48 protein-coding genes, 1 tRNA gene, 1 pseudogene and 1 riboswitch (2 of these 51 cut by a window edge) are annotated in these 57,671 nt (G+C 40.4%); of the genes and pseudogenes, 39 read left to right on the plus strand and 11 right to left on the minus strand.

Annotated features, from left to right (window positions below):
• The 6 genes from J2Z82_RS13450 to motB form a co-directional block, all read left to right on the plus strand.
• Positions 1-216 carry the final stretch of a class I adenylate-forming enzyme family protein gene (locus tag J2Z82_RS13450; protein WP_209481288.1) on the plus strand. 1,308 nt of this gene lie to the left of the window's left edge, so the window shows 216 of its 1,524 coding nt (coding positions 1,309-1,524); the start codon falls outside the window, past its left edge; it ends in the stop codon at positions 214-216.
• Positions 217-231: 15 nt separating this feature from the next.
• On the plus strand, positions 232-1,839 hold the full coding sequence (locus J2Z82_RS13455; RefSeq protein ID WP_209481289.1) for a long-chain fatty acid--CoA ligase: 1,608 nt from the start codon (positions 232-234) through the stop codon (positions 1,837-1,839).
• A 148-nt stretch (positions 1,840-1,987) separates the two neighbouring features.
• Entirely contained in the window at positions 1,988-2,380 is a 393-nt protein-coding gene (gene panD / locus J2Z82_RS13460) for an aspartate 1-decarboxylase (RefSeq protein ID WP_209481290.1), read from the plus strand.
• 176 nt (positions 2,381-2,556) lie between these two features.
• Positions 2,557-2,629 (plus strand) — tRNA-Ala (locus J2Z82_RS13465).
• A 507-nt stretch (positions 2,630-3,136) separates the two neighbouring features.
• Positions 3,137-3,221, plus strand: a riboswitch (cyclic di-GMP riboswitch).
• Positions 3,222-3,340: 119 nt separating this feature from the next.
• Positions 3,341-4,141: a flagellar motor stator protein MotA gene (gene motA / locus J2Z82_RS13470; RefSeq protein WP_209481291.1), complete on the plus strand. Its 801-nt coding sequence runs from the start codon at positions 3,341-3,343 to the stop codon at positions 4,139-4,141.
• Positions 4,119-4,889 carry a flagellar motor protein MotB gene (gene motB, locus J2Z82_RS13475; RefSeq protein ID WP_209481292.1) on the plus strand — a complete coding sequence of 257 codons (771 nt, stop codon included), beginning with the start codon at positions 4,119-4,121 and terminating at the stop codon, positions 4,887-4,889. The genes motA and motB overlap by 23 nt, the downstream gene beginning before the upstream one ends.
• A gap of 98 nt (positions 4,890-4,987) precedes the next feature.
• Here motB and J2Z82_RS13480 read toward each other — a convergent pair whose 3' ends face one another.
• Positions 4,988-5,251 carry a DUF3006 family protein gene (locus tag J2Z82_RS13480; protein WP_209481293.1) on the minus strand — a complete coding sequence of 88 codons (264 nt, stop codon included), beginning with the start codon at positions 5,249-5,251 and terminating at the stop codon, positions 4,988-4,990.
• 3 nt (positions 5,252-5,254) lie between these two features.
• Complete coding sequence (locus J2Z82_RS13485) at positions 5,255-6,478, minus strand: MBL fold metallo-hydrolase (RefSeq protein WP_209481294.1); 1,224 nt, start codon at positions 6,476-6,478, stop codon at positions 5,255-5,257.
• A gap of 296 nt (positions 6,479-6,774) precedes the next feature.
• Between J2Z82_RS13485 and J2Z82_RS13490 the strand changes: the two genes are divergently transcribed.
• On the plus strand, positions 6,775-7,074 hold the full coding sequence (locus J2Z82_RS13490; protein WP_209481295.1) for a DUF3006 family protein: 300 nt from the start codon (positions 6,775-6,777) through the stop codon (positions 7,072-7,074).
• A gap of 176 nt (positions 7,075-7,250) precedes the next feature.
• Here J2Z82_RS13490 and J2Z82_RS13495 read toward each other — a convergent pair whose 3' ends face one another.
• On the minus strand, positions 7,251-8,711 hold the full coding sequence (locus tag J2Z82_RS13495) for a sodium/proline symporter (protein WP_209481296.1): 1,461 nt from the start codon (positions 8,709-8,711) through the stop codon (positions 7,251-7,253).
• A gap of 103 nt (positions 8,712-8,814) precedes the next feature.
• On the minus strand, positions 8,815-9,981 hold the full coding sequence (locus J2Z82_RS13500) for an NAD(P)/FAD-dependent oxidoreductase (protein ID WP_209481297.1): 1,167 nt from the start codon (positions 9,979-9,981) through the stop codon (positions 8,815-8,817).
• 175 nt (positions 9,982-10,156) lie between these two features.
• Between J2Z82_RS13500 and J2Z82_RS13505 the strand changes: the two genes are divergently transcribed.
• The 12 genes and pseudogenes from J2Z82_RS13505 (at position 10,157) to J2Z82_RS13560 (ending at position 25,832) form a co-directional block, all read left to right on the plus strand.
• Positions 10,157-11,329 carry a CdaR family transcriptional regulator gene (locus J2Z82_RS13505; RefSeq protein WP_209481298.1) on the plus strand — a complete coding sequence of 391 codons (1,173 nt, stop codon included), beginning with the start codon at positions 10,157-10,159 and terminating at the stop codon, positions 11,327-11,329.
• Between the two features lie 67 nt (positions 11,330-11,396).
• The gene (locus J2Z82_RS13510; RefSeq protein ID WP_209481299.1) at positions 11,397-12,326 is read left to right on the plus strand and encodes an ornithine cyclodeaminase family protein; all 930 of its coding nucleotides are present in this window, start codon (positions 11,397-11,399) and stop codon (positions 12,324-12,326) included.
• Between the two features lie 141 nt (positions 12,327-12,467).
• On the plus strand, positions 12,468-14,147 hold the full coding sequence (ilvD, locus tag J2Z82_RS13515) for a dihydroxy-acid dehydratase (protein ID WP_209481300.1): 1,680 nt from the start codon (positions 12,468-12,470) through the stop codon (positions 14,145-14,147).
• 925 nt (positions 14,148-15,072) lie between these two features.
• On the plus strand, positions 15,073-16,794 hold the full coding sequence (gene ilvB / locus J2Z82_RS13520; RefSeq protein WP_209481301.1) for a biosynthetic-type acetolactate synthase large subunit: 1,722 nt from the start codon (positions 15,073-15,075) through the stop codon (positions 16,792-16,794).
• A complete protein-coding gene (gene ilvN / locus J2Z82_RS13525; RefSeq protein ID WP_092491749.1) occupies positions 16,791-17,309 on the plus strand; it encodes an acetolactate synthase small subunit in 519 nt (172 codons plus the stop codon). Before ilvB ends, ilvN begins: the two co-directional genes overlap by 4 nt.
• A gap of 39 nt (positions 17,310-17,348) precedes the next feature.
• A complete protein-coding gene (gene ilvC / locus J2Z82_RS13530) occupies positions 17,349-18,392 on the plus strand; it encodes a ketol-acid reductoisomerase (RefSeq protein ID WP_209481302.1) in 1,044 nt (347 codons plus the stop codon).
• The gene (locus J2Z82_RS13535; RefSeq protein WP_209481303.1) at positions 18,379-19,935 is read left to right on the plus strand and encodes a 2-isopropylmalate synthase; all 1,557 of its coding nucleotides are present in this window, start codon (positions 18,379-18,381) and stop codon (positions 19,933-19,935) included. The genes ilvC and J2Z82_RS13535 overlap by 14 nt, the downstream gene beginning before the upstream one ends.
• Entirely contained in the window at positions 19,936-21,042 is a 1,107-nt protein-coding gene (gene leuB / locus J2Z82_RS13540; RefSeq protein WP_209481304.1) for a 3-isopropylmalate dehydrogenase, read from the plus strand.
• A 21-nt stretch (positions 21,043-21,063) separates the two neighbouring features.
• On the plus strand, positions 21,064-22,470 hold the full coding sequence (gene leuC / locus J2Z82_RS13545) for a 3-isopropylmalate dehydratase large subunit (RefSeq protein WP_209481305.1): 1,407 nt from the start codon (positions 21,064-21,066) through the stop codon (positions 22,468-22,470).
• 13 nt (positions 22,471-22,483) lie between these two features.
• Positions 22,484-23,059: a 3-isopropylmalate dehydratase small subunit gene (gene leuD / locus J2Z82_RS13550; RefSeq protein WP_209481306.1), complete on the plus strand. Its 576-nt coding sequence runs from the start codon at positions 22,484-22,486 to the stop codon at positions 23,057-23,059.
• 525 nt (positions 23,060-23,584) lie between these two features.
• A pseudogene (ilvA, locus tag J2Z82_RS13555) lies at positions 23,585-24,574 on the plus strand (threonine ammonia-lyase); the annotation flags it as partial.
• A 79-nt stretch (positions 24,575-24,653) separates the two neighbouring features.
• Positions 24,654-25,832, plus strand: a complete 1,179-nt coding sequence (locus tag J2Z82_RS13560) for a pyridoxal phosphate-dependent aminotransferase (protein ID WP_209481307.1) — start codon at positions 24,654-24,656, stop codon at positions 25,830-25,832.
• A gap of 108 nt (positions 25,833-25,940) precedes the next feature.
• Here J2Z82_RS13560 and J2Z82_RS13565 read toward each other — a convergent pair whose 3' ends face one another.
• A complete protein-coding gene (locus J2Z82_RS13565) occupies positions 25,941-26,996 on the minus strand; it encodes a dipeptidase (protein WP_209481308.1) in 1,056 nt (351 codons plus the stop codon).
• Between the two features lie 743 nt (positions 26,997-27,739).
• Between J2Z82_RS13565 and dapG the strand changes: the two genes are divergently transcribed.
• Genes dapG through thrB form a run of 4 tightly spaced genes read left to right on the plus strand, consistent with a single transcriptional unit; the run spans position 27,740 to position 32,215 of the window.
• Positions 27,740-28,942 (plus strand): aspartate kinase, encoded by a 1,203-nt coding sequence (dapG, locus tag J2Z82_RS13570; protein WP_209481309.1) that lies wholly within the window; start codon positions 27,740-27,742, stop codon positions 28,940-28,942.
• A 15-nt stretch (positions 28,943-28,957) separates the two neighbouring features.
• Positions 28,958-30,268, plus strand: coding sequence for a homoserine dehydrogenase (locus J2Z82_RS13575; protein WP_209481310.1), 1,311 nt, complete (start codon positions 28,958-28,960; stop codon positions 30,266-30,268).
• Positions 30,265-31,338 carry a threonine synthase gene (gene thrC, locus J2Z82_RS13580; RefSeq protein ID WP_209481311.1) on the plus strand — a complete coding sequence of 358 codons (1,074 nt, stop codon included), beginning with the start codon at positions 30,265-30,267 and terminating at the stop codon, positions 31,336-31,338. The genes J2Z82_RS13575 and thrC overlap by 4 nt, the downstream gene beginning before the upstream one ends.
• Entirely contained in the window at positions 31,325-32,215 is an 891-nt protein-coding gene (gene thrB, locus J2Z82_RS13585; RefSeq protein WP_209481312.1) for a homoserine kinase, read from the plus strand. Before thrC ends, thrB begins: the two co-directional genes overlap by 14 nt.
• 51 nt (positions 32,216-32,266) lie before the next feature.
• Here the strand turns inward: thrB and J2Z82_RS13590 are convergent, their stop codons facing one another.
• The 4 genes from J2Z82_RS13590 to J2Z82_RS13605 form a co-directional block, all read right to left on the minus strand.
• Positions 32,267-32,713: a flavodoxin domain-containing protein gene (locus J2Z82_RS13590; RefSeq protein WP_209481313.1), complete on the minus strand. Its 447-nt coding sequence runs from the start codon at positions 32,711-32,713 to the stop codon at positions 32,267-32,269.
• A 70-nt stretch (positions 32,714-32,783) separates the two neighbouring features.
• The gene (locus J2Z82_RS13595; protein ID WP_209481314.1) at positions 32,784-33,197 is read right to left on the minus strand and encodes a hypothetical protein; all 414 of its coding nucleotides are present in this window, start codon (positions 33,195-33,197) and stop codon (positions 32,784-32,786) included.
• 220 nt (positions 33,198-33,417) lie between these two features.
• Positions 33,418-34,242, minus strand: coding sequence for a phosphosulfolactate synthase (locus J2Z82_RS13600; protein WP_209481315.1), 825 nt, complete (start codon positions 34,240-34,242; stop codon positions 33,418-33,420).
• On the minus strand, positions 34,239-35,633 hold the full coding sequence (locus tag J2Z82_RS13605) for an MmgE/PrpD family protein (RefSeq protein WP_245251708.1): 1,395 nt from the start codon (positions 35,631-35,633) through the stop codon (positions 34,239-34,241). The genes J2Z82_RS13600 and J2Z82_RS13605 overlap by 4 nt, the downstream gene beginning before the upstream one ends.
• 444 nt (positions 35,634-36,077) lie before the next feature.
• On the opposite strand from J2Z82_RS13605, the gene J2Z82_RS13610 reads away from it, so the two are divergent.
• Positions 36,078-36,644 carry an REP-associated tyrosine transposase gene (locus J2Z82_RS13610; RefSeq protein ID WP_209481316.1) on the plus strand — a complete coding sequence of 189 codons (567 nt, stop codon included), beginning with the start codon at positions 36,078-36,080 and terminating at the stop codon, positions 36,642-36,644.
• A 107-nt stretch (positions 36,645-36,751) separates the two neighbouring features.
• Here the strand turns inward: J2Z82_RS13610 and J2Z82_RS13615 are convergent, their stop codons facing one another.
• On the minus strand, positions 36,752-37,585 hold the full coding sequence (locus J2Z82_RS13615; protein ID WP_209481342.1) for a YitT family protein: 834 nt from the start codon (positions 37,583-37,585) through the stop codon (positions 36,752-36,754).
• A gap of 677 nt (positions 37,586-38,262) precedes the next feature.
• Between J2Z82_RS13615 and J2Z82_RS13620 the strand changes: the two genes are divergently transcribed.
• From J2Z82_RS13620 to ehuB, 4 genes are all read left to right on the plus strand, one after another.
• The gene (locus tag J2Z82_RS13620) at positions 38,263-39,606 is read left to right on the plus strand and encodes an aminotransferase family protein (protein ID WP_209481317.1); all 1,344 of its coding nucleotides are present in this window, start codon (positions 38,263-38,265) and stop codon (positions 39,604-39,606) included.
• Between the two features lie 84 nt (positions 39,607-39,690).
• A complete protein-coding gene (locus J2Z82_RS13625; RefSeq protein WP_209481318.1) occupies positions 39,691-41,097 on the plus strand; it encodes an APC family permease in 1,407 nt (468 codons plus the stop codon).
• Between the two features lie 378 nt (positions 41,098-41,475).
• Complete coding sequence (locus tag J2Z82_RS13630; protein WP_209481319.1) at positions 41,476-42,663, plus strand: M24 family metallopeptidase; 1,188 nt, start codon at positions 41,476-41,478, stop codon at positions 42,661-42,663.
• A gap of 404 nt (positions 42,664-43,067) precedes the next feature.
• Positions 43,068-43,958, plus strand: a complete 891-nt coding sequence (ehuB, locus tag J2Z82_RS13635; RefSeq protein ID WP_209481320.1) for an ectoine/hydroxyectoine ABC transporter substrate-binding protein EhuB — start codon at positions 43,068-43,070, stop codon at positions 43,956-43,958.
• 164 nt (positions 43,959-44,122) lie between these two features.
• Here the strand turns inward: ehuB and J2Z82_RS13640 are convergent, their stop codons facing one another.
• Complete coding sequence (locus tag J2Z82_RS13640; RefSeq protein WP_209481321.1) at positions 44,123-45,106, minus strand: 2-hydroxyacid dehydrogenase; 984 nt, start codon at positions 45,104-45,106, stop codon at positions 44,123-44,125.
• 303 nt (positions 45,107-45,409) lie between these two features.
• Between J2Z82_RS13640 and J2Z82_RS13645 the strand changes: the two genes are divergently transcribed.
• From J2Z82_RS13645 to J2Z82_RS13695, 11 genes are all read left to right on the plus strand, one after another.
• Positions 45,410-46,063 carry a GntR family transcriptional regulator gene (locus J2Z82_RS13645; RefSeq protein WP_209481322.1) on the plus strand — a complete coding sequence of 218 codons (654 nt, stop codon included), beginning with the start codon at positions 45,410-45,412 and terminating at the stop codon, positions 46,061-46,063.
• Between the two features lie 29 nt (positions 46,064-46,092).
• Positions 46,093-47,445 carry a 4-aminobutyrate--2-oxoglutarate transaminase gene (gene gabT / locus J2Z82_RS13650; RefSeq protein WP_209481323.1) on the plus strand — a complete coding sequence of 451 codons (1,353 nt, stop codon included), beginning with the start codon at positions 46,093-46,095 and terminating at the stop codon, positions 47,443-47,445.
• A 36-nt stretch (positions 47,446-47,481) separates the two neighbouring features.
• The gene (locus tag J2Z82_RS13655; RefSeq protein WP_280923001.1) at positions 47,482-48,927 is read left to right on the plus strand and encodes an NAD-dependent succinate-semialdehyde dehydrogenase; all 1,446 of its coding nucleotides are present in this window, start codon (positions 47,482-47,484) and stop codon (positions 48,925-48,927) included.
• 45 nt (positions 48,928-48,972) lie between these two features.
• Positions 48,973-49,347: a RidA family protein gene (locus tag J2Z82_RS13660; protein ID WP_245251715.1), complete on the plus strand. Its 375-nt coding sequence runs from the start codon at positions 48,973-48,975 to the stop codon at positions 49,345-49,347.
• A gap of 63 nt (positions 49,348-49,410) precedes the next feature.
• Positions 49,411-50,598, plus strand: a complete 1,188-nt coding sequence (locus J2Z82_RS13665) for a M20 metallopeptidase family protein (RefSeq protein ID WP_342453643.1) — start codon at positions 49,411-49,413, stop codon at positions 50,596-50,598.
• A gap of 152 nt (positions 50,599-50,750) precedes the next feature.
• Positions 50,751-51,740 (plus strand): pyridoxal-phosphate dependent enzyme, encoded by a 990-nt coding sequence (locus J2Z82_RS13670; protein WP_209481325.1) that lies wholly within the window; start codon positions 50,751-50,753, stop codon positions 51,738-51,740.
• An 18-nt stretch (positions 51,741-51,758) separates the two neighbouring features.
• A complete protein-coding gene (dat, locus tag J2Z82_RS13675) occupies positions 51,759-52,592 on the plus strand; it encodes a D-amino-acid transaminase (protein WP_342453644.1) in 834 nt (277 codons plus the stop codon).
• Positions 52,593-52,617: 25 nt separating this feature from the next.
• Positions 52,618-53,751: an alanine racemase gene (gene alr / locus J2Z82_RS13680; protein ID WP_209481326.1), complete on the plus strand. Its 1,134-nt coding sequence runs from the start codon at positions 52,618-52,620 to the stop codon at positions 53,749-53,751.
• A gap of 47 nt (positions 53,752-53,798) precedes the next feature.
• On the plus strand, positions 53,799-55,349 hold the full coding sequence (locus J2Z82_RS13685; RefSeq protein WP_209481327.1) for a Na+/H+ antiporter NhaC family protein: 1,551 nt from the start codon (positions 53,799-53,801) through the stop codon (positions 55,347-55,349).
• 24 nt (positions 55,350-55,373) lie between these two features.
• Positions 55,374-56,462, plus strand: a complete 1,089-nt coding sequence (locus tag J2Z82_RS13690) for a tartrate dehydrogenase (RefSeq protein WP_209481328.1) — start codon at positions 55,374-55,376, stop codon at positions 56,460-56,462.
• Positions 56,463-57,106: 644 nt separating this feature from the next.
• On the plus strand, positions 57,107-57,671 hold the start of the coding sequence (locus J2Z82_RS13695) for a sodium:solute symporter family protein (RefSeq protein ID WP_209481329.1). The gene runs 875 nt beyond the window's last position; the window shows 565 of its 1,440 coding nt (coding positions 1-565); it begins with the start codon at positions 57,107-57,109; its stop codon lies off the right edge, out of view.

Raw genomic sequence — 57,671 nt, forward strand, 5'->3', positions numbered from 1 at the left:
GATACATGGGGCGAGCGGGTTGTTGCAATTGTCGTGCTGAAGCAGGGGGAAACGATTGATTATGTGGAATTAAAGGATTTTTGCAGGAAGCATCTTGCAGGTTATAAAATGCCTACTGACTTTTTTGAAGAGAAAGAATTGCTGCGGAATGCCTCAGGAAAAGTGATGAAATATAAACTGCGTGAATCGTTAAAAGCAGGATCCAGTAAATACTAAAGGGGGAGATTTAGAATGATGAATACGCCTTTAACACTCGTTTCGTTAATAGAGCGTGCAGAAAAGTATTTTCCGAAGAAGGAAATAATCTCACGTACGCAAGGTGGGATTCACCGGCTCAATTATAAAGAAACAGGCAAACGTACAAGGGCTCTCTCAAGTGCCTTAGAAAAATTGGGAGTCCGAAAAGGGGATAAAGTCGGAACTTTTGCATGGAATCACCATCGCCATTTGGAGGCATATTTTGCGATACCATCCATGGGTGCAGTTTTACACACTATTAATATCCGGCTGGCAGAGGAGCACCTTGTATACATTATTAATCATGCAGAGGATAAAGTACTTTTAATTGATATAGACTTACTGCCGTTAATTGAGAAAATAAAAGATAAATTGCCAACTGTTGAAGCCTTTATTGTGATGTCGGATGAAGAAAAACCGCCAGAGAGTAATATAGAACCGCTTCACTCATATGAAGCGCTGGTTTCAGAAGGTGATGAAGCATACCAATTTTCAACGGATATTGAGGAAGAAGACCCTGCAGGGATGTGTTATACGTCAGCTACAACCGGAAAGCCAAAGGGTGTCGTGTATTCACACCGGGGTATTGTTCTGCACAGTATGGCCCTGAGTATGGCCGATACTGCAGCAATCTCTGAATCAGATGTCCTGATGCCGGTCGTCCCAATGTTCCATGCGAATGCCTGGGGAATGCCTTTTGTTGGAACATGGCTTGGTTCAACACAAGTTCTTCCAGGACCGATGATGACACCGAAGATACTTGCCGAACTTATTGAATCTTATAAGGTAACACTAACGGCAGGGGTTCCAACGATTTGGCTAGGGTTGCTGAACGAATTGGAAAAAGGAAACTACAATACAGAAAGTGTACGAGCTGTTCTATGCGGTGGGGCCGCTGCACCTAAAGGGATGATTCGAGCGTTTGAAACAGATCATGGCATTCCATTTATTCATGCATATGGTATGACAGAAACCACGCCGCTTGTAACCCTTGCTCGACTTAAAAGCTATCAGACAGAACTTCCTGAAGAAGACAGACTGGAAATCCGATCAAAACAGGGAATGGTTGTTCCGGGATTGGATGTGAAGGCCATCAATGAAAATGGTGAAATAAAATCAGATGGAAAGGAAATGGGTGAACTGCTTATCCGCGGGTCCTGGATTGCAGATGAATACTATAATGATATACGAAGCCAGGATGTTTATCGCGACGGCTGGCTATATACGGGTGATGTCGTAACGATTGATGAGGAAGGGTCTATTAAAATAGTTGATCGGACCAAAGATCTGATTAAGAGTGGCGGTGAATGGATTTCTTCGGTTGATTTAGAAAATGCGATAATGGCTCATGAATCCGTTTTTGAAGCTGCAGTTGTTTCGATTCCTCATCCTAAATGGCAGGAACGACCATTAGCATGTGTCGTGCTAAAAGAAAATGAACAGCTATCAAAACAGGATATAATTGAATTTTTGGAACCCCAATTTGCAAAATGGTGGTTACCGGATGATATTATGTTCATTGAGGAAATCCCCAAAACATCTGTAGGCAAATTCCTGAAAAGAGCCTTACGTGAACAGGTGAACGAACAGTTGAATGTGTGAGTATTATAAGCGTGGAGCGTTCTAGTAGCGTTCCATTTCTTTTTTTATGAGAAATATTTCAATGCTTGATAAAGCCTACTTGTAATTATCTTAGGTTATAAGTCATACTATACTTGAGGTGTTCATTTATTACAGAGGAGGCATTTTTATGCAACGCTTAATGTGTAAAGGAAAGATACATAGAGCTACAGTCACGGAGGCTGAGCTTGATTATGTTGGCAGTATAACGATTGATTGCAAGTTGATGAAGGAAGCAAATATTAAGCCTTATGAAATGGTACAGATTGCAAACATACGAAATGCTGCAAGATGGAAGACCTATGCCATTCCGGCTCCAGAGGGCTCGAACCGCATATGCCTCAACGGTCCGCCTGCAAACTTATTCTCTCCAGATGATCTGGTTATTATTTTAAGCCAAGGATTCATGACCGATGAGGAAATAGAACATTTAAAGCCTAAAGTAGTGTTTGTTGATGGAAATAACGAGATTACCAGTGTTGAGGAACATGATTTACACTGGCCTGAGGGTGTGGAATTATAAAGTAGAGTTATGAGTATGAGAAAGAGCCTGGACCATCTTCCGGGCTTTTTATATTATGGAGTATAGATACAGTATAATTGAGAAGAATCTTACTATTATGCTGATAGAATCCTCTGTTTCTACATTACACCCTTGAAATATATAAAAAAAATGCTTATAATAAAGGCTGTCTAACTGGGGCATTAGCTCAGTTGGGAGAGCGCTTCGCTGGCAGCGAAGAGGTCATCGGTTCGAGCCCGATATGCTCCATCGTAAACACAATCCATTTCTGAGGGTGGATTGTGTTTTTATTATGCTGTAAGAAAGTATAAATACTTTCTTACAGCATAAGTGCAACTAAGGCTTATCTATAGTAAAGCTTGGCGATAACGGAACTAGGATCCGATAAGTTCCAGGTAAGTAATTATGGCGGATCCTCGTTCCGTTAAAAGATAGAATTGCTGCTCAAAAGTGATTGAAATGAATCCTCGTTCCGTTAATAGTCCAAAAAGAAGTGGAAATGATGGTGAAAAGGGCAAATAACGGAACGAGGATCCGAAACCGATGCCAAAAGTCGTTATTTGAGGCAAATAGCGGAATGAGGATTCACTTAGCAACACCGACTCAGCCCTTAGTCAAATAACCTTCACATGCAAATCCACATTTTTAAAATATTTTTTCTTCCCTCTACTTATTCAACTTTCCGGATTTTAAACGATATAGTAAGTATGAAACTTCTAATAAAAATTAGGGTTGATGAGACAAAAGTTGAATAACCTGCGATAACGGCAAACTTATTGAAAGGTAAGGACGCAGAGCCACGGGTCTAAGGTCTTATGACTATGATCGCCGGGTTACCGAAAAAGGATGAAAAGATTAGTAGTTAAACTAATTAAGTCTATCATTTTTGGTAGGCTATTTTTATTATAGGAAAATGAGGGAAGTCTCAGTTATTCCCTCTCTTCAAGGAGGTACATATCGATGGATAAGACATCAATTATTGGTATTTTTATCGGATTTTTAGCTATTGGGGCAGGTATGACACTTAAAGGTGTTAGCCCCGCAGCGTTAGTTAATCCTGCTGCATTTATTATTATATTTTTTGGAACAGTTGCCTCTGTGTGTATTGCTTTTCCAATGGAAACGATTAAAAAGGTACCGAGACTTTTTATCATACTATTTAAGGATGATAAACAGAATGATATAAAACAGACGGTTGATACGTTTACTGAATGGGCTGAACTTACTAGAAAGGAAGGAATACTAACACTTGAGGCCAAAATAGATCAGCTGGATGATAGCTTTTTATCATCAGGGATCCAGTTAGCTGTTGATGGACAATCAACTGAGTTTATTAGAGAGCTTATGTTAGAAAAAATTGATGCGATGGAAGAGAGACATCAGAAAGGAGTTTCCGTCTTTTCACAGGCTGGTACATATGCTCCAACTCTTGGTGTGTTGGGGGCAGTTGTCGGTTTAATTGCTGCTTTAGGTGATATGAATGACATGGAGGCTTTAGGACATGCTATCTCTTCAGCTTTTATAGCAACTTTGTTTGGTATATTTTCTGGTTATGTTTTGTGGCATCCTTTTGCAAACAAACTTAAAGAGAAGTCAAAAAAAGAGGTACTAATGAAACAAATCATGATTGAAGGTGTATTATCCATCACAAATGGTGAATCTCCACAGCTAATTCGAGATAAACTAAGCTCTTATTTATCACCAAAAGAATTGTCAAAATTAGTCCAGGAGGGATCAAATGCGCAGAAAGAAGAAGAGTGATGAAATTCATATGAGTGAATCCTGGTTACTTCCTTATGCGGATTTATTAACACTGCTTCTGGCCTTATTCATCGTTTTGTTTGCGATGAGTGAGATAGATGCAAAAAAATATGAGGAGCTCTCGCGCGTATTTAATAGTGAGTTTTCAGGTGGGGAAGGGATACTAGAAGAAAGTAATAGTTCAGTAGAGATGCCTCAGGATGTGGAAGAAGACGAAGAGGAGACTGAAAAACCTGAGGATGAGGAAAAATTAAGTAATAGTGAACAAGAGTTAAATAGATTGGAATTGCTGCAGAAGCGAATTAACGAATATATAACTGAAAACAATCTTGCCGAAAAGTTAGGGACAAAGTTAACTGGAGAAGGATTATTAATCACTATCATCAATGATGTAACTTTTGATTCAGGAAGCGCTGTGGTGAGGGGAGAAGGCAGGGGAATTGCAAGTGCTATATCGACTTTTTTGTACACGGATCCGCCACATCAAATAATAGTCAGTGGTCATACGGATGACAGACCAATTCGTACTAGTGAGTTTTCATCGAATTGGGATCTAAGTGTCATGCGAGCAGTTAACTTTATGCGTCTGATTTTAGAGAATGAAAAACTTGACCCCAAAACATTCAGTGCAAAAGGATTTGGTGAACATAAACCAATGGTACCGAACACAAATGACCAAAATCGGGCAAAAAACAGACGAGTAGAAGTACTGATATTGCCTAATTATGATATTAAAGAAGAATTGTAGTGTGGTGGTGCCTGTCACTTCCCGGTTTTTGTCAAATCTTGTCGTCAAATAAACTATAAGCCGAAATCCCACCTAATTGGATTTCGGCTTTTATAGATTTATTTCTTCTTAAACTTACTCCCTTTACTTTTGGCACGTAACTTGGCCATTAAATCTGATGATTTTTCAGATTCCTTTTGGGTGATTGCTTCATCAATCGAAACAATCTGGTACTCATCATCCACTTTTTCCATGTTGAAATACGTATTTTCACTGCTGCCTTCAGGTAATTCATCAACCGTAATTACTACTTCTTCCTTGGTTTCCTCCATGAGGATGACAGCTTTGTTATTGTCTTCAATTCGATCTAGTATTCCTTTCATGTCTTATCCTCCTGTACATGCTAAGCCTTGGCTTTTGATATCGGAGATCCGTGATGGACCGATTCCACTAACATCTGTTAAATCACTGACAGATTGATATGGTCTCAATTTAATTAAGTCCTCTGAACGTGCCGGCCCGATATGGATAATTTCCTGTAATTTTTCAGACGATGCTTTGTTGATGTTGATACAGTCACCAGTTGATGCCTTATTTTCCGTTGACTCATTTTTATCATTACTGGATGAGTTATCTGAGGAACTACTGCTACTTGGGCTGATCGTGCCGTCATCTTTTGTCTGGATGGAATAGTCGTTTCCGTCCGTTGTTACAACAATCGTTCCATGAACATCAGTACCAAATAATTTGATCCCAGCGTTTTGGATAAGTGAAACAACTTCGGCATGCGGGTGTCCATATTGGTTGTCTGCGCCTGCACTGTAAATGGCTACTTCCGGACTTACCGCATCAATAAAGGCTGGATTACTGGATGTATTGGATCCATGATGGCCTAATTGCACAATGTCAGCATTTACATTATTTCCGCTGTTTAACATTTCCATTTCGCTATCACGACCAGCATCGCCAGTGAATAAAAAGCTCACGTCGCCATATGTGAATTTTGCGGAAATGGATTCTTCGTTTGTGTTGCCAGAAATGCTGCCTGGATGGAGGACGGTTATGTCCATCGTACCAATTTCAAACGTGTCTCCGGTTCTTGGTTCATCATATCCGGCATCACTTGCCAGAACAGCCTTCATGCCTTGTTGAAATGTTTGTGATGAGCTTTCATTTCCAGACATCCAAACTTCGCCAACATCAAATGTGTTCATGACTTCTGCCAGTTGCCCGGAGTGATCAGCATCAGCATGACTGACAATGAGTACATCGATAGCAGAAACACCTTGTGCAGACAGGTAGTTAGCAACTTCATTACCTTGCCAATCTCCTGTATCAAATAAAATAGTGTATTGCTCACCATTACTCTTATATTGAAAAAGGGTAGCATCAGCTTGTTCAACATCGATGTAGTGAACCTTCAAATCGGATAATGAATTGCTCTTTTTATCAGGTTCTTCATCTGATTTTGAGTTGGTAGTATTAGTTTCACTTTGGTTTGAATCTTTTTCGTTCGGTTTCTCCTTATCCTGTAATGATTCTTTAACTGATTCCGAGTGGTTTGTGACCGTTTGTTGATTAGTTGAACCTTGATCGGGATTTTGCCACATGCTACCAGAACAGCAAAAATCACTATAAATAAATATTTTTTGGGCACCTTAATTTTTTCCTCCAATCGCCCTAACTATTGCTTACTTTTAAGCGTATCAGAGCTATTGGGGAAAATCTATATACAAAATGACCATAATTGAATTTTGAACGGAGTTTTGTATGTGAAAAATTAAATTTTTCTAAGTCAAAAATTTAATTTTATTAAAGATAGCTGCTCCGGTTTTCTAATTTTCGTCATGTGCAAATTACGATCTTTCTTGTCATAATAGAAAAAAGCAAACCAAGGAGCCAACTCATGATTATTGTCTGGAAGCATTATCTGATGGTGCTGTTTTTGCTGTCGTTGTTTAACTCTGACCTGGATTCTATCGTTAATACAGAACTGTTTACAACCGGAGTATTGGATCGAATTGAAGATGGTAATCAGGCCGTTATTTTACTGGAAGAACTGCAGGAAGAGCTTGTTGTACCATTGTATACATTACCACCAGGGAGTACACCGAATATATGGCTCCGGATTAAAATGCGCGGTGTCTGTCACATCCCAAATTTTAACGAATTTTGTTTTGTCACAATAACCAAATTAATTAAGTAGTCCTGTTAAAACCACAATCGAATCTCAAACAAAAAAAGTGGCATCTATGAGGAAAAAATTATTTTCAACTAAGGCTTATCTATATTAATCGAATCTAATGCCACTTTCTTGGCATTAGATTCGATTAATATAGTAGGAGGAAGCACCTAAAAGGCACTTCCTCCTACTAAATTTTATTATAATGCTTCTTCCGTTGTGCCTAACTCTATCTTCTCGTCCTTATCTGGCATTAATAAGCTAAATACGATACCGAAAAATAGAGCTATGAAAAAGGTGGAAAACTTTGATGTGATCATTTCCTCTAGTGGTGTGCTAATCCAAATTAACGTAGATATTAAGCCTGATAGGATAGTAGCAATAACACCAGCACCTGAGTAACGTTTCCAGAAAAATGTCATTAAAATAGCTGGTGATAGTGTACAGCCGACCCCTGCCCAGGCCCAACTGACAACAAGATACAGCAACGATTCAGACACAAGTGCAATTGTCATTCCAACTAATCCGAAAAATACAACAGAGGCACGAGATATCCAGATTAATTGTTTCTCTGTTAAATCAATCCCCATTGCTTTGTGAATAATATCCTCACTGACAGAACTTGTAACCACCATTAGCTGTGAATCAGCAGTGGTAATAATTGCAGCCAAGATTCCTGCAAGCAGGATACCGGCGATCCAAGGTGGCATTAAGTCCAGAATCATTGTTGGCAGGATGATTTCAACATCGGCAAAAGATCCCTGACTGTACATTGCAATTGCGCATATACCGATTAAGAATGCACCGCTGTATGCGAGAACTGTCCAAATGATTGCAACTACACTGCCTTGATTAGCTTCTTTATCGTTTTTAAGTGCCATGAAACGAGCACTAAGCTGTGGCTGTCCCCCTAAAAATCCAAAGAACCAGGAGAAGTTGTTGAAGAATAATACGCCGATAGCAAATCCAGTTAATCCACCAAACCAATTATTGTAGGAATTTCCTGCATCGGCAAGTGATTGACTGATTGATAAGTCGTTTGTGTTAATGTAAATAAGTGCAACAATAGGTAAAATGACTAATGTGATTAACATCATGATACTTTGAATCATGTCTGTCCAAACCACTGATATAAATCCGCCAGCAAATGCAATAATAATTATGATAATAGTAGCTAGAATCACGCCAGCTGTGGGTGACATACCAAATGTTGTGAAAAGCATTTTGCCAGCACCAGCCATTTGTGCACCTACATAAAACATTAGAAATCCCGCAATAAGGATACTTGTCAGCCAGCGAATAATATTGGCTTTTTCACCAAAACGCGCTGCAAGGTAATCTGGGAGTGTGAGGACGTTGTATTTATTGGTCTCTCTCATAAATTTTTTGGCTAAGAATAACCAGGCAAATAAAATACCAATTGCGATACCGGCAGCTACCCAAACACCTGATAACCCTGTCATAAATACAAAACCAGTATACCCTAATAGTAACCATGCTGATTCGCCAGTTGCACGTTCGGAAAAGGCAAGTGCCCATCCAGGTAACTTTTTTCCACCTAGTAAAAAGTCAGAATGTGTCTTACTTTTTTTACTGAAATAGTAACCAATAGCCAATATTACTAAGCAATACAGAATAAATTCGATTAAAATTATATTCATTCGTAAACCCTCCATTTAATTTGTAATCGCTTACATATTTCTTGTGCAATAGCTTTAATTTGGTACCATTTAAATAATCCTCCTTCTATATAATCAATATTAATTACACAATTGCACCTTCAATAAGTAAATCTTTTTCTGCAAAACGTTCAAATCGGAGTTGTGATAAATTAAGTGTTTGATAGTTTCCGGTACGGATTAATTCGGATAAACCTTTACCCACAGCTGGTGCCTGCTGCATCCCATGTCCGCTGAACCCACAGGCTAAATAGTAACCATTTACCTCTGGATGTTCACCGATAATCGCATTTTGGTCCTCTGTATTATGGCTGTACATTCCTGCCCAGCCACTGATGATCTTTGCATATAGAAAATTATCAATCCGATGTCCGAGAATAGGCCATAATTGTTCCAGGAAAAGTTCGCGCGACCATTTAAAATCGATCCCTGGCTTGACTTTTTCCGAGAATCCTACAATCAGACTCTGTCCTTCATGACGGAAATAAACCCCGGTCGGGTCAACTGTTAGAGGAAGTTTATATGTTAAGGGTTCTGCGATGTCAAACTGGATAATCTGTCTTTTTAATGGAATAACAGGAACAGGACAGTTAATTGTTTCACTTAAAGCTGGTGCCCAAGGACCGGCGCAGTTTATAACGATTGGTGCGTGATAGGTATCGCCATTTTCCAATTGTACACCGATGACTTCCTGATCATTTTTTAATATAGTTTCGACTGGTTCATATACATAGGATGCTCCAAGCTGTTTTGCCTTTTTGACATATCCTTGCATAACCGAATAGGGATCGAGATATCCGTCTTCTGCACAATACAACCCTCCTTGTAAGTCATCTGTATTTAATTCAGGGATAATGGTTACTAATTCTTCACGTGATAAAAATTCAGATGGAACACCATGTTCACGCTGTAAGTTCGCTTGTTTTTGTAATTGATCCATGTTTTCATTTTTAGCTAAGAATAAATAGCCTTGTTGCTGAAAGTTTATCTCAGCTTTCTCGCCGTTAATTGCCATGTCTTCAGGAAATGATTTGTATTGTTGTAAACTGTAGCGACTAATTTGAATGTTGATCGCTGTGGTGAATAGCTGCCGAATGCCTCCAGCACTTCTAGGGGTTGAGGAAAATTCATATATAGGGTCTTTCTCAAAAACTGTTATTTTGCCTGTGTAACCATCATTTAGCAGGTTATAAGCAACACTCGAACCGATTACACTCCCACCAATAATGATGATATCTGATGTTTTTTGCATTAAATCACCTCAAATTAATAGTTAGATAATTCTTAACATTTTATTTATAACGTAATATGCTAAGTAAAGTCTATGGGCACTTTACACAAAATACAGAAAAAAAATAAGGTATATTATTATTTTAAATATTGTGATAATATTAAATTGTACAGGTTATAAGTGGGAGGAAACTGTAATGGATGGCTTTGTACAATTTGCACAAAATACAGTGAAAGCGGTTTCAGAAATCTTGCCATTTCCAATTAGTGTAAGTGATGAACAAGGTTATATAATCGGAGATACAAATCCTTTGCGAATTGGAACGATACACACACCATCAATTGAGGTTATCAAAGCTAATAAAGTCATTTTATTTACCGAAGAAAAAACAATCCATATGGAAAATGTACTGCCTGGAGTTGCTGTTCCTCTTAATTTTGAAAACAAACCTGTTGGTGTTCTTGGTATTATTGGAAATCCAAAAGAGGTTGAATCCTATGCGTATCTGGTGAAAAAATATGTGGAGATGATGTGGCAGGAAACACTCCATGTTCAAATTGAGAACTTGGAAGCTATGACATTGGAATCGTTTGTCCAGTATATTCTATTAAATGAATCTATTAATCATGAGCAAATCAGTCATTACTGTGAGTTGCTTCATATTGAATCAAATCGGAAGCGTACGTGTATTGTAATAGATATCGGTGATTACTTTCTGACGAATATGCAAGATAAACAGGGGACTATTCCACCTGAGCACATGAAAAAGACAATACTGGACTGTATTGTTCGTGCATTTAACGGGGGCCAGCAAGATGTATGTGCATTCTTGAACACAGAAAGAATTGTCTTTTTAAAGTGCATTCCCAGTGAAGAAGATTTTCTAAGGTTTATGAATGAATTTAGAGATTGCAGCATTCACTTGCTGGAAATGTTTCGCGTATTTAAACTCACTGACGTAATCATTGCCTCAGGAAATATCTGCTCATCTTTGGATCATGTAGCTCAATCTTATTGGGAAGCAGATTCGCTTATAAAATTCTCCCACAAATCCCTGATCACACCAAAAATCTATTCTTATTTCGATTGGGATATATTAATTGAGATGCTTCCACATCAGCTTGGTCTAAACATGCAAAGGATACTTGTCCAACGCTTGCAACCGCTACTAGACGATGATGCATTTTCAGAGCTGAAACATGATTTCATTTCCTACTGCAATAATAATATGAATATAAGTAAAGCGGCTGAGGAATTATTTATCCACCGGAACACATTAATCTATCGGCTGAAAAAAATAAACAAGATTACAGGCCTTGACACAAGCTGTTTCGAACATTGCACACTACTGTATTTTGTGCTGAAGTAAGCTGAGTATTTATAAATATGTTAAGGTAGAATACATAATATTATGAAAATAAAGGAGGCTGTATGATATGTTATCAAATAAAGAGATTAACAAAGCAATATCGATGAGAGATGTAATAGACTCCATTGAAAACTATTATTTGCAGAATAAGTCTAGTAATGAGATAACACCTGATCGTATGCATATTGATGATGAGGATAACACAGCATTATTGATGCCAGCATTTTATGGTGATTACTATGCAACAAAATTAGTAGGAGTAGCCCCTAACAATACGAAGCTGGATAAGCCGTCGATACATGGGTTAATGGTGCTCTATAATCGAAAAACACTCGAACCTCTTATGACGTTTGATGCAATGCCAATAACTGCTTTACGTACTGGTGCCCTTGGTGGGTTAGGAATGAAATATTTATCAGATCAGAATGCTTCCTCGATTGGAATTATAGGCACAGGTACCCAAGGGTGGAGTCATTTGCAATCAGCATGCGCTGTACGATCAATTGAAACAGTATATGTTTATAATCGCAGCAATAAAAAATTAAAAGAATTCATTACAAAAGCAAAAAATGAATATCCTGATTTAACTGTAAGACAAGCAGAATTACCAGAATTAATCAGAAGTTCAGATATCATTATTACAACAACAACATCTAAAACACCGGTCTTACCTGATATGGATCCATCGGTTTGGAAGGGAAAACAAGTTATGGCAGTTGGGTCTTTTAAACCTTCCATGCAGGAACTTCCTGATTCTTTTTTATCTGCAGTAGATGAATTTTACGTTGATGCATACAGCGCATTCCACGAATCAGGGGATATGATTCGGGCGAAGCACTTTGGGGCGAATGAAAACAATACTTTGTCACTGGAAAAAATGATTAAGCAACAACATAGACCGACCAATATTTCGGGCAAAACTTTATTGTTTAAGTCTGTTGGTATTGGTATTTTTGATTTGATTACATCTAAGGAAATCTATGAAAAATTAAGTTAAGGTTCAATAGCTTATGAATAGGAATTGACTCTATTCGTAAATTACCATCCTAAAAAAATACCTTTTCAATTTCAGCTGTTAGTGGTAGAATTTTATATTAAATTATTAGAATAGTTTTACAAAGGAAGGGTAGGGCTGGTTATGGGTAAAGACTTACGGATAAAAAGTAATGTGTTCAGTGATAGCTTTTTGAGAGCGCCAAACCGTGCGATGCTTCGTGCAGTTGGTGTTACAGATGATGATTTTAAAAAGCCAATGATTGGTGTTGCAAGTACATGGAGTGAGGTGACACCCTGTAACATTCACCTGAATGATTTGGCGGTTAGCTCCAAGAAAGGGGCTAAAGAAGCTGGCGGTGTTCCGCTTATGTTTAATACGATAACAGTTTCTGATGGAATTTCCATGGGCACGAGTGGTATGCGTTATTCACTTCCAAGCCGGGATCTTATTGCTGATTCAATTGAGACGGTTACTGGTGCGGAAAATTTGGATGGACTTGTTGCAATTGGTGCCTGTGATAAAAATATTCCCGGTTGTATGATTGGGATTGCTAATAGTGAGGTTCCGTCTGTTTTTGTATATGGCGGAACTATTTCCCCTGGTTCCCATGGCGGAAAGGATATTGACATTGTGTCGGTATTTGAAGGAGTAGGTAAACATAACAATGGGGACATTGATGATCAGGAGCTAAAAGCGATTGAATGTAATGCATGTCCTGGTGCAGGTGCCTGTGGCGGGATGTATACTGCTAACACGATGGCGTCAGCGGTGGAAGCAATGGGAATGAGTTTGCCTGGAAGTTCCTCGAATCCAGCTGAATCAAAGGAAAAAGCAGATGATTGCGCTGCTGCAGGTGAAGCTGTATATCAATTACTGGAAAAAGGTATTTATCCAAAAGATATTATGACAAAAGAAGCATTTGAGAATGCAATAACAGTAGTGATGGCACTGGGCGGATCAACGAATGCTGTTCTTCATTTGCTGGCGATGGCTCATGCGATTGATGTTGATTTGAGCATTGATGACTTTAACAGAATGCAGGAACAAGTTCCACATCTTGCTGATATGAAGCCGAGTGGCAAATATGTTATGCAGGACCTGCATAATGCAGGTGGTGTGCAGGCTGTCATGAAGCTTCTTCATGAGGAAGGATATTTGCATGGGGATTGTCTTACAGTAACTGGAAAAACAGTTGCCGAAAATTTAGCTGAGGCACCTTCATTAGAGGATGATCAGAAAGTAATTATGCCATTTGATAATCCTATGCGTGCGGATGGTCCATTGATTGTTCTAAAAGGTAATTTGGCACCGCGCGGCGCAGTGGCGAAAGTGTCTGGTGTAAAAGTCAGTCGTCATACTGGTCCGGCGCGTGTGTTTAATACGGAGAACGAGGCTTCGGCAGCAATTAGTGAGAATAAGATTGCTGAAGGTGATGTTGTAGTGATCCGCTATGTTGGTCCAAAAGGTGGTCCTGGTATGCCTGAGATGCTGTCGATTTCAAGTTTGCTTGTCGGAAAGGGACTTGGAGAGAAGGTGGCATTGTTGACTGACGGCAGATTTTCTGGAGGAACTCATGGACTTGTGGTAGGTCATATTGCACCGGAAGCACAGGATGGCGGTCCAGTAGCGCTTCTACAGGAAAATGACCTTGTTACAATTGATTCGGAGCAAAAGGAGATTTCATTTGAAATTTCTGAAGATGAATTACAGCGTCGTAAGGATGAATGGACAGCTCCACCTATGTACAAAAAAGGTGTGTTAGGTAAATATGCTCATACGGTTTCCTGTTCTTCAAAAGGAGCAGTGACTGATTTTAAATAGTTTTTAGATGCCCCGGATAATACCGGGGTTACTTTTTTGGTGGTTAAGAGTCTATAGAACTTCGATCGGATATGTTTATCAACCTGAAATTGGATATATCAACCGAAATGGGAGGATATCGACTTGAAATTTGGCTTATCAACCAGATGTGTAATTTATCAACCGAAATGGAGGGATATCGGCTTGAAATTTAGTTTATCAACTGGAATATGAATATATCGACCTAAATGTGAACTTTAACCGGATATCTGAACTTCAACCCAATATCGAGAACTTCAACCAGATATCAAAAACATCAACCTCATAGCGGACAACTCTCCCTTTTTACCCTGTAATACAAATGTAATATATTCACCATTTTCTTGTCGCAATCATAATGTAAACGCATTCAAACTATTTGATTAATCAAAAGTATCAAAAAATTTTCAAAAAGTGGTTGACCTTTACTGTGAAACGGTATAAGATTATCGACAATATCAAATTTTCAGATACAAATAATATCATCAAATCGATGATGGGAATAAAGGAACATGGCCCATGTTTTTACAGAGAGCCGGGGTTGCTGTAAGCCCGGAATTACATGTTGTTCTGACATCGTCCCTGAGTGCAGAATTGAAAGGGTTGCAAATGAAGCTCCCCATTAGATTCTGTCAGGTATACACGGGTATACCTGTTATCAAAAAAAGCTGTTTGACAGCTTAGTGAGGCAGGATTCGTGAGGATGCTGTAAACTTGGGTGGTACCGTGAAAAGAGACTCTTTTCTCCCCATTCATTCTGCTTATTGGCAGGTGTGTGGGGAAAGAAGGGTCTTTTTTTTATAGCAGTAAAGAAAGTATAAAAAGCTTTCTTATGCATAATTGCAACTTAGGCTCGCCAGATTGGCATAAGCCTGTAAAAAAGTAAATTTTAAGGAGGCATGCAATAGTGAAAGTGGAGGCGAAACCTGAAATGGTCAGTGTAACAGAAAAGATGACCGGTGCTGATGTGTTGATGAATGCTCTTGTAGAGGCTGGTGCCGATACAATTTTTGGTTATCCAGGCGGGGCGGTACTCCCTATTTATGATGCGTTGTACCGGAGTCAAGCACCTTTTCAGCATGTGCTGTCGCGGCATGAACAGGGATCGATTCATGCGGCAGAAGGATATGCAAGGGTTACCGGAAAACCAGGCGTTGTGATGGCAACTTCTGGACCGGGAGCAACGAACCTGATAACAGGTATTACGGACGCGATGATGGATTCGTTGCCGCTAGTCGTATTTACCGGGCAGGTAGCAAGTGGTGTGATCGGAACGGATGCTTTTCAGGAGTCGGATGTGCTGGGGATAACGACTCCGATTACCAAATACAATTATCAGGTGAAACATGTATCTGAAATACCCAGGATCGTGAAAGAAGCTTTTTATATTGCTGCTTCAGGAAGACCGGGACCAGTTGTAATTGATATTCCAAAAGATGTATCAGCGGCTGTAACGACGGAGACATTTTCCAGTGAATTTCATTTACCTGGATATCAGCCAACCAAAAAGCCTAATCCATTACAAATTGTTAAATTAGCTGACGCACTAAGTCGTGCGGAAAAACCTGTTATTCTCGCTGGGGCAGGTGTTCAATTTGCAAACGCATCGGAGAACTTAAAACAGTTTGCAGAGATACATCAGCTTCCGGTAGTAACAACATTACTTGGTCTAGGGACTTATCCAGGGTCAGAAAAGCTGTCCTTGGGTATGGGTGGAATGCATGGAACGTACGCTGCCAACATGGCAATTTACGAAAGCGACTTATTAATTAATATTGGTGCCAGGTTTGATGACCGCTTGACAGGGAATTTAAAACATTTTGCCCCGAATGCCAAGGTAGCTCATATTGATATCGACCCTGCTGAAATCGGCAAAAATATTAAGACGGAAATTCCTGTTGTAGCTGATGCAGATGAAGCGCTTAAAATGTTGCTGGAAAAGGCGGATTCATCCATGCACCATGAACCTTGGCTGGAAAAGCTGCAGGGAAATAAAAGAGATTATCCTTTGTGGTATGAACAGTCGGATAAAGAAATATCGCCACAATGGCTGATAGAACAGGTTTATAAACAATCGTCAGGAAAAGCAATTGTTACGACTGACGTTGGACAGCATCAAATGTGGGCGGCACAGTTTTATACGATGGAAAAACCAAATCGTTGGGTGACATCAGGAGGACTTGGAACAATGGGGTTCGGATTTCCGGCTGCAATTGGTGCACAGCTCGGTGCGCCTAAGGATCTCGTTGTTGCATTAGTAGGTGACGGAGGCTTTCAGATGACTTTTCAGGAACTGTCTGTAGTTAAAGAACGAAACCTGCCTGTTAAAGTAATCATCGTTAATAATGAGGCACTTGGAATGGTGAGGCAGTGGCAGGAAAGTTTTTATGAGGAGCGTTATTCTGAATCAGTTTTTTCATCAAATCCTGACTTTGTAAAGCTAGCAGAAAGCTACGGAATTCGTGGAATGAAGGTTGACAAGGAAGCGGATGTAGAAGAAGTATTGCAGGAAGTATTTTCATATGAAGGTCCAGTTGTTGTTGATTGCCGTGTTGTTCAATTATCGAATGTGTATCCGATGATTGCCCCAGGTAAAGGAATCCATGAAATGGTAGGGGTGACAAAATGAGACGAATCATAAGTGCAACGGTTCAGAATCGTGGAGGCGTACTAAATCGGGTGACTGGGATGATGCATAAGCGGCAATTTAACATCGAAAGTATTTCTGTTGGTGCATCCGAAACTGAAGGCATATCGAAAATGACCTTTGTTGTCGAGGTAGGCGATCATCAGAAACTGGAGCAGCTGACCAAACAACTTAACAAACAAATAGATGTTTTGAAAGTGTCGGATATTACAGAAAAGGCGATTGTTGCAAGGGAGCTGGCATTGATAAAGGTGAAAGGAAGCGGCCAATTGCGTGCAGAAATTCAAGGAGTGATTACTCCGTTTCGCGCATCCATCATTGATGTTTCCCGGGAAAGCCTGACGATTCAGGTTACCGGCAAGCCAGATAAGGTCGAAGCGTTAATATCACTGTTACGGCCATATGGAATCAAAGAGCTTTCCAAAACAGGTGTAACTGCATTCCTAAGAGGGCAGCAGCCGCAGCAGGTAACCGAAATCAATTCGTTTCCAGTTTAAAAATGGGTAAATTAAAAAACTTTGAGGAGGATGTTTCAGATGGCAAAAGTATATTATGAAAAAGAAATCGATAAGCAGGTATTGCAGGAAAAGAAAATCGCGGTGGTAGGTTACGGATCACAAGGGCATGCACATGCATTAAATCTTAGAGAGAGCGGGTATGACGTTGTGGTTGGACTTAGACCAGGGAAATCACAGCAAAAAGCAGAGGCTGACGGGTTTAAAGTTTATTCAGTTGCTGATGCGGTAAAGGCTGCAGACGTTGTAATGGTGCTGCTGCCGGATGAGCATCAGACAGAGGTTTATGAAGAAAGCATTAAGCCGAATTTGCAGGCAGGAAATGCAATGGCATTCGCGCACGGATTTAATATTCATTTTAATCAAATTGTCCCGCCGTCAGATGTTGATGTTTTCCTTGTTGCTCCAAAAGGCCCAGGACACCTTGTTCGCCGAACGTATGAGGGAGGTGCTGGAGTACCAGCATTGTATGGTATTTTTCAGGATGTTACAGGCAATGCCAAGCAGCTTTCACTTGCTTATTCACAAGGAATTGGTGCAGCAAGAGCAGGGGTTCTTGAAACGTCATTTCAGGAAGAAACGGAAACGGATTTGTTTGGTGAGCAGGCAGTACTTTGCGGTGGACTTACAAATTTAATTAAAGCAGGATTTGAAACGTTAACTGAAGCAGGATATCAGCCTGAAGTTGCCTATTTTGAATGTATGCATGAAGTGAAACTGATTGTGGATCTGCTGTATGAAGGCGGACTTGAAAATATGCGTTACTCGGTTTCTGATACCGCGCAATGGGGTGATTTTGTTTCTGGGCCACGCGTCATCAACGATGAAACAAAAGCCCGCATGAAGGAAGTGCTTTCGGAAGTTCAATCAGGTGAATTTGCTAAAGGATGGATTTTGGAAAATAAGGCAAACCGCCCACAATTCTATGCAATCAATGCTTTAGAAAACCAGCATCCGATTGAAAAAGTTGGAAAGGAGCTCCGTGATTTAATGCCTTTTGTAAAACAGCCATTACAAGCAACAAAAGAAAAGCAAAAGGATGTGAATGTGCATGTCACAAATTAAAATTTTTGATACGACTTTGAGAGATGGTGAACAATCACCGGGAGTGAATTTGAATAAACTTGAGAAGCTGGAAATCGCAAGACAGCTTGAGAAATTGGGTGTTGACCGGATGGAGGCAGGTTTTCCTGCTTCATCCCAGGGTGACTTTGAAGCAGTAAAAGCAATTGCTGAAACCATTAAAGGAACATCGGTTACTGGGCTTGCAAGAGCAGTAAAGTCGGATGTCGACACAGCATGGGAGGCGCTGAAATATGCAGAGGAACCGTGCCTTCATATCTTTTTGGCAACATCACCAATTCACATGACTTATAAGCTGAAACAAACACCTGAGCAAGTGATTGAGACAGCAGTGAATATCGTCGCATATGCAAGAGAAAAGTTTCCGCAAGTGGAGTGGTCAGCTGAAGATGCTTCTCGGTCAGATTGGAATTTCCTTGCACAAATAATTGAGAAAGTAATTGATGCTGGTGCCACAGTAATTAACTTGCCGGATACTGTTGGGTATACGACGCCAAAGGAATATGGGGAACTATTTCAATTTATTAAAGAAACAGTTCCAAATATCGATCAAGTAGATTTATCCTGTCATTGTCATAATGATTTGGGCATGGCGGTTGCTAATTCGATTGCTGCTGTAGAAAATGGTGCTACTCAGGTGGAAGGAACGATAAACGGTATTGGAGAGCGCGCTGGTAATGCATCATTAGAAGAATTGGCTGTAGCATTCGAAATTCGATCAGATCAATATCCTTATACAACTGGGCTAAAGCTTAATGAGATAAAGCGTACGAGTGACCTTATCGCGAAGTTATCTGGGATGTTTGTCCAGGCAAATAAGGCGGTTGTTGGCCGTAATGCATTTTCACATGAAGCTGGTATCCATCAGGATGGCGTTCTAAAAAACAAGGAAACATACGAAATTATTACACCAGAAATGGTTGGAGTACAGTCAAATACACTATTTCTTGGAAAACATTCCGGGCGTCATGCGTTTCAGGATAAAGTGAAGTCACTCGGATTTGAGCTTGCCGAGGAAAATCTGAAAAAAGCATTTTATCAGTTTAAACAGTTAACTGATCGTAAGAAAGAAGTAACGGACGATGATATTTTTACAATCTTGATGGAAATACAAACAGATCAGTCTGGTGCTGCTAAGTATCGAATGGAAATGTTCCAGGTGCAATACGGTACAGCGAATATCCCTACAGCAACAGTATCATTGACTACACCTGAAGGGAATAAGGTTCAGGAAGCTCGTACAGGACAGGGAAGTGTTGAAGCACTTTATAACACATTGGATAGCTTAATTGAACAGGAATTACAGTTAGTTGACTATCAACTGAACTCAGTCGGGCGCGGAAAAGATGCGCTTGCTGAATCACATGTACAGCTTTTGGTAAATGGAGAATCAATGAATGGCCGTGGAACTGCACAGGATGTTGTTGAGGCTTCGGCAAATGCTTTTTTAAATGCTGTTAATCGCTACATGATTCAATATCATATATCAAAGCCAAAAGAAGAGGCTGTAAAAGGAGGATATTAAATGAATAAACAGGTTGTTTTGCTGCCAGGAGATGGTATTGGCAAAGAAGTGATGGAGTCAGCTAAGTTAGTACTGAATACGGTTGCTACAGAATACGGCCACCGTTTTGCTTTTCATGAACATGCCATAGGTGGAGATGCAATTGACCGCTATGGCATCCCGCTGCCGGATGATACGATAAAGGCTTGTCAGCAGGCTGAAGCTGTATTACTAGGGTCTGTTGGAGGAAAGAAGTGGGATAATCTCCCGGCAAACAAGCGGCCTGAAAAAGGATTACTTGGGATTAGGAAGCAATTGGGACTGTTTGCAAATTTGCGTCCGATTAAAAGCTTTCCGGCATTAGAACATGTTTCTCCACTGAAACAAGAAGTTATTAGTGGAAGTGACATTTTAATCATTCGTGAATTAACAGGTGGTCTGTATTTTGGGCAGCCTAGTGAACGGCGAGAAAATGGGCAGGCAGCAGTTGATACACTTTATTATCAGCGCTATGAAATCGAACGGATTATTGATAAAGCATTCCAAAGTGCACGAAAACGACGAAAGCATTTAACTTCAGTGGATAAAGCAAATGTGTTGGAATCAAGCCGTCTTTGGCGAGAAGTTGTCGAGGAAAAGCGGCAGCAGTATCCGGATGTAACGGTGGACCATCTGCTTGTTGACGCTGCTGCAATGAAGCTTGTTACAAGTCCTGATCAGTTTGACGTTATGGTTACGGAGAATTTATTTGGCGATATTTTAAGTGATGAGGCATCCGTTTTAACCGGTTCGCTTGGAATGCTTCCGTCTGCAAGTGTACGTTCAGACGGTGTTGGTCTTTACGAGCCAGTTCATGGATCAGCACCTGATATTGCTGGACGTGGAATGGCCAATCCAATTGGGATGATTCTGTCAGCAGCTATGATGCTTCGCCATTCTTTTAATATGGAACAGGAGGCTGCCGAGATTGAGTCAGCGGTAAATGATACGTTAAATGAAGGCTATCATACAGCTGATTTGAATAGGGAAGGCGGAAAACTTGTTGGTACCGCCGAGATGACTGAGGCAGTTATTGAAAATATCACGACTAAAAGTGTTTCAGACAGTATTTGCAGTTCATATTTCTAAAAGAGAGAGGAGGAATTCTTGATGGGGAAGCCTGAAACGATTATAGAAAAAATTTGGAATAAGCATGTTGTGCATGATGAAGAAGGTAAACCAAGTCTTATGTATATTGATCTGCACCTTGTTCATGAAGTTACGTCACCACAGGCGTTTGAAGGATTACGGCTGACTGATCGCAAAGTACGTCGGCCGGACCTGACTTATGCAACGATGGATCATAATGTTCCAACGAAAAACCGTGATGTAATAAAGGATGAAATTTCGGTAAAACAGATGGAAACATTAAAAAAGAACTGCTTAGATTTTGGTATTACCCTTGCAGATATGTATCATCCTGATCAAGGAATTGTTCATGTAATTGGTCCGGAGCTTGGGTTGACGCAACCGGGAAAGACGATTGTTTGTGGAGATAGCCATACTTCTACACATGGCGCTTTTGGTTCATTGGCTTTTGGAATTGGAACAAGTGAAGTCGAGCATGTTCTTGCTACACAGACATTGTGGCAGGAAAAACCAAAGACTCTCAATGTTCATGTTGAAGGTGATCTAGGTCCAGGTGTAACTGCAAAGGATTTAATTTTAGCGATTATTGGGAAATACGGCGTTCGGTTTGGCACTGGTTACGTAATCGAGTATACCGGAGACGCGATCCGCGAGTTGTCTATGGAAGGCCGGATGACGGTTTGCAATATGTCGATTGAGGCAGGGGCAAGAGCTGGCCTGATCAGTCCCGACGAAAAAACTGTTGAATTCCTGCGTGGCAGGGCTCATGTACCAGAAGGAGAGCAATTTGAAGAACTTGCTGAAGAGTGGTTAGACATCGCTACTGATGAAGGTGCTGTCTATGATCAGACCGTAACAATAAAGGCAGCCGAAGTTGAACCGCAAGTAACCTGGGGAACAAATCCTGGTATGTGTGTACCTGTAAATGGTTCCACTCCGTCAGCAGATGATGTGGAGCATAAAGAGGATTTGGAACGGGCATTAGCGTATATGGGATTGGAGGAAAATCAGCCAATCACTTCAATAGAGATCGACCATGTGTTCATCGGTTCCTGTACTAATTCACGATTGGGTGATTTGAAAAAAGCTGCATCAGTTATTCAAGGTAGAAAAGTGAATCCAAAAGTTAGAGCGATTGTTGTCCCAGGGTCATTTAAAGTTAAATGGCAAGCGGAAAAAGAGGGACTAGATCTTATTTTCAAAGAAGCTGGGTTTGAATGGCGAGAGGCTGGCTGCAGTATGTGTCTCGCTATGAATGATGACATTGTTCCACCAGGTGGAAGGTGTGCCTCAACGTCGAACCGCAACTTTGAGGGTAGGCAAGGAAATGGTGCCAGGACTCATCTGGTCAGCCCGGAAATGGCGACTGTTGCTGCGATTGAGGGTCATTTTGTGGATGTACGTCAATATGCAGGGGCACTGCAATAGGAGGTGAGTGATTATGGAAGCTATTCAAAAGCATGCTGGAAAAGTATTTCCATTAAATCGTACAAATGTTGACACAGATCAGATTATCCCAAAACAATTTTTGAAACGTGTCGAACGAACCGGCTTCGGTCAATTTCTTTTTTATCATTGGCGATTCGATGATGATGGCAATCAACGGTCTGATTTTATTTTGAATCAGAATGCATATGCAGATGCCTCTATCTTGCTGGGCGGTGAAAATTTTGGATGTGGATCATCCCGTGAACATGCTCCATGGGCGTTATTAGATTATGGGTTTCGAGTAATTATTGCACCTAGTTTTGCTGATATTTTTTATAATAACGCCTTAAAAAATGGGATTATTCCAGTGCAAATGGATGAAGAACAGGTAAGTGAATGGATGAAACAAGCGGAAGAATCATCTCTATATTTGCAAGTGGATTTGGAGAATCAGCAGATTGTCGATGATGAACGAACAGTTCCATTTTCGATTGATAATTACCACAAAGAAAAGCTGTTGAATGGCTGGGACGACATCGCCCTCACGCTGCATCATGAAGCTAAAATTACTGCGTTTGAGGGCAGGTGAGTGAATAACTAAGACTTTTTGTGTTGCTTATCAATCTTTGCAGTTAGATATAATCTGTGTCACTGTAGCAACATTTATTTCTGCTTTGGGCAGTCGCACACCTTAGGGCAACGCTTCAGCTTTCTCGGAAGCAAAAACCGCTTAGCCTGCGGGATCTTCAGCTGTTGCTTCAACGAACAGGACGTTCTAGTACCGGTGTTGGTCACAGGACGTGGCCGATTTTAGCCGGTGACACGCAGGGATTCGACTGCCCTACGCTCCAATAAATGCCATACTAGCGAAGGAAATACACGAAGACTCCTACGGGAAAGCGAAGACGTTGAGACCCCACAGCGAGCCTTCTTTGCGAGTGAGGAGGCTCAGCTCGAGCCCGCGGAAAGCGTAGTGTATTTCCGAAGCGATATATTATGTTGCAGTTTGATAAGCGAAGATATGATTAGATGGCGCTTAGAGGAAAATCCATTATATTTCCTATGCGGCGGCATTCAATAATAAAATCAGTTTAATAAAAAAAGGAGTGTAAACCTTGGGAATTTCTTAACTGGCGAAACGGTTTACAATGCATGGAAGCGGCTCGAGCCTTTTGTCCATCGCACACCGTTACTAACCTCGTCTACCACCAATCAAATGGTCGGGAAAAACGTATATTTTAAAATGGAAAATCAGCAGAAAACTGGTGCGTTCAAATTTAGAGGAGCAACCTTTAAACTAATGCAGCTTCCAAAAGAACAGTTACAAAATGGTGTGGTTACTGCATCAGCAGGAAACCATGCACAAGGTGTAGCTTATGCAGGAGCTAAATTGGGAGTGAAGACGACGATATTTATGGCAGAAGGAACGCCGCTTGCAAAAATCAATGCCACAAAGGCATATGGAGCAGAGGTTGTTCTTATTGGTGAATCATTCCAAGAGGCATTTGAGGCTTCATTAGAAAGGAAAGCAGAAACTGGAGCAGCGTATATACATCCATTTGATGATTATGACGTTATGGCAGGGCAAGGGACTATTGCGATGGAAATGCTGCGTCAGGAAGACAGGATTGACACGATTTTGGTACCAATTGGTGGTGGCGGATTAATCAGCGGTATCGCAACAGCTGCAAAACATATCAATCGAAATATTAGAGTGATCGGTGTCCAGGCAAGTGGAGCTGCTGCCATGCATAAAAGTTTTCATCATAATGTGAATGAAAAACTTACATCTGTTAAAACAATAGCAGAGGGTATTGCAGTGAAACAGCCAGGGAAAAATACATTACCGGTTATCCGAAAATATGTCGATGATATTGTAACAGTGTGTGATGAGGAAATTGCCTCAGCAATTGTTTATATGCTTGAACGTAATAAAACGTTAATGGAAGGGGCAGGTGCTGCGTCACTTGCAGCACTGTTTAAATATCATGACAGAATTCGCTCCAGAAATTGTGGAGTGATTGTTAGTGGCGGTAACTTGGATATTGGGATGCTTCCGATGATTCAAAAGCTAGCGGGAGAACAAAGGATATTTGCATCGTAAATTTATTGTGTGCTCCCTTTACAATCCCGGGAAACATCGTTACGATAAAACTTAATCTGGGATTGGGGGAGTGGTTCGTGTGAGAAAATTTGAGCAATCAGATATGCTGAAGCGTTTGCCTGAACAGTTTTTTGCGAAGCTGGTTAAGAAGACGCAATCTATGAAAGAAAAGGGTCATGATGTTATAGTTCTTGGACAGGGAAACCCTGATTTACCTACTCCTGAACATATAGTGAAGGCACTGCAGGATGCTGCAGAAAAACCAAGAAATCATAAATACACACCTTTTCAAGGATTCCAGTATTTAAAAGACTCCGTAGCCGACTTTTACCAAAGGGAGTATGGCGTAACGATAGATTCTAAAACAGAAGTAGCTATTTTGTTTGGGGCAAAAACAGGGCTTGTTGAATTGAGTCAGTGTCTGTTGAATCCAGGTGACCTGGCGTTGCTGCCTGACCCGGGATATCCGGATTATATGTCAGGGACTGCAATGGCTGATGCTGAAACAGCGTTTATGCCACTGCTTAGGGAGAATGGTTTTTTGCCTGATTACAGTGAGATTAGTGAGGATAAACTTGAACGAGCGAAGCTGATGTTTTTAAACTACCCGAACAATCCAACTGCAGCAACTGCAACTAAAGAATTTTTTGATGAAACGATTGATCTTGCGAATGAGCATGATTTTTGTGTTGTGCATGATTTTGCCTATGCGACAATTGGATTTGAAGAGGAAAAACCAGTTAGTTTTCTGCAATCGGCTGGTGCAAAAGATGTTGGGGTCGAAATCTATACGTTATCAAAAGCCTATAGTATGGCTGGATGGCGCGTTGCTTTTGCTGTAGGGAATCCGTCTGTTATTGAGAGCATCAATCTTGTGCAGGATCACATGTATGTCAGTTTGTTTGGCGCTGTACAAGAAGCTGCAGCAGAAGCGTTGACTGGTGATCAGACCGCAGCACAATACTTGGTTGATACATATGCAAATCGCCGGGAGCGCTTCATTGCTGCATTGGATAGGATTGGCTGGGAAGCGGACGCTCCAAAAGGTACTTTCTTTGCCTGGCTGCCTGTTCCAACTGGCAATACTTCAGAAGAATTCGCTGATTTATTGCTGGAAAAAGCACATGTGGTTGTTGCTCCAGGAAATGGTTTTGGGTCAAAGGGAGAAGGCTACGTACGTGTTGGTCTGCTTGATTCAGAGGCACGATTGGAGGAAGCGGTAGAGCGTATTGGTAGATTAGGGATATTTAATAAGTAAGATAGAAAGCAGCCGCGATTATATTACGGCTGCTTTTGTTATGGTAGATATTTGTGTGTCCGACAAAGTTTGACAAAAACCGGGAAGTGACAGGCACCTTCTCCCCACCTATTTCCATGTTTCACTCAGTACCCGTACCCAGTTTTCATGAGTGATTTTTCGTAATTCATTGTCATTAAATCCATGAGCTTTTAGTCGTTCAACAAGTTTTGGTAAACCAGTAACATCTTTGAGCTCATCTGGAACGGTTGTGCCATCAAAGTCAGATCCGAATGCGACATGGTCTATACCGAACTTTTCAGCTATATAGCTGACATGGCGAACAATTAAGTCAAGCGAAATATCTGTATCAGTTCCACCATCTTCACGAAGCATGTTCACCGCATAATTGATACCAACTACACCATTTGATTTTGCAACAGCTTCTAACTGCTTGTCTGTCAGATTACGTGATATTGGACAAAGTGCATGTACATTAGAATGTGTTGCTACGATAGGTGCACCTGAAATTTGTGCAACATCCCAAAATCCCTTTTCGTTCAAATGTGTCGTGTCGACCATGATGCCAAGCTTATTACATTCACGGACAAGCGCTTTGCCTTCATCAGTAAGTCCAGACCCAATATCAGGGGAAGATGGGTAGCGGAAAGGTACACCTTCACCATAGACGTTTGGTCTGCTCCATACGATTCCTAGTGAACGCAGTCCAGCTTTATATAAAACGTGCAGTGTATCAAAATTTGTATCAATGGCTGCAGCGCCTTCTATATGAAGTACAGCAGCCATGACGTCGTTTTTAAGACAATGTGCCAGTTCAGTTGCATTGCGAACTACCTTAAATTTTCCATCCGATTCGTTCTCGAGTCGAAACAAGCCAGCAGCAAACGTATTTGTGTTGGACAATGCTTTTTTATGTTTAATTGGTGGTGGAAGTGGTATATCGTATCCATCTGAAGTTACATGGTCTTCAGGATTAACTTCATAGCCGTCATTAGGTGTCCATACTGCAAAAAAACCACCACCGAAATTGCCTTTTTTAGCTCGGGGAAAATCAATATGTCCAATGTTGCTCTCTTTGAAAAATGATCGTTCTTTCGCTTCTTCAGGTAAATGAAGACTCAAAAGTGTATCGTTATGCCCATCGAAAATTGGGAAGTTGCTCATTATGTGGGAACCTCCTAGTGTGATATTTTTCTAAATTAGTATACCATTATACTTACATTAAAATATACCAAACCCGCAACAATGTGACTGATTTATTTTCGGTGCATAGCACTAACCAAATTTTGTCAATATGTATCAATGGGTTCTTTGTTGGTGCACATTAGCAATGTAATAATATTGTAATATTGTAAAACTTTCCTTATACCACAGACATTGCAAGCGAATCCAATTAGTTTTTTTAATAAAAGATATTAAAAATTTAGAAAAAGCTGTTGACCAACTGCATAAAACGTTATATGATTATCGGCAATATCAAATATTCAAAAAATGAAATACACATCTAATAAAAGAATAAAATTAACTCATTGACGAGAACGAAGGAACATGTAATTTGTATTCGCAGAGATCCGGGGTTGCTGGAAGCCTGGAAGTACAACGTGTTCTGCTACCATCTCCGAGTGCTAAGTTGAACGGGTTATCCTATTAGACTTGGTCAGGTGCAATTATAATTATTGCACCTGTTATCAAAACGGGCTGTTAGGCAGCTTCACAAGGTAGTAGTCGCGAGATTGCTATAAACCTGGGTGGAACCGTGAAAAGTAGACTCTTTTCTCCCCATTAATTCTGAATTTATGCAGGATTATGGGAAGATAAGGGTCTTTTTTTAATTTGTCCTGGGAGGATCCAGTGCAACTGTGGAAAGGTCAAATTGAAAAAGGTACATTAATTTAGGGAGGGTCGAGATGACAGTTTTAGTTCAGAAATTCGGAGGTACCTCATTACAATCACAAGAGAGCATTTCTAAAGTGGTTTCGCACGTTAAAAATGCAGTTGAAAGACAGTATAAACTGGTGGTGGTTGTGTCAGCATTGGGGCGAAGACCAGACCCTTATGCTACAGATACGTTGCTTAGTCTTGTTGACGGATCAGTACCTTTTCAAAACGAACGTGAAATGGATTTGTTGATGTCGTGCGGAGAAACAATTGCTAGTATTGTTTTATCAAATGAACTGCAAAAAAATCATATTAATTCTACTGCACTCACTGGTGGTCAGGCTGGAATCACGACAACAGCAGAATTTACACAGGCACAGATTAAGAGTGTGGATACGACCCGCCTGGAAAAAGAACTAAATAACTTCGATGTGGTAGTTGTTGCGGGTTTTCAGGGGCAAACAACTAGTGGAGAGATTACGACGATTGGCCGAGGTGGAAGTGACACGACTGCCGCCGCTTTAGGAGTTGCCCTAAACGCGGAAAAAATTGAAATCTTTACGGATGTTAACGGGATTATGACTGCAGATCCGAGATTAGTCAAATCGGCAAGGCAGTTAAAACGTGCGACCTACTCGGATAGCTGTAACTTGGCAAATCAGGGCGCAAAAGTTATTCATCCAAGTGCAGTTGAAATTTCCAGAGAGGCGAGTGTACCACTACATGTACGTTCTACTTATGAGACAAAAAATGGAACGCTGATCACAGATTTTGGTCCTGATCAATCAATTACTGGTATTGCTCATATGTCGGCGTTAACCCATTTTAAGATTGAAAAGAAAGAGCATCGCGATCAAATTTTTAAGAAGTTATCAGATACAGGGATTCAAGTTGACTTTTCAGCTATATCCTCAACCGGATTCCTTTTCACTATTCCAAAGGCTAATACACAAACAGCAATAGGTCTCATTAAGGACCTGGATTGCAAACCGCCACAGGTAATCGAAAATTGTGCAAAGGTGTCTGTAGTTGGGAATGATCTTTTAAGCGGTCCAATTGCTTCTAAAATTGCAGATGAACTGAACGAAAAAGATATTCAAATCTTGCAATCAGCTGACAGTCATACAACTATCGGTGTGTTAATACACGAGATGGATCTAGTCAAGGCAGTGAATTTGCTGCATGATACATTTCAATTAAGTCAACCGTTAGAATCAGGTGTAACAAAATAAAAACGAGGTGAGCGTATGGAAAAAAATATATCAGTAGGACTATTAGGATTAGGAACAGTTGGCTCCGGTGTGGTGCAAATTGTTGAAGGACATCAGGAAGAACTTGCCCATAAACTGGGGTGCGGGGTCACCATCAAAAGTATTTTGGTTTGTGATATAGAGAAGGATCGTAATGTTCAAGTGAACCCTGTAACTCTCACGACAAACCCAGAAGCAGTCTTGGCTGACCCTGAAATTGACATCATCATTGAAGTCATGGGTGGTATTGATGAAGCGCGTGAACATATTTTAAGAGCATTTGAAGCCAAAAAGCATGTAGTAACTGCAAATAAAGATTTAATGGCATTACATGGTCCAGAGCTGCAATATGCGGCAAAACAAAACGGATGTGACTTGTTCTATGAAGCCAGTGTAGCAGGGGGGATCCCTATTATAGGCGGTATAGTTGATGGACTCGCATCAGACCGAATTGAAAAAGTGATGGGAATTGTAAATGGGACTACAAATTATATTCTAACGAAAATGGATGATGAAGGAGTAGCCTATGAAGATGCATTAAATGAAGCTCAGGAGCTAGGCTTTGCTGAGGCTGATCCTACAGGGGATGTAGGTGGACTTGACGCCGCCAGAAAAATGGCGATCCTTGCCAGACTTGCTTTTTCAACATCCGTAGATCTAGCGGATGTAGAGGTTGATGGGATAGAGGGTCTGGCTTTAGAGGACCTCCAGTTTGGGAGGCAGCTTGGCCTTAAAATGAAGCTGATTGGCTTTGCAGATTTTCAGGATAAGCAGGTTGAAGTAAGTGTACAGCCAACATTTTTGCCTGAAAACCATCCACTGGCAGCAGTGAAAGATGAGTACAATGCAGTTTATGTTAACGGAAAAGCTGTTGGCGAGACTATGTTTTACGGTCCGGGAGCAGGAAGTTTACCGACCGCTACAGCTGTAATGTCTGATGTTACTGCAGTCATTAAAAATATGCTGCTTGGTGTAACTGGACAACAGGTTGTTACACCTCGTTATGACAAGGTGCTAAAATCACCTGAACAGCGCTTTGGACAGTATTATTTCAGAATACATGTGCAGGATCGGAGCGGAACATTTACGGAAATTTCATCCTTGTTTAATGAATTAGATATAAGTTTTGAACGGATTTTGCAGGACCCGATCAAAAATGATAAGGAGAACGGTCTTGCTGAGGTTATCGTAGTTACACATCAAACAACTTTGAAAAAAATCAATCAAGCGCTGGAAAAATTAGCGAAGGTCGATGTTGTCGAGGAAGTGAAAAGCTATTTTCGTATTGAAGGAGGCTATGACCAATGAGCTGGCAAGGAATAATTGAACATTACCAAAGCAATTTACCTGTTACCAAAAAAACACCCGCCTTGACACTTCATGAAGGCAATACACCCTTAATACATTTTCCACACCTATCAGAATTATTGGGTGTGGAACTGTATGGAAAGGTTGAGGGAGCAAATCCTACTGGCTCGTTTAAAGACCGCGGCATGGTGATGGCTGTTGCAAAGGCAGTTGAAGAAGGAAGTAAATCCGTTATTTGTGCTTCAACCGGTAATACATCAGCTTCAGCAGCAGCATATGCTGCAAGAGCAGGTCTGCGCGCAATTATCGTGATTCCTAAGGGAAAAGTAGCACTTGGAAAACTTGCACAGGCCAAAATGTATGGTGCTGAGATTGTTGAAATCGACGGCAACTTTGATGATGCGTTAAAAATGGTGCGTAAACTAAGTGAAAATGCACCGGTTACACTTGTGAATTCGGTGAACCCCTATCGTCTTGAAGGACAAAAGACAGCTGCATTTGAGGTTTGTGAACAGCTTGGCGAGGCACCTGATATCCTTGCTATTCCTGTTGGAAACGCCGGGAATATTAGTGCCTATTGGAAAGGATTTAAAGAATATAACGGAGAAAAGCAAACAGGTCTTCCGAGAATGTTTGGATTTGAAGCTGAGGGAGCCGCAGCTATTGTGAAAAATAAAATCATCCCTAATCCAGAGACAATTGCAACAGCAATTCGTATTGGCAATCCGGCAAGCTGGGACATGGCGATAGTTGCAAGAGATGAATCTGATGGAAAAATTGGTATGGTAACAGACGATGAAATAAAAAAAGCCTTTCAACTCCTGGCAAAAAAGGAAGGGATTTTTGCAGAGCCTGGATCCTGTGCATCGATTGCGGGAGTTATTCAGCAGTGTAAGGAAGGGGCTATTAAACAAGGCAGCAAGGTTGCAGCTGTGCTAACTGGTAACGGTCTGAAGGACCCACAAACAGCGATTGAACAGGTAACAGTCGATCCGGTGTCACTTCCAAATGATGAAGAAAAGGTTACGGCTTATATCACAGATATGGTGACAGAACTTGAAACAGTTTAAGATCTCTATCCCAGCAAGTTCAGCAAATATTGGACCAGGATTCGATTCAGCAGGTCTTGCATTAAACCGTTTTTTAACATTGGACGTAACAGAACAGGAGGAATGGGAGTTTGAGCACAAATCCCATTTTCTGCCTTCTTTCACAGACTATGCGGATCACTTCATCTATCAAATTGCCAAGCAAACAGCAGAGCGCCATCAAAAAACATTGCCGGGTTGTAAAGTGACTGTAGCTAGTGAAATTCCGTTAGCACGGGGACTCGGCAGCAGTGCATCTGCAGTACTGGCTGGGATTGAATTAGCAAATCAGCTATGTGATCTGTCACTAACAGGTGAACAAAAGCTGGAATATGGGACCGATATTGAAGGGCATCCGGACAATATCGCAGCTTCCTTATTTGGCGGGGTAGTCGTTACTGCTACAACACAGAATAATCAAGTTGAATATGTCAGGCTATCTGAACTCGATTTAGATGTGGTTGTCTGCATACCTGACAGTGAACTGAAGACTGAAACTGCGCGAAGTGTACTTCCAGCTAACTTTTCCAGAAAAAATGCCACTACTGCAAGTGCAATTACCAATGTAATGATTGCCGCTCTACTGTCTGGCGATTATCATGTTGCCGGTAAGATGATGGAGAATGATCTGTTTCATGAGCCTTATCGGGCAGAACTCATTCCGAACTACGAAAATATAAGGCGAAAAGCAAAAGTCATGGGTGCGTATGGAACAGTGATAAGCGGAGCGGGGCCAACTATGATTTCCTTTGTTCCTAAAGGAAAGGGAGCTTATATTCGGGAACAGATGGAGGAAGGACTAACAGGTTACACGATTGCCGCATTACAAATTGATCAAACAGGCTTACAGGTTAATTGAGTTTGAAAGATATACTTAAAGCCCTTAGATAATAACTAAGGGCTTATGTATTTACTTCTTTATTTCTTTTAAAAATTCATCGGCAAAACGTTGGCAATGCTTGATGTCATCAGGATCGGGTTCAAGCTCAATTTTTAATTTTTCCTCAAAGACCGTAGCATTTTGTTTCTCTGCTTTCGTAGCCATTGTATCAAGTGCGGGACCATATATATCGTAATAGGAATCACATGAGCCAAATACACCCACGAGTTTTCCCGTTAAATCAACTTCATCCATATCATCATGAAATCCTTCTACTTCAAATGGGATATCGTCATCCCATGAATAAGAGCCAATCAATATTCCATCAAAGTTCTCCAATTTCTTTGCATCAATTGGATCGAAGTCAAACGTTTTGACGACAACATCATGATCATCTTTAATATGTTCTACGATACTTTCTGCCATTATTTCTGTGCTGCCAGTCAAGCTTGCATATATAACTAAAATCCTAGCCATTAGAGGTCATCTCCTTTTTATCTGTTTCTAACTGTATTATACGTCCTAATGAGAATTATTTTCAATTAATTCATTCCAGTGATTTATAATAGTCGGTTACAAAGCTATGTTTGATTTCTCCATTTTTTACCTCAAAAACTTCCTGGTTTATCATTACTTTATCCTCAAATGAAACGATAAAGTCCACTTTCCCATCTTCATACAGATAAATCATACTTGCTGTCATAGGTAAATAAGCTGGTTCATTCCCTCTGATTTTTTTATAATTAAACCGGTCGATGAAATGGATAAATTCCTGGATCTTGTCTTCTTCAGTTGTACTATTATAGCTGCTATCAGATGGCGGAGATAACGAAATTTTAGTAATAGATTTGGGGTTCACCTTTAATGTTTCAAAAAGGTGTTGCGTGCTCCCTTCAAATTGCATGGCAAAAGTAGTTAATAGGGTCATTACAATTATGATGATAAATGCAGTTATCTTCATACTGTCCACTTCCCGCTATATTTTTATTACTTAATTAATTATAATGCAGTATACGAACTTATTAATTGTCGCAGGTCAAATTTAGATTAGAAAACTTGGCATTCGTCAATCTATTAGGCGTATTTCTTAGTTACGCCTATGCAGTAAGAAAGAATTTATACTGCTAAAAAAATATAGCCGGGTTAGTATGCCCGGCTAGTTCTGATGTTGTTTTAAATTATTATTCACCTAGCGTAACCACGCGGCCCCATAAGTCCTTTGTTCCCCATGTGCCACGGCGTAATGTTTCAAGTTGTACAATCTGGCTGTGGTCAACGAAGACATTAATTTCCGGGCCATAGTTTTTGATATACCATTCAAATACATCCGGGTCGGCAGCCTCAAACATAACTTTCTCAGTACCGAGTTCACGTGCGAATTGAGTTGCGACTTCGGTACGCCATGTGCGAACACTTTCTGTAATACCTTCTGATTCAATCATCAGCATATAAGCTCCGGCATCTAAGCATCTTTTGCCGACTTCGATAGCCTGTGCTGGATCTGTTATGCCTTCAGCTTCATTTTGTTCAACAGTATTTGTACCACCTGCACCAAATTGTACGCCGATTTCCGGTTTGGCGAGTAAGCCAGCGTTTTGTACCTTTTCAACAAGACGGACAATATCATCGGTTGGCATGGTAATGAAGCCTGTGGAAATTTCGATAATGTCAAAGCCGACACGCTTACATTCACTTATATAGTGATCGATTGCTTCAGGACCTTGTGTTACAACTGTTTCCATAAATCCACCAGTCGATACTTTCACACCATAATCGTGTGCCAAATCGAGCAGTTCACGAAGTTTGTCCTCGGGGTATAATGTGAAAGCCCCGCCAGCAAACTTTAATGAATCAACATAATCACCCATTGTTTCTAAAATATCCTGGAGGTAATTTTTGCCCATAACGGAATAGTATGGTCCGCGAATTTCAGTTATTCCACGTGTACGTGGCTTTTCCTGGCGACTATTCATGCGAATTCCTTGAAATGCTCTTTGATTACTCATAATGATTCATCCTCCCTGATTTTAATTTGACCAAGTAATGCGGTTAGTTCATTAATTTTTACGTTTTCAAGATTTCTTATTGTATTTGCGATTTCGCCTGCCAGTTTATTGTCAATTTTTTGAGTCAGTCCATTATATTTTTCCATTAGTACTTCCCAGCTGGCGGGTTGCGTCTTGAATCCTTGATAGTCACGCTTTTCAATGTCAAAAATACGGCCATCATTCGTTTCGATTTCAATCCTGCACGCCATTTCGTCCGGAAAACGATCACTATACTCTTCGCTTGGCTTAACATGCACTTTTTGCAGAAGTTGCTGGATATCGTCTTGATTTATGCGGTCCGGTTCATATTGTTCGGGCATGACGTTACCATCTAGATATGCAGCGGATAGCATATATGGTAGCGAGTGATCAGCTTCTTCTTTATAGCGAATTATTTTTTTGCTGCCCTCTTCTCCGCCACCGATAATGTTGTAGGCAACATCAAAGGTGGTCAGCCGTATTTCTTTAATATCATGAGCTTTGATATTTTCACGGTCACGCAGTTCGAGAATTCCTTCAATGGATGACTGTGAGTGTATCTCTGCATTGTAGCGCTTTATGATTGTATCGGTCACGCGTTCAAGATCTTCTTTTGCCCAATCTATTTCAAATTGACCTGCAATTGAATCCATCAATCCTTTATTGCCTTCGAAAACCTCGCGTGGACCTGTGATGCCATAGTTTGCGAGCAATGTTGCGTGAACCGCACCCATTGCAGTGTTTGGGTAGGCGAGACCTTTCCAGTTCGAAAGTTCGCCGGTTCTTGTTACACGCAGTGAATTGTAGCCGGTACCTGCAATCGCAATGGCATTTGCAATCTGCTTGCTATTAAGTCCCATAGCTCGCGCGGCTCCAGCTGCTGCGCCATACTCACCCTGAACGGTATGATCAAACCCGTGATTTCTTACTGGTGCGACATCTGACAGACGGCATTGAACCTGGTAGGCAATGGCCAGTGCTGTTAGAAAGTCGCGTCCGTCGGCATCGGCATATTCTGCAGCTGCCAAGACTGGTGCTATATTATCTGATGGATGACCGGTTTCATCCTTAGCTAAATAAGAGTCGTTGAAATCCAGGTAGCGAATTGCAGCCCCGTTATGGAATGTTGCATAATCAGGGGTCGCTTTTCCGCCACCGATTAATGTGACGAGTGGTGCTCCACCCAAATCTTCTGTCATTTTGCGAATCGCCTTAACAGGTTCACCCTCAAGCGCTCCTATCGCACAGCCGATTGAGTCAAGCATGCGTCCTTTTAGAGCTGCTATTGCTTCTTCAGAAAGGTCATCCCATTTAATGTCATGTGTCCAATCTGCAAGCTGTTCAACCATTGTACTTTCTTGCTTTGGCATGTGAGTCACCTCCAAATATTTTGATGGAAATGAATACCCCTGTGGCCACAAGGGGGTATAGTGAAGCAAGAGATGTTTTTCCCTTCCTTCACTTACTATAGTATGCTTCTTGTTGATAAAAATAAATTATTTAAACTTGAAAAAGTGATATCAAATACTTATACCTATTGATAAGTTAAAGTTGTGGGGGGGAGAGAGTGGTTGGCGGTGGTGCCTGTCACTCCCTGTTTTTTGTCAATATATGTCGAAGTGCAAATTTGGGTGATTTTCGAATTTGTAGTAGTAGTTAGCTTGATTTTGCCGGGATGCAACGAGAGAATTGTATTATTTTACGACGCTGTTGGTTGAAATTTTAATTTTAGGGGCAATCCAGCCTATTTTACGATTTTGCTATTTCGAGCTATATCAATTATCTTAAATAAGAAAAGAAAAGTGAGGTGAATTATGGTACGAAAACCACGTCTTTGGGTACCCGAATCCTTTTATCACGTTATTTGTCGTGGTAATCGGCGAGATGCTCTTTTTAAAGATAAAGGTGATTTTAAAGTTTTTCTTCACATGCTCCAGGAAGTCAATAAGCGATCCCCATTTGAGCTTGCTGCATATTGCCTCATGACTAATCATTTTCATCTTCAGTTACGCTCTCAAGAACAGCCTGTCTCCAAAGTTATGTCACTTCTTAACAAGCGTTATGCCGATTATTATAATACGAAGAATGGTATAACGGGTCACGTATTTGAAAAACGTTATTTTGATAAGATTATTTATTCAAACGAGGATATGCTTGAGATTAGCAGGTACATTCATTTAAACCCTCTTAAAGCCGGTATGGTACAAACTGCTGAATCCTACCGATGGAGCAGTTATCGGTACTATTTGTATACGAAAAAGAGTGCTTTGTTGAATAGCGATGTTATTTTAGATAGCTTTTCCGGGTCTGGCACAGAAAAACGGGAAAAGTATAGGATGTACTTAAATGAGGAAATAGAAAAAGGTCAGCATCTGGTATAAGATGCTGACCTTTTTAAATACTTATTGCGTTAGGTTCGACATGATTCGCTAAAATTCGGGGAGTGACAGGCACCTCTTCCGGAAAGGCACGTCTTCCGGCACCACCTCTACCTGCCTTTATATCCTTTTCGGAATATTTCCTGGACGCCGTGCACGGTTACATATGCTTCAGGATCGATAGTCATTATTATTTTTCGGAAGGGGACGATTTCATACCTGTTAATGACAAGGTACAATACTTCGCGATGTGATTTTGTATAGCCGCCTCTTCCTTCAAGTATTGTGATGCCGCGATCCATTTTGTTAGTCACTGCATCAAGTACTTGATCCGGATGACTGGATATAATCATTACGGCTGTCCGTTCATTGGCACCTTCCACAACAACATCAATTACTTTTGCGCCGACATAAACAGAAATCAGTGTGTACATGGCTTTTTCCTGACCAATGATAAGGGAGGATACAACAATAACGGCAATATCGATTACAAGCATTCCCTTGCCAATTGTCCAGCCTAAAAGCTGATTTCCAAGTCGAGCAAGGATAGCCGATCCACCTGACGTACCACCGGATCGGAAAATAAGTCCAAGTCCGAGTCCAACCGATAAACCAGCGAATAAAGCGGCAAGCAATGTATCACCATTTATTTCGTCACCCCAGCCAACTGTAAAGTGTAAAAATAATGAAGAAAAAATAATTGCAATTACTGTATAAACGATTACACGTTTATCAAAGAATTTATAACCGACTGCTACGAGAGATGTGTTGAGAATAAAGTTAACAATCCCAGGGGACCAGTCGAATAGATAAAACGTAACAATTGTAATACCGATTACGCCACCTTCTGATAAACGGTTTGGGATGGCGAAATAATTAACTCCGATTGCAAAAATGAACGAACCAGTGATTATCATGAGTATTTCTTTTACCGTTTTATTCATCTGATTTCTCACCTCCACAGCTATTATACTATCTAAAATTGTCATGATAAAACCTTCTGTGCAAAAACTTTACCTGGTTCCTTGCATATTGGAAGTTTTGACTTTATAGCAAAAGGCTGTTTTCTTCTAAAAGTATGTTGTTTTTGAGACAAAAAAGATAAAGTGCGAAATAGCGAAAATTTTACTTTGCAGCACTCCGGTACCAATGCAACATCTGCTCAAGCTAGCACTTTTGAAGTCTTACTAGCCATTGTTCACTCACCAGAATTATGAGAACCCGAACACAGTTCAGATTGCGTGAAACGAGTCTTCATTAGGGTTATGAGAGCCCAAACGCTGTCCAATTACCGTGAAACGGCCAATCATCAGGGTTATGAGATCCGGTTGAGTTTTTTACACATTACTTCGCATTTCATAATCAATTGCGATGGTTACAGCGCAATAAAATTTACGATAAGGGGCTATCAAAAAGAAGTTGACCGCTTACTAAATATTTGGTAAATTAATAATAATCAAATATCATTAACTGCCAAATCTAATTGACTCTGCTGGATAAGTGGAGCAAATACCTAGATCACGACCAGTTATATAGGTGGGAGTACCTTATTTTCTCCTGTCCATATTTCTGGTTTTTTTATTTATAAGTGTCGATCACAACGAAACAGGGAGGGACCGATGTGGAAAATTTAACTGAGTTAGACAAGCGGCATTTTATTCATCCAACTTCGTCAATCCAGCAACAACAACGGGATGGAGCAAAAGTCATTATGGAAAAAGGGGAGGGAATTTACTTAACGGACACAAATGGAAACGTATACATTGATGCGATGTCGTCTCTTTGGAATGTAAATATTGGACATGGAAGAGAGGAACTAGCCGAAGTGGCTGCACAGCAATTGAAGAAGTTAGCATTTAGTTCTGCATTTTCAACCTTTAGCCATGAACCTGCGATAAAACTAGCTGAGAAGATTGCATCTATTTCCCCCGCAGGTTTAAATGCTGTATTTTTTACGTCCGGTGGTTCGGAGTCAAATGATTCTGCTATTAAGCTAGTTCGCCATTACTGGAAAATACAGGGCAAGCAGGATCGAAGAAAAATTATTGCTCTAAAGCGTGGCTATCATGGAGTTGCTGCTGCATCTACTAGTGTGACAGGAATACCAGAATTTTGGGGCATGGCCGGACATATGATGACTGATTTTACCCATGCGGAAACACCATACGGGGGCAATACGGAAAAGGCAATAGCTTCTCTTCGTCAAGTGATTGAAGAGGAAGGGCCAGAGAATATAGCGGCAATTTTGGCAGAACCTGTTCAAGGTGCAGGAGGTGTGCTGATTCCTCCTGCAGATTATTTTAAAGAAGTTCGCAAATTATGCGATGAATATGAAATTTTGTTTATTGCTGATGAAATAATAACCGGGTTTGGCCGGACTGGAAAAATGTTTGGAATGGAAAATTGGGGAGTTACACCTGATATGATGACGTTCGCAAAAGGAGTTACCAGTGGTTACATTCCGCTGGGTGGTGTTGTTGTTTCGGATCATATCCACAATGTGCTAAAGGAAAAGTCAAAAGGCACCTTGTTTCATGGGTTTACATATAGTGGGCACCCGACTGCAGCAGCTTTAGCTTTAAAAAACATCGAGATTATTGAACAAGAAAACCTGATTGAAAATTCCCGGGAAATGGGAGAGAAACTGTTAGAAGGATTTCAAAAAATAAAGGAGAACCTTGAAATTGTTGGCGATGTACGAACAATCGGACTTCTTGGTGCAGTTGAACTTGTTCAGAATCCAGCAACAAATAAGCGATTCGCACCAGATCTGAATGTTGCTCCAAGAGTTATTGAAGCGTTGCATGAAAGAGGTGTTATATGCCGTCCTGTCACTTTTGGAGGTACAGATATTATCTGCTTTGCACCACCAATTGTTATAGATAACAAGCAGGTAAATACATTGGTCGAAAAACTCTACGATTCTGTATTGTCAGTCCAAAAACAGATTGGAGTACCATCTTAACAATGAAATAAATTTCCCTGTAAAAACATATGAATTATACATGGACTTGCTAAATAATTACCAAAATCGATCGGAGGGAGCAAAATGAAAGAAAGGAAATTATTAAGAATTTTAGGTAATAAGGATGTCATTGCACTGGCTTTTGGTGCGATGATTGGATGGGGATGGGTAGTAACAACAGGTTTATGGATAACCGAAGCTGGATCATTGGGAGCTATTCTTGCATTCACAATTGGTGGATTACTTGTTGTGGTTGTTGGTTTAACTTACGCGGAATTATCTTCAGCACTTCCTCTTGCTGGGGGTGAACATGTATATACCTACAAGGCTATGGGAAGAACAGCATCGTTTATAGCAACATGGGCAATAATTCTTGGCTATGTATCGGTTGTAGCATTTGAGGCAGTTGCGCTTCCTACTGTTTTTGAATATTTAATTCCAGATTATAGCCAAGGTTATTTATATACGATAGCTGGTTGGGATGTCACGGCAACATGGGCAGGTGTTGGTATACTAGGATCAGTTCTCGTTGCGTGGATAAATTATCGTGGAATCAAACTTACGACCGCGATAACGTTTATCCTCACGTTACTGATTCTGATAGCAGGATTAATGCTGATTACTGGTAGTACTGCCGGAGGAAACGCTCAGAATATGCAGCCATTCTTTGAAAAGGGAATTGCTGGGTTGCTTACTGTTATCATCATGACTCCTTTTATGTTTGTCGGATTTGATGTTATCCCACAGGCTGCCGAAGAGATAAATCTTCCACAGAAGAAAATCGGGCAGTTATTAATTGGTTCGGTTATTCTTGCAGTTGTATGGTATGTTGCTGTGATTTTTGGTGTTTCGCGTGTGCTGAGCCCGGCTGAAATAGGTGAGTCAAATCTGGTGACGGCTGATGCGATGGCAAAAGCATTTGGTGATAGTCAGATGATGGGTAATCTACTAGTCCTCGGGGGTATTGGGGGTATTTTAACCAGTTGGATTGGTTTCTATGTTGGTGGCAGTCGTGCAATCTATGCGCTTGCAAGAGCAGGGATGCTTCCAAAGTCGCTAGGAGAACTGCATCCTAAATATAATACGCCGCATCGAGCAATATTGCTGATTGGTGTTTTCTCTACTATTGCACCATTGTTAGGTCGTCCTGCCCTTGTATGGTTAGTTGATGCGGGTGGACTTGGTTTGGTTGTTGCATGGTTAATGGTAGCTATTTCGTTTATTATCTTACGTAAAAAAGCGCCGGACATGAAGCGTCCATTTAGATTGCGTGGGGGCACTACAATTGGTTGGATTGCAGTAGTCATGTCAGGAGGTATAACCATCCTTTACATGCCGGGGATGCCTTCTGCACTTATTTGGCCGTACGAATGGGTGATTGTAGGGGCTTGGGTAATTCTAGGTATTATACTGTATAAGTTTTCAATTGTTAAGTACGGAAAAGCATACTCAGATGAACATATGAAAAAGGAGATTGATAGAGTTGCTTAGGTAGTGATTATAATCTGAAAACGGAACAACCTATTATATTTAGGTTGTTCCGTTTTTTAATGGGAAACTGACCCGTTCGACAAGATTCGCTTAAAACCGGGAAGAGACAGGCACTTAAAAATATATTGACTTTTGGAATTGTACTGAATTATAATAGTATTAAGACAATGTCGACAATCGACAAAATGAAAATGTTGTTCCGTTTTAAATCATTTATGCATTTAATGTATAAAGACTGTCATCGCGCCACATACACTACACAACATAACTTACTTCTTTCAACAATGCTATCCACAAATATCAAATTTATTTCTGTAATAAATATGCGCTTCTGTGTATATAGTTAGTAAAATTGAGCACGAGGGGAAGGGATGATTTGTGTTAACATTTCCTATTTCTGAGTTTAAAGAGAGATTAGTTAGTACAAAGCAGCGGATGGCTGATGCTGGGGTTGATATTCTGTTAGTAACGGATCCGGCCAATATGAATTATCTGACTGGATATGATGCTTGGTCCTTTTACGTTCACCAATTACTGGTCGTAATGATTGATGAGGAACAGCCGATATGGGTTGGGCGTGGGCAAGACGCTAGTGCTGCACTGCATACTACATGGCTGGATATAGACCATATAACACCGTATGCAGATCATTATGTTCAATCGACTATTTTGCATCCAATGGACTTTGTGTGTGACTTACTAAAAGAAAAAAACCGAGCGAGGCAAACAATCGCCGTTGAACTTGATGCATATTATTTTACAGCTAAATGTTATATGCGATTAACACAAGGATTGCCAAATGCGACGTTTAAAGATGGTACAAATATGGTTAATTGGGTACGCATCATAAAATCGGATCGGGAGATTGCCTATATGAAGCAGGCTGCCAGAATTTCCGAAAAAGCAATGCAAGTTGCCTTTGATACGATTAATGAAGGGGTCCGCGAATGTGATGTTGTCGCTGAAATATCTCATGCGCAGATTACCGGGACTGAAGATTTTGGTGGTGATTATCCTTCAATTGTTCCATTATTACCAACAGGAGAAAAGACATCTGCATGTCACTTGACTTGGACAGACGATAGATTTAAGCATGGTGATCCAGTTATTATTGAATTGGCTGGCTGCTATAAACGATATCACGCACCGTTAGCAAGAACTGCAGTAATTGGTATGCCATCGGAAGAAATGCAATATGTATCAGATGTTGTACTTGAAGGAATAGGCGAGGCATTAAATGCAGTCAAACCAGGTATTACATGTGAAGAGCTTGAGATGGTTTGGCGGAAAGTTATCGAAAAAAGCGGTATTAAAAAAGAGTCTCGGATGGGATATTCCATGGGGCTCAACTACCCTCCAGATTGGGGTGAACATACGGCAAGTCTTAGACCTGGGGACCGTACGGTGTTAAAACCGAATATGACATTTCATTTAATCCCTGGCATTTGGATGGACAATATGGGTGTCGAAATTAGTGAATCATTTCAGGTTACGGAAAAAGGATGCGAAATTTTGGCTAATTTTCCACGTGAATTGATGGTTAAACCGAATATACGGCTTGCTTAATCAAATGTTAAATCGAAAACATCAAAAATTTCAATAGTCTAGAGTGCAAAATCATAACGATTCTGCACTCTATTTTTTGGTATTTAAAACTTTTAACTGTATAAGAATTTACCATTAGAATTTGCACTCAAAAGCATAAAGGGTTCTAAATTACACGCATAAGAATCTCTTTCAATTTTATAATTGCAATTACAGTTTTTTTGACGTTTTCACCCCAGTTAATAATGTGTTCTACTTTACTGGATAATTAATTGTCGTTAACATAAAAAGGAATACAATTTTTAAGCAGTTAAGAAAAGTATAAATCCTTTCTTACTGCATAAGTGCAACTAAGGCTTATCTATATTAAAGCTTGGCGATAAGCCAAGTTTTGTAAAAGTAGAAAAAGGGGGATTTTTTAGAAAATGAGAAAGTTATTATTAGCTTCAGTGTTGTTCTTTTCTTTCATTCTTCTAGCTGCATGCGGGTCGGATGAAAATAGTGGGAATGGCGACGAAGATGAAGGTAATGTACTTGCCCAACTAAAAGAAGAGGGTACTGTAACGGTCGGCTTCGCTAATGAAAAACCATATGCATACCAAGAAGATGGCGAGTTGAAGGGTGCGGCAGTAGATATTGCTAAAGCTGTATTCGCTGAGCTAGGGATTGAAAATATGGATGGACAGCTTTCTGACTTTGGACAACTTATTCCTGGGTTAAATGCTGGTAAGTTCGATGTTATCACTGCTGGGATGGCAATCAATCCAGATCGTTGTGAGAACGCCGATTTTGGCGAACCTGAAATGATGTATGGTGAAGGGATAGTTGTTCAGGAGGGAAATCCATTAGATCTTCATAGCTATGCGGATATTGCAGAAAATCCTGAAGCAACCATTTCTATAATGTCAGGTGCAACTGAAAATGAATTTGTAAAATCAGAAGGTGTAAGTAAAGATCAGATTCAAAGCGCACCAGATGTTCCTGCAACATTCTCAGCAGTATCATCTGGCCGTGCTGATGCAACTACAGGTACAGAAATGTCACTTAAAATGGCATTAGAAACTTCTGATTCAGATAACCTGGAATTCGTTACTGATTTCAAACAGCCAGATATCGACGGTATCCCAAGCTATGGTGCTGCTGCATTCCACAAAGATAATGACGCATTACGTAAAGCTTATAATGAAAAATTAGCTGAATTAAAGGGAACTGACAAATTTGATGAACTTTTAGAATCAAATGGATTCAGTGCTGAAAATAACTCAGTACCATCTGATATTACAACAGAAGGTATCTGTAGTGGCGAGATTAAATAGTTCACTATAATATACTTAAAAAATAGAGCCCTATATCCTTTCCTTAAGGTATAGGGCTCTATTTTTTTGCAGTTAAGAACTATTCTCTTATTGTATAGGTGCAACTAAAGACACAGAGCTTATTCTAAAAATCCCTTCATTGATAAGCCAGATTCGAACAGTTATTATGGTTGCTTCCAGACGCTGGCATCAATCAAATTAGCTGGCTTTTTGCCTTGTAACCCTGCTTCGAGATTCCTGGCAGCAACTTCTGACATTCTCAACTCAGTTTCATGTGTGGATGATCCAATATGAGGAGTTGTTACAACGTTTTCCATCTGTAGTAGCGGGTTACTCAGCTTAATGGGTTCTCTTTCAAAAACATCTAAACCAGCTGCTGCAATATTCCCATTTTGCAGAGCTTTAATTAAATCCTTTTCCACAACTGTTTTTCCCCGAGAACCGTTTATAAAGATAGCAGATTCTTTCATTAACTGAAATTCCCTTTTCCCTATGAGGCCTTTTGTTTCTGGTGTTAGTGGTGTAATGAGACAGACGAAATCAGAACTCTCTAGTAAACTATCAAGGTCACAGTATGCAGCATTAAAGTTTTCTTCAACATCTGGTTTCTTAGTGCGGCTATGGTATAAAATTTCCATATCAAAACCATGATGGGCCCGTTTCGCAATTGCCTGACCAATTCTGCCCATACCAATAATACCTAACGTTTTGTGATGAACATTAACACCGAAATATTCAGGTCCAATTGCCTCTGTTATCCACTCACCATTTTTTACAAATTGATCTAACTCGGGTATACGCCGGGCTGTTGCTATTAGGATACCGAATACCGTATCAGCAACAGTATCTGTCAGCACATCTGGTGTATTGGTTGCCAAAATGTTCCGCCTGTTCATTTCGCTGATATCAAGGTTACTGTACCCAACCGAGACATTGCTGACTATTTTCAGGTTGGGGGCCTGGTCCAGCAATTCACGATCAACAGGCATTTCCAACCCGATAATACCTTCTGCCTGACCAAGGAACTCCAAGAATTCAGGGTTATTTTTGGTATCAACATTGTTAAAAAAACGGACGTCGTACTTATTCTGTAAGTCTTTCAGAACAGGTTTTTCCACTCGATTATAGGCGATAATTTTTTTCTTCATTTTAATCCCTCATTTCCCATTTATGTCGACAATGTATCTAACCTAAAAATAGCCACTATGTAGAGGAAAGTCAATAAAAAAATAAAAGATTTAAAATAATTAAGAAAAGTCATAATCACCTAATTCTGTAATGAGAGTCAAGTCAGCTCTGCAATCAGGATAACAGGTTGAAGAATAAGCTTAAACTCCTATTTAAAATAGAGTTTGACAATTCAAAAATCTTGAATTATGATGAAGATAAGTAATTGTCGACAATCGACATAAAACAATTTTTATATAAAAGGCAGGAAGGATGTTCTGCATATGGAAGATGAAAATCAAATCGTGCAAAAACCATTAAGTCAGCTAATTGCGGACCAACTTAAGAGAAAAATCTGGAATGAAGAGATTCAGTTTGGTGAACGTTTACTTGAAACGGATCTAGCGGATAGCTTTGATGTGAGTCGGAGTACAATTCGCGAAGCACTGAAAATACTTGAAATTGAAGAGCTGGTTATAAGTCAAGCGAGGAAAGGTACTTATGTAGCAGATTTTACCGAACAGGATTTGGATGAAATTATTGAGTTACGTACATTGATTGAATCCCAGGCATTCACACAAGCAATAAAAGGTCTAGAGAAAAAACATATTGAATTTTTGGAGCAGATTATTGAGCAAATGAAGAAGAAGGCCGACGAAAAGGATTGGAATGGATTGTTTGACCTTGATATGCAATTTCATAGTTATGTCGTTAATTTATGTGGTAACTCACGAATTATTAAAATCTACGACTCACTGCAAGTGCAGATCAGGACGTTTCTTATGCACCTTGATCAATATTATTCCAGTTTTCAAGCATTCTATGATGAGCACAAAGAATTACTAAGAGCATTAGTATCAAGGGATGTGCATACAGTGAATGAGAGTGTTAAGAATCATATTGCATATGTGGAAGCACATTTACTTGGGGTGAAATAATAAATTTTAAGTTGGGGAGGCTTAACAAAATGAACAAAAAGTTTGCGAACGTTAAAACTGAACTGCCAGGGCCAAAGGCGAAGAAGTTGCTTGACCGAAGACATGACGTTGTACCACAAGGAGTAGGCTATGGAGTTCCAACATTTGTTGAGAAAGCAAAAGGTGCGTTGCTGCAGGATGTTGACGGAAACCATTTTATTGATTTAGCTGGAGCGATTGGCTGTATTAATGTTGGACACAGTCATGACACAGTTGTAAGCGCTTTACATGACCAGGTTGATCGCTATATTCATACTGGATTCAATGTCATGATGTATGATCCGTATATCGAGTTTGCTGAAAAAATAGCGGCACTTGCCCCTGGCTATTCGAAAAAGAAAGTAATGTTCTTAAATAGTGGAGCAGAAGCCGTGGAAAACGCAGTGAAAATTGCTCGGAAGTACACGAAACGTCAGGCGGTCGTATCGTTTTCAGGCGGATTTCATGGACGTACATTAATGACAATGTCACTAACCGGAAAAGTAAGACCATTCAAATATGAATATGGTCCATTTGCGCCAGAAGTTTATCATGCGCCATATCCTTATAACTATCGTCGCCCTGAATCAATGAATGAAGGAGAATACACTGATTATTTACTAGAACAGGTGGAGAACTTTTTCATTAGTGAAGTTGACCCAAGCCAAGTTGCAGCATTTATTATGGAGCCTGTTCAAGGGGAAAGTGGATTTATTATTCCTAGTAAAAAATTCGTTCAAGGAATTTACGAAATTTGTAAACAGCACGGCATACTGTTTATTGCAGACGAAATCCAAACAGGTTTTGGCCGTACTGGAAAGTACTTTGGAATGGAACATTATGAAGTTGAACCTGACCTGATAGCTATTTCTAAATCAATGGCTGCTGGGTTACCGATTAGTGGTGTAATCGGTCGTGAAGAGGTCATGGATAGTGCGAAGCCTGGTGAATTAGGTGGGACGTATTGTGGTAGTCCGCTTGGTTGCCGTGCAGGGCTTGCCGTATTGGAAGTGATGGAGAAAGAGAATATAAATGAACGTGCTGAAATAGTTGGTAAAAAAGTAATGGAAAGGTTTAAGAACATGTACGATCGTTTTGATGTCATTGGAGAATATAGAGGTCTTGGTGCTATGTGCGCGCTTGAACTTGTTAAGAATCGTGATAGCAAAGAACCTGCTAAAGAGCTTACAGGACAGGTTTTAAAAGAAGCCCATAAGCGTGGAGTTATCGTATTGAAAGCTGGTGTACATGATAATGTTGTTCGCCTGCTTATGCCATTAGTCATTACCGATGAACAGCTGGATGAAGCATTAAATATCCTGGAAGAATCGATTGAAGCAGTGCTTGTTGGGGTAAATGGATAATAGAATACTAGATTTCATGATTGGAGTGAAGCAAAAATGAATGAAGTAAAAACAAATAGTTATTTAATGAACATTAATGGTGAATGGGTTGGTAAAGACCTGGACACATTTAACGTTGTGAACCCAGCAAACAGTGAAATTATCGGAACGGTTCCTAATGGTGGTGAAAAAGAAGCTTCACAAGCAATTGGTGCTGCACATGAAGCATTTCAAACGTGGTCAGAGCTTACTGTTTATGAAAGGGCTGGTTATTTGAAAAAATTAAATCAGCTCATGCTGGATAATTTGGAAGAAGTAGCGCAAGTAATGACACTTGAAATGGGTAAGCCGATTAACGAGTCAAGGGGAGAAGTAAAATATGCAGCTTCCTTTATTGAATGGTTTGCTGAGGAAGGTAAACGTATTTACGGCGAAACAATCCCATCACATGCAACGAATAAACGGTTACAAGTCTGGAAGAAACCAGTGGGTGTTGTTGCAGCGATAACACCTTGGAATTTTCCGGCTGCAATGTTAACTCGTAAGATGGGTCCGGCCTTGGCTGCCGGCTGTACGGTCATCATGAAACCATCAAGTGAAAGTCCATTAACAGCTGTTAAAATAATGGAATTATGTGAGCAGGCTGGATTTCCAAAAGGTGTTATTAATCTAGTAACAGGTTCATCATCCAAAATAACTAAGGCGATTATGGATGATGACAAGGTTCGTAAAATTACCTTTACTGGTTCAACCGAGGTTGGAAAAATTTTAATTCGTCAGAGTGCTGATCAAGTGAAGCGGTTATCGCTGGAACTCGGCGGTCATGCCCCATTAATCGTTTTAGATGATGCCAATGTCGATTTAGCAGTAAAAGGTGTAATGGCTTCTAAATTCAGAAATGCAGGTCAAACATGTATTTGTGCCAATCGAATTTATGTGCAGGCCGGAATTTACGATGAATTTGTTGAGAAGTTTTCCCAAGAAGTTGAGAAGTTAAAGGTCGGAAATGGTGCTGATGATTCCGTTGATATTGGACCATTAATTAATCAGGCTGGTTTGGATAAGGTGAATTATCACATGGAAGATGCAGTTAATAAAGGAGCTCATGTTGTAACTGGCGGTAAGCCGATCACAGATGGCGGCGGTGTATTTTTCACACCTACAGTTGTTAAAGATGTAGACCAATCCATGGTCGTTATGCAGGAGGAAACGTTTGGTCCTGTAGCCCCTATTCAAAAAATCGCATCAGAAGAAGATGCCGTGAAATTAGCAAATGATACGCCGTACGGATTAGCCGCTTATGTCTTTACGGACAATGTTGCAAAAGGTCACCGTGTTATTGAGCAGCTTAATTTCGGGATTGTTGGCTGGAATGACGGGGCACCTTCAGCAGCGCAGGTACCGTTTGGTGGAATGAAAGAGAGCGGTATCGGCAGAGAAGGCGGGCATGAAGGAATCGACGCTTTTGTAGAATCACAGTATGTTTCGATTGGAATGGAATAATGTGCTGGAACAGTTACTTGAAGAGGATGTGATTTCTTGAAACAGATGATTCAGACGCTCAATGCTCCCCAACCGAGCGGACCATATTCACAAGGCGTTCAATCCGGTAACTTTATCTTTATCTCAGGTCAGGATGGTGTTCATCCAAATGGAGATTCGGCAGGAGATACAATCACAGCTCAAGCTGCTGCAAGTTTGGAAAATATTAAAAGTATTCTAGCTGAGAAAAATGCTGGTTTATCAAATATTGTCCATATGACATGTCATTTAGCTGATTTAAATGAGGAAAATGTTCGCGAATTCAATAACGTATATGCATCATATTTTGAAGATGTAGAAATAAAACCAGCGAGAATTACGATTGGCAGTCAATTGTTAGGGGTTAAAGTTGAAATCACAGCTATAGCATCCATTAATTGATCTAGATTGAAGGGAGTTGCTTAAAGTTGACTCCCTTCTTTTTTAAAAGGGGGGGATGTGAAGGTGTTAAAAAGAGTGCAAAAAATGGCTGATCAGTTATCCGAATGGCGCCGCAAGCTTCACTCTATTCCGGAATTAAGCTTTCAGGAAGTGGAAACGTCAAAGTTTGTTGCTTTTGTATTGGAAAAAATCCCAGGTATGCATGTGGAAATTGGAGTAGGGTGTCCAACAGCTGTAGTTGGAACGCTCTCGTCAGGATCTGGTCCAACAATAGCGGTCCGAGCGGATATGGATGCATTGCCAATTCATGAAGAAACGAATCATGATTTCAAGTCCCGTAATGAAGGTGTAATGCATGCATGCGGACATGATGCACATATGGCAATAGGCCTTGGGGTTGCCAATTTACTGGGAGATAGTTTTCAGAATGGAGAGGTAAAAGGAACAGTAAAGTTTTTATTTCAGCCTGCTGAAGAAATGGCAGATGTCCATGGCTCGACCGGTGCACCATATATGATTGAGGCAGGAGCGTTAGAGAATGTCGACCATGTTATAGCTCTTCATATGAGTCCTGAGAATCAGCTTGGGGAGGTAAAGGTACACGATGGTTATAGTATGGCTAACGTAGATGTGTTTGATGCTGCAGTTTTTGGCACCGGCGGACACGGCGCGTACCCGCATTTAGGGACTGATCCTGTCTGGATGCTTGGTCCTGTCCTGCAAGCTATGCATGGAATTGTCTCCCGTCGGATCTCTCCTCTCGATTCAGCAGTAATCAGTGTTGGCAGTATTCTTTGCGGAGTAGCGGGAAATGTTATCCCATCTGAAGTTCAAATCAAAGGGACAATTCGGAGCTATGACCCTAATGTCAGAAAGTTATTACATGCTGAATTAGAAAAGGCCCTTTCATTAGTAAGGGTTTTTGACGGTGATTATAAATTGACGATAACACCTGAAGATCCTTCATTAAAGAATGACCCAGCAGTTAATCAACTCTTTCGTGAGGTTATTAGGGATATTCATCCTGAGTTCAAGGTGCTCGACACACCATTCGGATTAGGGGGAGAAGACTTTGCACATATGACGCAGGTTGTGCCGGGGGCGATGTTCTTTCTGGGATGTGCTGTTGGTGATGGGAAAACGCGCGAACTGCATACACCGAGTTTTGATATAAATGAAAAGGTTCTTCCTGCTGGAGTATCTATTCTGGGGGAAACAGTGGAACGTTTTCTGGCAGTTAAGAAAGTTTAACTACTTTCTTACTGCATAAGTGCAACTAAGGCTTATCTATATTAGAGTTTGGCAATAAGCAAATAAGGAAAAGCTGAATGTTGCTTAAAATCGGGAGGAAGTCGTTCGAAATCAGTTAACTATGTAAGTTTAGTCGAGAAAGGGGGGATAGAATGGTTGGAAGACCTGTTGTGCTGCGTGATGTTTGGATGGCTAGGAAAAGGATTTCCTCCATTGTTAAAAAATCACCGCTGATTTATTCCCCTGCATTATCAGAATTTGCAGGGACGTCTGTTCATTTAAAATTGGAAAACTTTAATGTAAGCGATTCATTTAAAATTAGGGGAGCAACAAATAAGATTTTGAGTCTGACGCCTGAGGAACAGGAACGTGGTGTCACAACGTTTTCGACAGGGAATTTTGGAATGAGTGTAGCATATGTTGCAAAAAAATTGGGGATTAATGCTACCATTTGCATTTCGAAACGAGTTCCAAAAGGAAAGGTTGATACTCTAAAGCGTTCTGGGGCTGAAATAGAAATATATGGTGAATCACAGGATGACGCGGAAAAGCGGAGTTACCAGCTGGAACGAGAACAAGGTCTGACTGTCATTCATCCATTTGATGATCCTTATATCATTGCTGGGCAAGGTACGATTGGTTTGGAATTGCTAGAGGATTTGCCTGAGGTCGATACAGTGATTGGAGGGCTATCTGGTGGCGGTCTGCACTCCGGTTTAGGAGTAGCTTTGAAATCAGCTGATTCTGATATTCAAGTGATAGGAGCATCAACAGTTCGAGGACCGACAATGTATGAGAGTATTAAAGCTGGAAAACCTATCATCGTGGAAGAACAGGATACCTTAGCTGATAGTCTGCTTGGTGGGATTGGTCTCAACAATAGTTACACATTTGATATGGTTCAGCGGTATGTCGATGATATTATTTTGCTGAATGAAGATGAAATTGCTGAAGGGATGGCCTTCATGCTAGATAAACACCGAATGATTATCGAAGGTGCAGCAGCTTCCGGGATTGGTGCGATTTTAAATAATAGAATGCAGCTTGGCAGCCATGTTGTGGTTGTTATTAGTGGCTGCAGTGTTGATACGTCCGTAATTGTGGATATAGCAAACAAATATAAATCGACAATTCCGGAGTGAAAGTAAAGGGAGGTTTTTATGTTGGATAAAATGCTATTTAATGGCCGGATTATGGATAGGGAAAACGTGGTCGATATAGAGGACCGCGGCTACCAATTCGGTGATGGAATCTATGAAGTTATCGGTGTCTATGATGGTAAACCGCTGATGCTTGATGAACATTTGGAACGGCTGAAAAGAAGTGCAAAAGAAATTAAGTTAATCATGTCTGATTCAGTTGATGACTTGAAAGCCAAGCTTGAGGAATTAGTATCAGCAAATAGTTTGGAAGAAGGCATTATTTATATGCAGGTCTCAAGAGGGGCTGCCGCCAGATGGCACGAATTTCCGAATGCTGATACGTCAACAGTAACTGTTGCATACACCAGGGCAGAGGAGCGAGCAAATTACGTGGAAGATCAGGGTGCAACGGCTGTATTGACGGAAGACATTCGTTGGTTAAGGTGTGATATTAAGACGCTTAATTTACTTCCGAATGTGATGGCCAAACAAGAGGCTGTTGAGCATGGTGCGATTGAAGCAATTCTTCATCGTGGTGAGACCGTTACGGAAGCGAGTGCTTCAAATGTGTTTATCGTAAAAGATGGAGCATTGTACACACATCCAGCTGACAACTATATTTTAAATGGAATTACCAGAAGAAAAATAATTCAACTGTGTGAGGCAATAGATTTAGAAGTAAATGAAAAAACATACACAGTCGATGAATTACTGGCTGCAGATGAAGTTTTTATTTCGGCTACTAAGTTGGATGTCGTGCCGATCCTGAAAGTTGATGATCATATAATTGGTACGGGTGAACCAGGTGAAATAACAAAACAAATAGTGCAGGAATTTCGTTCGCTTTACTAGAATAATTTAGGGGAGGGACTGAACTGTGTCGTATTCATTAACAATGACGTCTGGAAGTCCAACGATAGCGGAAGTGAATTTGGGTGCTTTCAACGAAAATGTAAGGACACTAAAAAAAGCAGTTGGAAACAGCATGCTTATGGCCGTAATAAAAACAAATGGATATGGACACGGTTCTGTTCCAATCGGACGTGAAGCTGTTAAAGCAGGGGCAGACCGGCTTGGTGTCACAACTGTTGAGGAAGGTGCATTGCTCCGGGAAAGCGGTATATCTGTACCTATTCATCTGTTAGGCTCCATTATGCTTGAACAAGCAGCAGATGCTGTTTTTTACGGGTTAACAGCCTCTGTTTCTTCAATCAAACTGGCACAGGCGATCAGTGATGAGGCAACAAGGGAAGGAAAGACAATACCAGTACATTTAAAAATAGATACTGGACTTCATAGGTTTGGGATTTCCCCTGGTGAAGTTATAAATTTCTGCATGTCGTGTTACAACCTTCCTGGAGTGCAGTGGGAAGGGATATACACCCATTTTTCCAGTGCTGATGAAGGGGATTGGCAAACAACGGAACAGCAGTATAAATTATTTATAGACACAGTATCTAACCTACGTGACCAGGGGTATGATTTTCCAATTCGGCATGTTGGGGCTTCAACGGTTGCCATCGAAAGAAAGGATATGCATCTGGATATGGTTAGGTCCGGGATTGCTTTATTTGGGTATCCGCCTGAATTGCATCAACGTGATTTAATTTCGCTTAAACCAGTTATGCAATTGAAATCTAAAATTTTACATGTACGGGAGCTGCCGCCACACACTCCAATTGGCTATGGTGGCTGCTATGTTACTACCTCTGCTGAAAAGATTGCTATTGTGCCTGTTGGACATGGTGATGGTTATCAACGAGCCTTATCCAATAAAGGTGAAATGCTTGTTAGAGGACATCGAGCCAAGATTGTTGGAACGATTTCCCTGGACCAAACGGTTATAGACGTCACGAACGTACCAGATGTTTGCGCAGGTGATGAAGTTGTTATGATGGGCGATCAGGGAAAGGAAGAAATTCTAGCACGTGAAATAGCAGGATGGATGGACAGCATTATAGATGAAGTTTTGTCGAGTTTAATGGAAAGAATTCGGAGAGTGTATGTTTAATAGACTTTATTTGTAATATTACTAATAAAAAAAAAGGGGAATACACTATGGAATTTTTATCTGTTGTCCCACCTATTGTTGCGGTGGTACTTGCAATTTTAACGAAACGTGTCTTGTTTTCATTGTTTATTAGTATTCTGGTAGGTGGTTTAATTGCAGCGGGCGGAAACCCATTTGGTGCAGTAGGGGAAACCTTTACATGGATGAAGGATGTTATGACTGATCCTTGGAACGCACGGTTTCTCGTTATGACGGCGTTACTTGGGACAGGCGCTGCCTTTATGTTTAAAACAGGCGGTTCAGATGGTCTGATACGTTTGTTAGAGAAGAAATTAACTACTAGAAAAAGAGTACAATTTTTACCTTACCTATTAGGAATGCTCATCTTTTTTAACGATTACGTGAACTCTGTAATTGTTGGGAATGCTTCAAAAGATATTACTGCTAAACATAAGGTATCGAGGGAAAAGTTATCCTACATACTAGACTCGACAGCTGCTCCGATAGCGACAATTGGACCTGTTTCCGACTGGATTGGCTTTCAGGTGTCCTTAATTGCCGCAGCCTTTGCAAGCCTTAGCATTGTAGGTGCAGAGCCTTACTTCGCATTTCTGCAATCAATTCCATGGAACTTTTATGCAATACTATGTCTGTTAGCTGTTCCGATGATCATTGCCGGTAAAGATTTTGGTCCAATGGCAAAAGCGGAACACCGTGCACAGACAACTGGAAAATTAATACCAGATGGATCAACACCTCTATCTTCTGTAGAACAGGATTTAGGTGAACCACATAAGAAAGAAGGCAGTGTTTGGAATTTTATTCTTCCGCTTGTAACACTTATTTCAGTAAGTGTATGGGGGTTGTGGTATTCAGGTGGTGGTGCTACAGGGATATCGATTATGGATGCTCTTGCAGCTACAGACGTTTCCGTTGCCCTAACATGGGGTGCATTTGCGATGACTACAGTCGGTATTATTTTAGCACTTATTCAAGGCATGAGCCTTAAAAAGTGTGAAGAAACATTACTTGGTGGTATTCGAACAATGCTTCCTGCGCTTATAATTATCATATTGGCTTGGTCTATTGGAACGGTTACATCGGTCCTTGGAACAGCAGAATTCGTGGTTGGTGCAACAGAAGGATGGATGACCGCAGCACTTGTGCCATTTCTTGTGTTTGCGATAGGTATGTTTATCTCATTTGCAACCGGTACATCATGGGGAACAATGTCGATACTGACGCCAATCGCAATTCCAATGGCGTATACCTTTGGTGGCATGGATTTAGTTCATATCGTAATTGGTGCTGTTTTTGCTGGAGCTATATTTGGAGATCATGTTTCACCAATTTCAGATACAACTGTTATGGCATCCATATTCGCTGAGTCAGATCATATTGCCCACGTTAACACGCAGATTCCATATGCTATGGTGCCAGCGGGAATTGCGGGTGTACTATATTTATCGTATACCTTGATTGGAAGCAGTATTGTACTGTTGATTGTGGGTATCATCGCTCAATTCTTCCTGCTTCGTTATTTGGGTAATCGGAACGAGAGAAAGTTTATAGAAGAGGAGAAGAGAATTGGAGCGTAATTTTTTTAAAAGAAAGGGGCAACTATGAAAAATTTCAATATTGCACTAATCCCAGGTGATGGTATTGGACCGGAAGTTGTGGCAGAGGGTGTGAAAGTTCTAAAAGCAATTGAGGAGATGGGTTCTAACCTCTCCTTTTCCTTTACAGAGTTTCCATGGGGCTGTGAACACTATCTGGAAACCGGAAAGATGATGGATGACGATGGCATTGAGAAACTAAAACATTTTGATGCAATCTATTTAGGTGCTGTTGGGTACCCTGGAGTACCTGATCATATTTCATTATGGGATCTTCTATTGCGAATCCGAAAAGAATTTGATCAGTACGTTAATTTACGACCAGTCACACTCTTAAATCAGTCGCTGACACCGTTAAAAACAAAAACGGAAGCGGATATTGATTTTCTTGTTATCCGCGAAAATAGTGAGGGTGAGTATGCTGGCGCAGGGGACTGGCTATTCAAAGGACAACCTGAAGAGGTAGTATTGCAAACTGGTGTGTTTTCCCGTAAAGGTACAGAGAGGATCATCCGTTATGCGTATGAGGAAGCTCGTACTTCAAACAGAACACTGACAAGTATAAGTAAAGGAAACGCTCTTAATTATTCGATGGTATTCTGGGATGAAGTATTTGAAGAAGTAGGAAAAGAATATCCAGATGTTGAGACGTATTCTTATCTTGTTGATGCTGCAAGCCTGTATTTAGTGTCAGACCCTGAACGATTTGAGGTTGTTGTAACATCCAATCTCTTTGGTGATATCATAACAGATCTTGGTGCTGGAATAACGGGAGGACTTGGTCTAGCAACAGGAGCCAATGTTAATCCTGAAAAGGAATATCCTTCTATGTTCGAGCCTGTACATGGCTCTGCTCCAGATATTGCTGGAAAAGGAAATGCAAATCCAATTGCTGCTATTTGGTCTGTTAGCCAGATGTTAGATTTTTTTGGGGAAGAACGATGGGGTAAAGCTGTACTAACTACGATACAGGATATGGTTAAAGAAACAGAGATGCTGACCCCGGATTTAGGTGGAAATGCTTCTACAGGAGATGTAGGGGATTCATTTATTGAAAAATTGAAAATAGCTACTGAAACTACTAAAGTTAAATAACTAAAATAGATTGCTAGTTTACTGGCGGATTCAGTTTTGAGAGAGAAAAATACAAATAACATTAGTAATCACATATTAGTTAGATTACATTTCGCCCTGTTGTTGAAGAACCCATTTTTTAACAGAATGAGGATCCGGTTTACTGGTTTGGCGGATCCTCGTTCCGTTATTTCCTTGAAAACCCTTGTTTAGAGCTATGGTTCGGATCCTCATTCCGCTATTTGCCATTTCTGCATTAAAATTGGCTGATTTTCAGCTATTAGCGGAACGAGGATCCGTCTCACCCTTCCGAGAGCACCTTTTCTGCTATTTAGCGGAATGAGGATTCACTTCGATTGTTTGGCGAATCCTCATTCCGGGTTCATCCCCCTTTATCGTATAATCCTGCCAATTTAAGTGCATACCATACTGGTAATTCACTTCTTTTGTGTCAACAACAAGTTTTTGTAAATAGAAAGTTCTGGAGATAACCAAAATATTTCGACAAAATTGAACACTTATTCCGGTATTTCGACACACAGAATAAATATCTTTAACATTCCATAAAATAATAGCAAATGCTTGGACACCCTTTGCAATATGCTATTATACATTGTTTTTTTACTAATATATAATAATTATTAGTATAAATTTGGAGGTTAAACATGAGTTGGTATTTATTTTACTTTATTATTTATTTTGGATTTTTATTTGGAATGGGTTTTTGGTACTTTTTCCGTGTCAAAGGTTCAGATGATTATTTAATTGCAGGCTGGAATATGGGCTTTTGGTCAATCGTAGGAACTATAATTAGCACGTTCTGTGGTGCGGCAGTATTTATCGGCTGGGTAGGAATGGGATTCACAGTTGGTATGTCAGGCTTTTTCAAATTTGCTTTGCCAGCGTACATATTTACACTAATTTTAATTGTTTTGTTTGCCAAGCCGCTTCGTCGCCAGCGATTATATACTTTAGCGGATTTATTTAGTGAGCGGTTCGGCAGTAAGACTGGAATTTTCCCATCCATATTATCTGCGTTTATCTATTCAGTACCGACATTAGCATTGCAAATAGTTGGGATGTCAACGGTCTTTACGTTGGCATTTGAGATGTCATTTAATGCAGGCGTTATCGTGTCATTTGCATTAATTTTAGGATTTACTATTTTGGGTGGTTTGCCAGCGACTATAATTACTGATGCGATTCAATCAGTTATTTTAGTAGTTGGTA

This window comes from Virgibacillus litoralis, assembly GCF_017873675.1.
In the GTDB taxonomy this organism is placed as follows: Bacteria; Bacillota; Bacilli; order Bacillales; family Amphibacillaceae; genus Lentibacillus; species Lentibacillus litoralis.

Coding starts and splice junctions, on each gene's coding strand:
- J2Z82_RS13455 (WP_209481289.1), top strand. CDS start 232: ATGATGAATACGCCTTTAACACTCGTTTCGTTAATAGAGCGTGCAGAA.
- panD (WP_209481290.1), top strand. CDS start 1,988: ATGCAACGCTTAATGTGTAAAGGAAAGATACATAGAGCTACAGTCACG.
- motA (WP_209481291.1), top strand. CDS start 3,341: ATGGATAAGACATCAATTATTGGTATTTTTATCGGATTTTTAGCTATT.
- motB (WP_209481292.1), top strand. CDS start 4,119: ATGCGCAGAAAGAAGAAGAGTGATGAAATTCATATGAGTGAATCCTGG.
- J2Z82_RS13480 (WP_209481293.1), bottom strand. CDS start 5,251: ATGAAAGGAATACTAGATCGAATTGAAGACAATAACAAAGCTGTCATC.
- J2Z82_RS13485 (WP_209481294.1), bottom strand. CDS start 6,478: ATGTGGCAAAATCCCGATCAAGGTTCAACTAATCAACAAACGGTCACA.
- J2Z82_RS13490 (WP_209481295.1), top strand. CDS start 6,775: ATGATTATTGTCTGGAAGCATTATCTGATGGTGCTGTTTTTGCTGTCG.
- J2Z82_RS13495 (WP_209481296.1), bottom strand. CDS start 8,711: ATGAATATAATTTTAATCGAATTTATTCTGTATTGCTTAGTAATATTG.
- J2Z82_RS13500 (WP_209481297.1), bottom strand. CDS start 9,981: ATGCAAAAAACATCAGATATCATCATTATTGGTGGGAGTGTAATCGGT.
- J2Z82_RS13505 (WP_209481298.1), top strand. CDS start 10,157: ATGGATGGCTTTGTACAATTTGCACAAAATACAGTGAAAGCGGTTTCA.
- J2Z82_RS13510 (WP_209481299.1), top strand. CDS start 11,397: ATGTTATCAAATAAAGAGATTAACAAAGCAATATCGATGAGAGATGTA.
- ilvD (WP_209481300.1), top strand. CDS start 12,468: ATGGGTAAAGACTTACGGATAAAAAGTAATGTGTTCAGTGATAGCTTT.
- ilvN (WP_092491749.1), top strand. CDS start 16,791: ATGAGACGAATCATAAGTGCAACGGTTCAGAATCGTGGAGGCGTACTA.
- ilvC (WP_209481302.1), top strand. CDS start 17,349: ATGGCAAAAGTATATTATGAAAAAGAAATCGATAAGCAGGTATTGCAG.
- J2Z82_RS13535 (WP_209481303.1), top strand. CDS start 18,379: ATGTCACAAATTAAAATTTTTGATACGACTTTGAGAGATGGTGAACAA.
- leuB (WP_209481304.1), top strand. CDS start 19,936: ATGAATAAACAGGTTGTTTTGCTGCCAGGAGATGGTATTGGCAAAGAA.
- leuC (WP_209481305.1), top strand. CDS start 21,064: ATGGGGAAGCCTGAAACGATTATAGAAAAAATTTGGAATAAGCATGTT.
- leuD (WP_209481306.1), top strand. CDS start 22,484: ATGGAAGCTATTCAAAAGCATGCTGGAAAAGTATTTCCATTAAATCGT.
- J2Z82_RS13565 (WP_209481308.1), bottom strand. CDS start 26,996: ATGAGCAACTTCCCAATTTTCGATGGGCATAACGATACACTTTTGAGT.
- dapG (WP_209481309.1), top strand. CDS start 27,740: ATGACAGTTTTAGTTCAGAAATTCGGAGGTACCTCATTACAATCACAA.
- J2Z82_RS13575 (WP_209481310.1), top strand. CDS start 28,958: ATGGAAAAAAATATATCAGTAGGACTATTAGGATTAGGAACAGTTGGC.
- thrC (WP_209481311.1), top strand. CDS start 30,265: ATGAGCTGGCAAGGAATAATTGAACATTACCAAAGCAATTTACCTGTT.
- J2Z82_RS13590 (WP_209481313.1), bottom strand. CDS start 32,713: ATGGCTAGGATTTTAGTTATATATGCAAGCTTGACTGGCAGCACAGAA.
- J2Z82_RS13595 (WP_209481314.1), bottom strand. CDS start 33,197: ATGAAGATAACTGCATTTATCATCATAATTGTAATGACCCTATTAACT.
- J2Z82_RS13600 (WP_209481315.1), bottom strand. CDS start 34,242: ATGAGTAATCAAAGAGCATTTCAAGGAATTCGCATGAATAGTCGCCAG.
- J2Z82_RS13605 (WP_245251708.1), bottom strand. CDS start 35,633: ATGCCAAAGCAAGAAAGTACAATGGTTGAACAGCTTGCAGATTGGACA.
- J2Z82_RS13610 (WP_209481316.1), top strand. CDS start 36,078: ATGGTACGAAAACCACGTCTTTGGGTACCCGAATCCTTTTATCACGTT.
- J2Z82_RS13615 (WP_209481342.1), bottom strand. CDS start 37,585: ATGAATAAAACGGTAAAAGAAATACTCATGATAATCACTGGTTCGTTC.
- J2Z82_RS13625 (WP_209481318.1), top strand. CDS start 39,691: ATGAAAGAAAGGAAATTATTAAGAATTTTAGGTAATAAGGATGTCATT.
- ehuB (WP_209481320.1), top strand. CDS start 43,068: ATGAGAAAGTTATTATTAGCTTCAGTGTTGTTCTTTTCTTTCATTCTT.
- J2Z82_RS13640 (WP_209481321.1), bottom strand. CDS start 45,106: ATGAAGAAAAAAATTATCGCCTATAATCGAGTGGAAAAACCTGTTCTG.
- J2Z82_RS13645 (WP_209481322.1), top strand. CDS start 45,410: ATGGAAGATGAAAATCAAATCGTGCAAAAACCATTAAGTCAGCTAATT.
- gabT (WP_209481323.1), top strand. CDS start 46,093: ATGAACAAAAAGTTTGCGAACGTTAAAACTGAACTGCCAGGGCCAAAG.
- J2Z82_RS13655 (WP_280923001.1), top strand. CDS start 47,482: ATGAATGAAGTAAAAACAAATAGTTATTTAATGAACATTAATGGTGAA.
- J2Z82_RS13660 (WP_245251715.1), top strand. CDS start 48,973: ATGATTCAGACGCTCAATGCTCCCCAACCGAGCGGACCATATTCACAA.
- J2Z82_RS13670 (WP_209481325.1), top strand. CDS start 50,751: ATGGTTGGAAGACCTGTTGTGCTGCGTGATGTTTGGATGGCTAGGAAA.
- dat (WP_342453644.1), top strand. CDS start 51,759: ATGTTGGATAAAATGCTATTTAATGGCCGGATTATGGATAGGGAAAAC.
- J2Z82_RS13685 (WP_209481327.1), top strand. CDS start 53,799: ATGGAATTTTTATCTGTTGTCCCACCTATTGTTGCGGTGGTACTTGCA.
- J2Z82_RS13690 (WP_209481328.1), top strand. CDS start 55,374: ATGAAAAATTTCAATATTGCACTAATCCCAGGTGATGGTATTGGACCG.